We start from the raw sequence: 57671 nt of genomic DNA on the forward strand, positions 1-57671 counted from the left end.
GCTAAGGATTTTTCAACATACCTAGTCGAAAAGGGGTATAATGAAGCAAAAACACAAACAGGTAAAGCTACTGTAAAAAGTAAGATTATAGTATACAATGGTAGCGAAGATATGAAGTCAAAGCTACAAACTGATTTTAAAATTGATAATATTGAATTCTTATCGTCAAGTGATAAAAATTTTGATGTAGTAGTTACGTTAGGTGATGACCACGAACTAATGCATTAATAATATAAGATTATTAGGAGGAGAAAAATGGAAAAAAATATTATAAACACAAATAATGCACCAGCGGCTCTTGGACCATATTCTCAGGCGGTTAAGGTAGGCAATGTATTATATACTTCAGGACAATTAGCAATAAATCCAGTGACTGGAGAATTTATAAACGATGATATAAAAAAGGCTACAGCACAATCTTTAGAGAATGTAAAAGCTATATTAGAAGAAGCTGGGTCTAGTTTAGACAAGGTAGTAAAAACTTTGGTTTTCTTAAAAGATATGGATGATTTTGCGCAAATGAATGAAATATATTCAAAATACTTTATAACAAATCCACCAGCTAGGTCTTGCATTCAAGCAGGAAAACTTCCTAAAGATGCCTTAGTAGAAATAGAAGTAATTGCAATTGCTTGATAATAAGTTAACTTATCTAGTTGGTGCAAATGTCAAAGATGAAAAATTGAGAGATTATTTAAAGTATACGGAGAATTTATCTGGTAGATTTATAAAAAGTTCAGGCCTTACTGGGAAAATAAGGGTTAACAATAATGTGGCCAAGTTAAATCATAGAATAAGCTCAAATGATGTAATAGATATTGATATGAAGACAGATGAACATCAGAATATTGAACCAGAGAAAATGGAAATAGACGTGGCATATGAGGATATAGACCTTATTATTATAAATAAGAGACCAGGCATAGTAGTTCATCCAACTCATGGATATCCTAGTGGAACTCTCGCTAATGGAGTTTTGTATTACTTTAAAGAAAAAAATGAAAAATGTATTGTTAGACTGGTGAGTAGGTTAGATATGGATACTTCAGGTCTTATAATAATTGCAAAAAACCAATATTCACATATGGCGCTAGCAAGGGATATGCAAAGTAAAGATGTTAGTAGTAAAGAGTCAAATGATAAAGACTTAAATAATAAAACTTTTGAGAAGAGTTATATAGCTGTTGTACATGGTAATATGGAAAATAAATCAGGGACTATTGACTTGCCTATTGGGAATCCAAATCAGGATAGTGCAAGGAGAGAAGTTTGTGATGAGGGACAAAGAAGTATAACCCATTATGAAGTTGTTGAGTCTTTTAAAAATGCTGATTTATTAAAAGTTACTTTGGAAACTGGTAGAACACATCAAATACGTGTTCATTTAAGTCATATTGGTCATCCACTTTATGGTGATAGTCTTTATGGAACAGCTGAAAGCGAGTATATTGATAGGCAAGCGTTACATGCTTATAAGCTAATCATCCCACATCCGAGAACTGGTGAGCAGCTTACAATTGAGTCAAATCTACCAGAGGATATAAATAACTTAATAAGTAAACTAAAATCTGAAACATAAATTTGAAATTAAGATATAAAAAACACCAGATGTAAACTATTAAATTAGTTTACATCTGGTGTTTTTCACCATCTTCTGTTTCTACTATTATATATAAAATTATTTGTTCTTTTTCTTGCTTTTCTTCGTCTAAGGACTCTTATTCTTAAAAAAACTATTAATGATACTAAGGCAATAAAAATATATTTTATTATGTTTTTAAAATTAGGAATTAAATTAGTACCTAATGAAGAATTGCTTAAAATATTATTTTTTAGAGAAATATTTTTTTTAGTATAGTCAATTCCACTATTCAAATCTAGAGGGTAGGTATCCTCACCAAAAGAAATTACAGCTGTATTTACTAATTCGCCCTTTTTGATAGATGAAAGATTTAGTTTGCTTTGCGAAATTTTAGTAGTTGCTTTTGAAGTTGAGTTTTTAGCTTTAAGAAGATATAAATCCTTTGAGGCAAGTAGTGGAAGTACTGTACCATTATCTAAGGTCAATTTTGATACAACATCATTCTTACTGAATTGTTTTACGAGCTCAAAATTCTCGAATCCGTAATCTAACAGTTTTCTGCTATCTGGGAAAAAAGTTTTTTTGGAGTCATGTACAAGAGCTACTATAAGCCTTTGACCGTTTCTTGTAGCTACGGCAATATAAGAATGTTGTGATTCAGTAGTATAACCTGTTTTTCCACCTTCAGAACCTGAATAATAGTTAGGGTCATCTTTATGTATTAGCCTATTCTCATTCCAAAGAGGTCGACTTACCTTTGACTTATTTGTTGTTGCCATTTTATATGATGGAGTTGTTGAAATTACCTTGTACTCGGGATGTTTTATAAGTTCTTGCATAATTAATGATAAAGCGTAAGCTGAAGTTTTATGCTTTATATTATATAAACCATTAGGATTTACAAAATTGGTATTTTTGCAACCTAAAGCATCTGCTCTAGTGTTCATAAGTTTTGCAAATTTTTCGGTGGAACCACTTACATGTTCAGCTAGAGCTACAGCGCAGTCATTAGCTGAAGCTAATATTAATCCATACAACAATTCTTTTACAGTGATTTTCTCACCCTCAACCAGATATATGCTAGAGCCATCAGCAAGCGATGCATTTTTACTTACTGTTACCACATCACTTAACTTAGATTTTTCTAAGACTAAAAGTATAGTCATTATCTTAGTTGTTGATGCTGGTGGGTAAGCAGAATCTTTATTTTTCTCATAAAGTATTTTACCAGTAGTGGCATCAAGTAAAACTACACTATCAGCGGAAATTCCTGAGGGGGGTGATTTTACTATTGCGTTTACCTTTATTGGTATATTATAAAATAAAAAAAGTGACGTAAGTAGTATTGCAGTTAACTTCTTCATAGGTACCTCCAAGTTTTTCAATATTTACAGTATATCAAAAAAATCCTTTCTTAGCGATAGTATTCACGTAAAGTTGTCAATAATTCTATATGTAAGGAAAAAGTAGGAAAAAGATGTTTTGTATTAGAGGTGTTGATTACTAGGAGGAATTATGAAAAATAAAGAAAAAATAATTGGGTCTATAGCTATTTTATTCATAAGTATTATCTTTATAATTATTGGCTTTGTTTTGTCGGGGCCAAAAGAAACTACTAAGACTTCGGATTATAAAGATGTATTTATTGAAAACGATAAAACTTCACAAAAAAACAATACAGGCGAAGATAAGGCCTCATTACCCCCAAAAGTAGAAGATAGTAATGTAAAATCGGAAGATAGTATTATTAAGGTGGATATAAAGGGGGCTGTAAAAAGCCCTGGTGTTTACGGAATAAAAAAGGGAAGTCGAGTAACTGATCTCATAAAGCTTGCAGGTGGTGGCACAAAAGATGCAGATCTTAATGCTACAAATCTTTCAAAAAAATTAAATGATGAAGATTGTATTGTAATTAATAAAAATGGTGAGGTTAACAAAATACAAACGCCTAATGGTAGCACATCTACGGGTAGTACATCCAATAGTGGTACTACAAATCTTACTAAAAGCAATACTGTTTCAAGTTCTGATAATAAAGGGAAAGTTGGCATCATTAATATAAATACTGCAAGCAAAGAAGAATTAATGACGCTTACAGGTATAGGAGAGGCTAAAGCAAATATTATAATTGATTATAGAAAGCAAAATGGAGGATTTAAGTCAGTAGTTGAACTTACCAAGGTAGGTGGAATTGGAGAAAAGACATTAAGCAAATTTGTAGATAAGATAGATATAAAATAATTAATTTTAAATTATGTTGAATAGTTGTATTTTTATATGAGTTTAGGATACAATATACAAATGAGTGAAAAAAATTAAAATAACTATGGCTAGAATTGAATAATTCGACAAAATTCTGCATATTGCTATTGAATACAACTGTATTGTATGGTAAACTAAATATAGTGACTAAGGGGTAAGTAGTTGCTTTTAAATCGCTTTTATTCCAGATAATTAAATAGACATATTGCGGCTTAGATACATAGTTTTATGTTATCTGAGCCGCTTTTTATTTTACTTTATAAAAAAAGAGCTCTCAGCTCTTTTTTAATTCTCTTGAATATCATTTAAAGCAATTTCATCAGCATTTTCTAGATCGTTTTTTTCAATATGCTCTATTCCACTAATCTCAATTTTATAATTTCCTCTGACTGCTTGCTTTGTTATGAACCTTTTTTTCATTAAAGATTCAAGAGAGGCTTTTAATACTCGAATATTGCCTTTACCATTACCTAAATTAATTGCAAGTTTTATTTTCGATATGCTTTGTGGTGATGATGCTTTATTTTCATAAAGATATTTTAATACATTATCTTCAGTTTCTTTTATATTATCTTTCATAAATATCCTCCTTCATTAGTATATTTCATCATAATATATAATTATACTACATGCATTAGTTAATAAAAAGGAAAATATTTATTAGCTGATATTTAGATAAAAGCAGTAGAAATGAAAACGATTGATTTTTTTGATTTAATTTCGATAAAAGAATATTCAAACTATTACAAACGTGTTATAATTACCTTATTGGAGGAGGACAAAAATAGGAGATTTTGATTAAAATTAAAGTTAACAAGCAAAATGATAAAGTATTAAAATTGAAGTTAAATTACAGTTTAGTTTTAAATAATATATGTAGAATATATAATTATGAACAAAATTTTAAATAAATAATAAGAGGTGGAGTATGGAAGAATACAGGGGTTATGTAATAGAAGTTGTAGAGAATAATGAGAAACAATATCCATATAAAGCAATTGCAAGAAAGGAGGAAGAACAGATAAAACACAAAGGATATAGTAAACTACAAGCTATTGATCTTGTTAAAGGTACTATAAATTTAGAGATAGCTAGGCAATGTAAACAATAGACATTTGGTATTTTTTAAAAGTATTTTATATAAATCTATTGCATATTAACAATATCTATGTTATTCTAAGTGAGTTGGGATTGCAAAATCAACAACATCAAGATTTGATATGATTAAAACATTACCTTTTTAGGCATATAAAGTAAATCAGATCTTAAATCTTAATATAAATAAAAAGGAGACATGTTTAAAATGACAGATAAGACTATTGTATGTAAAGATTGTTCACAAGAATTCGTATTCACTGAGGGTGAACAGGAATTTTATAAAGAAAAAGGATTTGAAAATGAACCACAAAGATGTCCTGATTGTAGAAGAGCTAAAAAACAACAGAACAACAGAGGATTTCAAAGATAATATAATTTAAAAAATTACCCATAGGAATTTATTCCTATGGGTTTTATTCTGCCCAAATCTCTAACATGATTTTTAGGAAATAGTAATATAGTATATTTAAGATGGATATACTTAAGTAGAAGGAGAAATTTTAATATGAAGAATATAAAAGTAAGTAAAGTAACTTTGGATAAAATAAAACTAAATAATGTTAATTCAAATAAAGACAATCAAGTAGATGATAAACCACATCATGTTCATGGGGGAAACTATGTAGGGGAGAGAATTAATGGCATGAAACATGGGATTGGAACTTTCATTTATGCGGATGGAAGTAAATATGTAGGAAATTGGAGCAATAACAAAATGAGTGGTCAAGGGACCCTTACTTTTTCTTGTGGAGAAGAATATATAGGGGGATGGATTAATGATGAAAAAGATGGATATGGAATATATACTTGGCCAGATGGTGAAAAATATATAGGGCAGTGGGTTAATGGTGAAAAAAGTGGCCAAGGCATTTGCACTTGGCCTACTTGCGATACATATGTAGGAGAATTTCAAGATGGACTTAGGCATGGCATTGGAATTCATACTTATGCTGGTGGAGAAAGGTATATGGGTCAATGGGAAAATGATGAAAGAAAAGGACAAGGAATGTATATCTATTCTGATGGAGAAATAAAAATGAAAAAATAGCAGATCAATAAGTCTGTTATTTTTTTATCCCTAATCCATAGTTGTAACATTTTTGCAGTGAATGTAATATTATATACCAACAAAAGAAAGAAATAGAGGGACAAACTTATGATAAAATGGACAAACTTATGAGAAAAAATTATATAAGGAATATTTGCCTTCAGAGAGGGGGGAAATATGCATGTGGTGTTGGTGGTTAGTATTATTATTACTATTTGAAGATGATGGGTTTGATGGAAATAATTGTAGAAATAATCGTTGTAGAAACAATGATTGTGGTTGTACAAATACTATCATTATAAATAGGAAAAAGAAATGTCATAAAAAAAACTGCAATTTATGTTCTAATCAAGATTAGTAGAATGCGTTTTTTTATATTAGAAGATTAAATTATTTAGAATTAAGGAGATTTTAGCGGCTAATGCTAAAGTCTCCTATTTATTGTACGAAGATTATAAAGGAGAAAAACTTAAAAGGATAGGTTGGGTAATATGAAGAAGTGGTATGGAAAAACAATGACGAGGGTAGTTGAAATGCTGAATTCTGATATTGATTCAGGATTGAATGAAGAAAAAATTAAAGATATGAGAGAAACCCATGGTGAAAATACCATATTGAAGCCTAAAACTGAAAGTCTTTTAATTTTGATAGCGAGTCAAGTAAAGCAGTTATGGATTATTGTATCGCTAGCATGTATAGTTATGCTATTTTATAATAGATTGCTTATTACAGGTTGTTTTGTAACTTTTATAATAATATTTAGTGTAATACTTTTAATAAATGGAGATTATAAAGAGAAAAAAAGTTTGATGGCAATAGATAATCTAAATACAACATATTCTTATGTAAAACGTTCTGGAAAGATAGTTAAAATAAGTTGTGAAGAAATGGTAGTTGGAGACATCGTTTACCTAGAAAAAGGCGAATATGTTCCAGCAGATATTAGAATACTCGAATGTGAAGATTTTAAGGTAGTAGAAGTTTCGGTAACAGGCGAAAAATATGAAGTGGAGAAATACTCTATGAAGATAGAGGAAGAAGTTATGAATCTTTCTGAAATAAAAAACATTGTTTTTAAATCTTCATTCATTACTGAGGGTTCTGGCTCGGGTATAATCATTGCTACTGGAATGAATACACAAATTGGAAAGATTATAAAAGTGTTACTTGAGTCTAAAAACAATAGCAGCTTATTTAGTGGTAATTTAACAAAAGTTGTTAATAGAGGGTCGCTAATTACTATAATAGCGGCTATAATTACATTGATTTTTACTACATATAAAAATAATGGGCTTCATGAAACTATAAATTCTCTTATTTATATTTCTTTGACGTTTAATTCATCGATGTTTATTATAATATTGTATTTATTTTTTTATATTACATTTAGAAAATTAAATAAAAAAAATATATATGTAAAAAGTATTGCAACTATATATGAACTTACTAATATTTCTACAATATTCATGAAAAAAATTGGGGCTGTTTCGGAAAATAGGCTTATTCTTTGTGAAGTTTATTGTGATGATAGGCATATTGATATGAAGGACCAGAAACCAGAAACTGAAGAGGTTATAGAGAGAATAATTAGTATAGCACTACTTTGTAATGACTCTAAGCTTTTTAACAAAGGTTCCTCGCATTTAAGAGATCGTAATTCTATTGAAAGTTTGGAAGAACATGAAATACTTGAGTTCTGGGATAAAAATTTTGCGAGAAATAGTAATCTTGAGACAAAATACAGGAGAATATTTAAAATACCTTATGATTCTGAAAAAAAGATTAAAACAGTTGTAAATAAAATAGATGATAAATATAGGGCTAATGTAAAAGGTGTGCTTGATGGCATGTTAAGTAGATGTACTCACATTTTAATTAATGGTGTAGAAAAAGAAATTAATGAGGATGATATTGTGAATATTATAAATGTTCATATAGATATGTCCAATAAAGCATATAATGTTATAGGGTATGCATATAGGAATTTCAGCTATAAACCAAGCATTGATGAGAATATTGAAAGCAATTTAGTGTTTGTAGGGTTAATAGGCTTTGAGAATCCTATAAAGGAAAGTTCGTATATAGCAATGAACACTTGTAGGGAAAGTAATATTAAAGTTATCATAGATCAAGAAGACAATAAATTAGCCTCTTTTGCATTTGGGAAATTAATAGGGGTTACAGATACCAAAGAGGAAATTCTATCAGGGATAGAGATGGATTATATGAGTAAAGATGAATTTGAAAAGAATATTGAAAGTGTTAGTATTTTCTCTAAAATTTCACCTAAACATAAAAGCGATATTGTTAATGTTTTAAATAAAAAAGGTCATTCTATTGCATCAGTAGGAGATACATTAACTGATTTAGAGTACCTTAATAATTCTGATATATCCATTTGCGCAGGAAGTGAATGCAGTAATGTAGTAAGAAAGCTTTCAAATATATTTTTGGAGGAAAATGATTTTGAAGATATAGTAAATTTAATACGGCACAGTAAAAAAATTATTAACTATATAAGTAGAGTAAATATATTTATAAGCACTTTAGCGGTAAATGAAATCATTATAGTATTATTAAGTATAATTATTAGGGGTGGAATGCCATTTACACTTATTTGTAGTTTGTCCATAAATTTTATATTGTTACCTTGCTGTTGCCTTGCAATTCTATTACAAAATACAAATACAGATATAACACTCAAAAACATAAACCATGATTATATAAAAAAAACTTCTATAAGAAATTCATTTGTAATTAGTATTTTTTATATATTTATTATTGTTATTAAACATAAATTCGTTAGTATAAACGTAATGGATAGTATATTTATTGTGTTTGCACTGTTACAAAGTATATTTTGTTTATCGCTTTTATATGAAAAACATTTCTTTAAAAACAAAGCGGCTTATACCTTAGTGATATTTAATTTATTAGTACAAGTTATATTGGTTGTTTTAAAATAAAAAAATGCAGAGATATTATATATATAATGCAAATATTTTTAAATGTTCTGAAAAGGTATTAATAAATAAGACAGGTCGATTACTTTAAAGATTTATTGGCTAAAATAAGGCTGTGGAGGTATATAATACTTGAAAATATATTTAAAACATTGCTTATGTTATAATAGAAAAGTAAGGAACAAATTTATATGTTCTTTCGTGTAAATAATTTTTCAAGTATAATATTTTATTATGGCTAGACCTTTAGTGTATTATGCAGTAACAATATTTATGGGATGCATTACTTGCTTAATATTAATAAACAATCCTATTGTAGGTGCATTTATAGCTGTAATTTTTTTAGCTAGTATGTATTTTACTATAGATAAAAAGTTTTTTTATCTAGTAGCAAGTTTTTTTATTATTGGTATTATAAATTATTATTCTTATTTTAATACTAATTTACCAAGTGATTCGAAACTTAAAGTGAGAATAACAGATAAAAGTACATATTATTGCTCAGCAAGATATAATAATAAGAAGATTAATCTGAAAGGCAATATATTTGAATTAAGTGAAGGAAGAAATGTTTGGATAAAAGGTAATTTTAAAAAGGAAGCAGTATATGAAAAGGGAATAGTTGGAACATATACAGTTAAAACTTATGAGAGTTGTGATGAAGATATAATATCAAAAATAGAAAGCTATAGAAAAGGGTTATATGAAAAATTTTCGGAAAGTTTAGGAAAAGAAAAGGCCGCTTTAGTTATGGGTGTATGTTTTGGAGATAGTGGATACATAGAAAAAGTGCAAAAGGAAGATTTTAAAAAGCTGGGTATAAGTCATGTTATAAGTGTATCAGGTCTTCATATGTCAATAGTTTATAAAGTGTTAGAAACTGTTATTGGTTATAAAATCGCTCTATTATTTTCTTTTGGATACATGATATTCACAGGAGGGCAATCATCGACAATAAGAGCTTTTATAATGATTACTATATTAAAAATAGCTAGCAAAGTATATAAAAAATATGATAGTCTATCATCTGTTAGTTTGGCTGCAATTATAATATTAGTATTTAGACCTTTTTATATTCTTGATATAGGATTTATGCTTTCTTTTCTTTGTGTTCTTGGTATTATAGTATTTAACAAGAAAATAAGGAAGGCGTTATATAAATTACCTTCTACTTTAAATGAATCTTTCAGTTTGAGTATAAGTTCTCAAATATTCTCTACTCCATATGCAGTTGTAGCACTTAAAACCTTTTGTTTAGGGTCTATGCTTAGTAATTTAGTGCTATTACCCTTTTATACAGTAGTTGTGATACTTGGGAATATGGGGCTTGTTTGTAGTGCCTTTTATCGATTGTTTAATTTAATAAATTATGGCTTGTTTACTGTTTTAATGATTATAGAATTTATTCAAAAGGTGCTTGTAGCATTATTACCAGAAATGCTTTACTTTTCTTATATTGAAAGTTTAGTTGTATTTGGATTATATCTATGTTATCTTGGAATTAAAAAAGGTTATATGCAATTTAAGTATGTTCCGATTTGTATTATTTTTGTTTTAGTATTTCAAAGTTATAAAGTTTTTCCAGAGGTTAGTTATATAAGCGTGAATAAGAATAATGTGGTTTTAATACAATACAAACGGACAGCTATTGCAGTAACCACGGGGAATATTAAGGGAAATGATTTAAAAGTGCCGGTTAAAATAGATAGAGTTTTCGAAAATTATACTGGTAAGTCAGCTATAAGTCTTTCAAAAAGATATACTATTAAATTAATACGTAATCGTGATAAATTAGAAGCTTTACTATGTTTTACTCAGGAGACAAATAAAAAACAGAATGTGGAATTACTTAAAAGTGGAAAGGATGAAATTACACCATTTAAAGATATAGTAAAACTTGAAAATGATGAAACATACGTGCCGTCAGGAACAATTATTAATAAATATATAATCATAGGAAATAAAGTTTTAAAATTTTCACAAGGGTTGGAGGAAATAATTGATTAATTATGCAGAACTTGAAAAAAAGATTAAAAAACATGAATTAGATAATTGTTATATATTTTGTGGATCAGATGAAAAGTTAATAAAAGATCATGTTGAATATATAACAAATAGCGTACTAGACAAAAATTTTATTGATCTAAATTATTCAAAATTTGATGGTAGTAAAACAGATTTTGAGACAATTAGTGATGCTTGTGAAACTATGCCGTTTATGAGCGATAAAAAGGTAGTGGTTGTATATAGGGCAACCTTTTTAGAGGATAATTCAGGAACTAAGAATTCTAATGATTTGAAAAATAAAAATTTTCTTATGCTAAATGAATATTTAAAAAATCCACCGCCTCAATGTATATTGATTATATATTATACGTTTTTAAGCGATAGAGAAAAACCGAGTAACAAAATTAAAAAACTAGACAAGAAAGCATGTGTGATAAAAGTTGATAAATTAAAAGGGGAATCTCTCCAGAAAATATGTAAAAATTTATTTGAAGGTGCCGGAGCGAAAATCGGAAAATCAGAACTTGTTTTGTTTTGTTCTCAGGTAGATAACAATATGAATATTATAATAAATGAAGTAGAAAAGCTAGTATCATTTGCAAATGGAAAAGAAATTACTAAAAAAGATATTTTGGCGATGATGCCTCAAAAGAGTGAAAATGATATTTTTAATCTAGTTGATTTTTTGTCTCAGAAGAATATAAAGAGGGCTCTAGACATTTTGAATGAACTTATATATAGGGGAGAGAAAATACCATTTATATTATTTATGGTAACAAGGCAGTTTAATCTTTTATTTAATATAAAATTAGGTACTGAAAATGGGAAAACAAAGGAGCTTTTGTCAAGTGAATTAAGGCTTCATCCATACGTTTGTGAAAAAATGATTTCACAGAGCAATAAATTTACTATAAAAAGGTTAAAAAGAAATATCGAACTATGTCTTGAAACAGAAAAAGTTTTAAAAAGTACTTCAACTGATGATAAAACAAATATTGAAGTATTTATGGTAAAGACCGTAATGTAGTGATCGAGGAGAGGCTTTTAAAAAAACAAATAATAATATAAACAAAAAAATAAAAAAACCGGTGTAAATCACCGGTTTTTTATTATGCTGCTAAATTTAAAGCGTTTAATCTTGCTGCAAGTCTTGATTTTCTTCTTGCTGCTTTGTTTATGTGAAGTATTCCTTTTGTTACAGCCATGTCTAGAGCTTTAACTACAGATGCATATGTAACCTTAGCTTCTGCAACATCACCAGTAACTAGTGCTGTTTCAAATTTTTTAACCTTAGTTTTTAAAGCAGATTTAATCATTGTATTTCTTTCTGTTTTAACTGCAGTAATTTTAATTCTTTTTTTTGCTGATTTAATATTTGCCATTAATTTTCACCCCCCTTTGTATTTAATAACGTGTCAGCAGTTTCGGGGAAACTGCATACGAATCTATTTAATTAATCAACTAGTATTATAGCATTAAAATATAAGCACTTCAAGGGTAAATTAATCTATATACATAAATTTTAATATAAGACTTAGTTAAATGAGTCAGAAAGCTTAAAATAAACTTTTTTAAGAATAAGAAAAGACTATTGGGAAAGGATAATAATAAAAATGTAGTTGAGGTGAAATTATGATAAGTATAAGAACAGACTTAGCCGTAGAGGCTAAAGAAATATACAAAGAAAAAAACAATGGTGAAATGCCTGGTGTTGATGTAGAAGAGTACAATAAGGAAGATATTAAAATTACTAATGTAAAAATAGTAAGCGATATCGGAGCAAAAATGATGGGAAAACCAAAAGGTACATATATAACTATTGATATCCCTGAATTTGTTCATTATGATGGTGATGCTATGGATAGAGTAAGTGTAGTAATGGGAGAGGTTCTATCACCACTAATAAAATTGGATGACAGTATGACCGCATTAGTGGTTGGCCTTGGCAATTGGAATGTTACCCCAGATGCTGTAGGACCAAAGGTTGTATCGAAAATAATGGTTACTAGGCATTTAAAACAATTAGTACCAGATTCTATAGATGAGGGTATACGACCAGTATGTGCAATATCTCCTGGTGTTCTTGGAATAACAGGTATGGAAACTGGTGAAATTATTCGTGGTATTGTAGAAAGGATTAAACCCAATTTAGTGATTTGTATTGATGCATTAGCTTCTAGAAAAATGAATAGGGTGAATAGAACCATCCAGATAGGGACATCTGGAATTTCTCCAGGTGCAGGAATTGGAAATAGAAGAATGGAAATAAGTGAAAAAACATTAGGTGTGCCAGTCATAGCGATTGGGATACCGACAGTAGTAGACGCTGCAACACTTGCAAATGATACTATTGATTTAGTACTTGATGAGATGATTAAATCTGCAAATGAAGGTAAAGAATTTTACAATATGTTAAAATCCATTGATAAAGCGGAAAAACAAAAGATGATTGCTGAGATATTAAATCCTTATGTAGGCAATCTTGTTGTTACACCAAAGGAAATAGATATGGTTATAAACTCTGTTTCTAAAATAATTGCTAATGGGATTAATATAGCATTGCAACCAGCATTAGACTTAGAGGACATAAATAAGTATTTAAACTAGTAATAACTATTCAGATTCCCTCATATATATTGTATAAACAGGGGGGATGAAAATGAGGTATAGAGGTATAAGTTTTATAGGAAAAAATAAGATTATGCCAAGTGGAAAAATGAATTTTTTTAAAAATTCCATTAAAAAAAGTAGTAATGTGAGAATGTTTTTTTGTGTCTTCACATTACTCATTATTTTTTTATTAGGAGTAATTCTGCCTAAAAGTGCGAAGGCAGATAGTGGAGGAAATTATAGAAACTATTTTTATGTTAAGGTTATTAATAATGTTTTATCTGTAATGAAGGCATCGTATGTAAACGGACAGGATAAAAACAGTGAAAACACAAATGGGTCAGTAGTTTTATCATTTCTAGGAATTGATATTTCGAATCCTATATCGATAGTTATAAAGGAAATAGCTTTTTTAGATAAAAATGAAGTTATCACGGATGTAAAGAATTCAAAAACATTTAGCCTTAATTCTTTTAATTTAGATGATAAGCAGGTAAATAAGTCAAAGGTTACTAATGTTGTAGCAAAACTATATGACTCTAGTTTGAAAGGTACGCTAAATAAGGCCAAGCCGCGGGTACTTATATATCATTCTCATACATCTGAAGCTTATTTAACTTCTGACACGGATACATCGAAAAATACTGAGAGTTCAGATCAATCTCGAAGTGTAGTTGCTGTAGGTGACGTAATAACCGAAAATCTAGAGAAAAATTATGGAATTTCAGTTATACATGATAAGAATGTAAATGATACAGAAGATTACAAAAACGCTTATAAGAAGTCTGGGGTTACTTTAGATAAGTATTTAAAGTTATACGAAAAATTTGATTTGATTATTGATTTACATAGAGATAGTATAGACAACAAGAAGACATTAATTACAAAATTGAATGGTGAGGACGTTGCACGATTTATGTTTGTAGTAACAGATAAGAATCCTAGATATGCACAGCAGAAGAAATTAATAGATTCTATGATGTCAATATCAAATAGATTATATCCAGGGCTTATACGAGACGAACCAATTTGGGTTTATCACTGGGGCATGGGTTTTTATAATCAAGATAGAAGCAATAACGCACTTCTAATTGAAGTAGGTGCAAATAGTAATAGTATCCAAGAAGTAAAAAACACAGGTAAATATCTATCAAGAATAATAGCAGAACAATTAAATGGAAAAAAATGAATAAATTATTATAAAAAGTGCATCCTTAATAATGAGCAGATAATAATTAAGTATTATCTGTTTAAGAGAATAGGTAGGGGGCACTTTTTATGTTAAAGAAAGGTATTATTAAATACATATTTATACTAGTTATTTGTTTTTCTATACTTATTTATGGATTTGTTGAAGTTAATATTAACAAACCTGAACTTGTAAAAGAAAAGTCAAAATTTACAATGAATTTTAAATTAAACCCTTTAGATTTTAGAATAGAGACGAAGGGATATGTTTTTTATACAAATGGTAAATTCTTTTATAATATTAAAGAAAAATGTATTGACACGTATAATGAAATTTTTATGAAATAATATAAGGGTAACATATTGATTAAATAAAGTATCACGTAAAATAACAATGCATTGACAAAAACAGATATAATTATGATATAATTCAAATAGATGTATAAAATTAAAAAAAATTAACATATAGTACAACGGGGGTAAAAATTAATGCAGAGTAATAGACAAAAGTACATAAGGAATTTTTCAATAGTTGCACATATTGATCACGGCAAGTCTACTCTTGCAGATAGATTACTAGAAAAGACAGGTACTTTAACTAAAAGAGAAATGGAAGAGCAAGTACTTGATAATATGGATTTAGAAAGAGAAAGAGGAATTACTATAAAGTCTCAACCGGCTAGGCTCGTTTATAAAAGGGAGAATGGAGAAGAATACATATTCAATCTTATAGATACTCCGGGTCATGTAGATTTTAATTATGAGGTTTCAAGAAGTTTAGCTGCTTGCGAGGGCGCTGTACTTGTAGTTGATGCGTCACAAGGAATTCAAGCTCAAACTTTAGCAAACTGTTATCTTGCATTAGATAATGACCTTGATATTGCGCCAGTTATCAATAAAATAGATCTTCCTAGTGCAAGACCGGACGAAGTAATTAAGGAAATTGAGGATGTAATAGGTATTGAAGCCCTTGATGCTCCAAGAATTTCGGCAAAAACTGGACTTAATATAGAAGATGTTTTAGAAGCTGTAGTAAAGAAAATTTCACCACCTAGTGGGGATGAAGAAGCACCACTTAAGGCTTTGATTTTTGACTCTTTTTATGATAGTTATAAAGGCGTAGTATGTTATGTAAGAATTAAAGATGGTATAGTTAAACCAGGAACAAAAATCAAACTAATGAATACTAATAAGGTATACGAGGTAGTAGAAGTTGGAGTGTTTGTTCCAAACTATCTCCCAGTAGCAATGTTAAGTGCTGGTGATGTTGGATATATAACTGCTTCTATAAAAAATGTTAGGGATGCACGTGTTGGTGATACTGTAACAGAATCTGATAGACCAGCATTAAAGGCGCTTAAGGGATATAAACCAGCGATTCCAATGGTATTTAGTGGTATTTATCCTATAGATGGTGCAAGGTATGGAGAATTAAAAGAGGCGCTAGAAAGGCTTCAGTTAAATGATGCTGCATTAGGGTTTGAACCAGAGACATCTATTGCCTTAGGTTTTGGATTTAGATGTGGATTCTTAGGCCTTCTTCATATGGAAATAATACAAGAAAGAATCGAGCGAGAATTTAATTTAGATATCATTACGACAGCACCATCAGTTATATATAAAGTAATGAAAACTAGTGGAGAATTAATAGAGATAACAAATCCTACTAATCTTCCAGAACCTACAGAAATTAGGTATATGGAAGAACCGATAGTTAAAGCGTCTATAATAACACCATCGGAGTATCTTGGATCAGTTATGGAGTTATGCCAACAAAAGAGGGGCGTATATATTGATATGCAATATATAGAAACCACTAGAGTTGTGGTAAATTATGATTTGCCACTTAATGAAATAGTATATGACTTTTTTGATGCTCTAAAATCAAGAACAAAAGGTTATGCATCCTTTGACTATGAAGTAAAGGGATATGTAACTGCAAATCTTGTAAAGCTGGATATTTTACTTAAGGGAGAAAAAGTTGATGCTTTGTCTATGATTGTTCCAGAAGAATCAGCTGGGCATAGAGGTAGAATTATGGCTGAAAAATTAAAAGAACATATACCAAGACAAATGTTTGAAATACCAATACAAGCATCTATAAATTCGAAGGTAATTGCAAGAGAAACTGTAAAAGCTCTAAGAAAAGATGTTTTAGCTAAATGTTATGGTGGAGATATTTCAAGAAAGAAAAAATTATTATCAAAGCAAAAAGAAGGTAAAAAGAGAATGCGACAAGTTGGAAGTGTAGAAGTTCCACAAGAAGCATTCATGGCTATACTTAAAGTAGATTAACAACTTTGAAAAAGATGATTAACAGCTTTGAAAAAGACAATTAAAGTGAGGATAAAACATGAAGAAGGTTGCTTTATATATTCATATTCCATTTTGCAAGCAGAAGTGTTTATATTGTGATTTTCCATCACTAGCTGGCAAAGAGGATTGTATGGTTGATTATGCTGCAGCACTCGCAAAAGAAATATATAGTATAAAGAATAAAAAAATAAAAACTATTTTTATAGGTGGGGGAACTCCCACCTATTTATCTTTAGCGGGCTGGAAAATAATAAAAAAAAGTATTGATACATTAGATATATGTGATGATTTAGAGTTTACAGTGGAGGGGAATCCGGGAACATTTACAAAAGAAATATTGAACTTCCTAAAAGAAATGGGAGTAAATAGACTTAGTATCGGACTTCAAGCCTGGCAGGATCAACTTTTAAAAGAACTCGGAAGAATTCATACTATAGAAGATTTTAAACAAAGCTTTGAAATGGCTAGAGAATTGGGATTTAATAACATAAATGTAGATTTGATGTTTGGACTTCCATCTCAAACTATCAATCAATGGACAGAGACATTAGACAATGTAATTAAGCTTAATCCAGAGCATTTATCTTGCTATAGTTTAATTGTAGAAGAGGGAACAGAATTTTATAAAAGATTTGAAAAAGGCACATTAAATCTCCCAGATGAGGAAATAGAAAGAACTATGTATGCGAAAACAATAGAAGTTTTAAGGAAAAAAGGATATATACAATATGAGATTTCAAACTTTTCGAAAAGGAATAAGAAATGTAGACATAATCTAGTATATTGGGAATTGGATGAATATATTGGGTGTGGAGCTGCTTCTCATTCATATAGTGATGGTTTTAGGTATAGAAATGAAGAAAATATAGAAAAATATATTGAAAAGATGAATAATGATAACAGTGCAATAGTTGAAAAGACAAAAAATTCATTTAAAGATAATATGGAAGAGTTTATGTTCATGGGACTTAGAAAAACAGAAGGCGTAAATAAAAGTGAATTCAAGAAAAGGTTTGATAAAAATATGGATGATGTTTATTACGATGTAATTAATAAATACACAAGAACTGGTTTTATGATAGAAAGTCCAGATAATATTTTTTTAACATATGAGGGTATTGAAGTATCGAACGTAATTATGGCAGAGTTTTTATTATAAATTATAGTAATCTTAATAAGAAATTTTGCTTTTTAACGTCTTAGGTAGTAAAACAGAGATAAGTAGAGTATTTTAAATATAATTTAAAATAAACTATGTAAAATAGCTATATTGAAAAAACAAGATTATTGACAAAAACCATAATAAATGATAACTTAAATGTATACCCGTTAGCACTCAACGGAAGCGAGTGCTAATAAAAGAGGTGATATTATGGAAATGGATGAAAGAAAAATTAAAATACTTCAGGCTATAATAACAGATTATATAAACAATGGTGAGCCTGTAGGGTCCAGAACCATAGCTAAAAAGTATGATTTAGGTATTAGTTCAGCTACAATAAGAAATGAAATGTCAGACCTCGAAGAAATGGGATATATTGAACATATACATACCTCATCTGGTAGAAAACCATCAGATAAAGGTTATAGGTTATATGTTGATAGACTTATGGAACTTACAAAGTTATCTTCTGAGGAAGAATATATGATTAAAAATCATCTTATTAATGTTGCACTATATGAGGTTGATAAAATTGTTAAGCAAGCAACACAAATGCTTTCTCTTCTTACAAATCTTACATCTATAGTGAAGGCACCTTCTGTTCAAAAAAGCTGTATAAAATATATTCAGCTAATGAATTTAGATTCTATAAGCATTTTGTTTGTAATTATTACAGATAGTGGTATTATCAAAAATAATGTTATAAAAGTTAGTAAGCCAATTGGCAATGCAACTATAGAAAAACTTACTAATATGCTTAACTTTAGATTAGTAAAACTTACAATAGAACAGATAAACTTAGAGGTTATTAATAATCTAAAAAGCGATCTAGCTTCTTATGAAGAAATATTTGCAGGGATTATTCCAGCCTTATATGATAGTTTATCTGGGGTTGAGTCTTCGGAAGTTTATATTCAAGGCGCTGCTAATATATTTAATTACCCAGAATATAATAATATAACTAAAGCTCGAGAGTTCTTAGTATTGGTAGACAATAAAGAGAGTATAAATAGCTTACTAGGTACTAACGACAATATTTCTAATATTACAATTAAAATTGGTGGGGAAAATTTTGTTGAGTGTGCAAGGGAGTGTAGTATTATAACAGCAGTTTATAGCGCTTCTGGTGTACCACTTGGATCCATTGGAGTTATAGGACCAACAAGAATTCCCTATGGAAAAGTTATATCAGTATTAACGGGAGTAGTTAAAGAATTAAATGATAATATAGCTCAAATTTATGATGATCATAGATGAAATTTTAAATTAAAAAATTTATTTTGAGCAAGATTTGGAGGAATGATTGAGTGAATACGAATAATGAAGAAATATTAGACGAAGAAAACACAAAGTTTTCAAATGAAGATTCCAGTTTAGCAGGTGACACTAACGAAGTTAAGGAAAGTAAAAAAGAGACTGAGGATACTTTAGATAAAACACTAGAAGAAGCTGAAGTATTAGAAGATGCTGAAATAGTAGAAGAAGATGAAGAAGTTGAAGAACTTTTAGAAAGTGATAAAGAGAAAGATATGAGAAAAAGTAAAAAGAAACTAGAAGCAGAAAACAAAAATTTACAAGATAATATGGATTCTTTTAAGGATAAACTTTTAAGAACAACTGCAGAGTATGAAAATTTTAGAAAAAGGACAATAAAAGAGAAACAAAACATATACACAGATGCTTGTGCAGATGTTTTAAAAGAAGTTCTACCAGTACTCGATAACTTAGAAAGAGCTCTTTCGGTTGAAGGTGGTGGGGAGGAACTAAGAACTGGTGTAGAAAATACAGTTAAGTTATTTAATGCTGCATTTAAAAAACTAGGCATTGAAGAATTATCCTCAACAGGCGAATTTGATCCTAACTTCCACAACGCAGTAATGCATGTAGAAGATGAACAATATGGAGTAAATCAAATAGTCGAAGTATTACAAAAGGGATATAAAAAAGAAGATAAGGTATTAAGACATAGCATGGTTAAGGTTGCAAATTAAACTTTAATAAATGTAAAAGCCTTTGACAAATATAAAATATAAAATATAAAATATAAATATCATAACAATTATAATTGAAATGATATAAAAGGAATATAGGGAGGAAATAATAATGGGAAAAATTATAGGAATAGATTTAGGTACAACAAATTCATGTGTAGCAGTTATGGAGGGTGGAGAACCCGTAGTAATTTCTAATTCAGAAGGTGCAAGAACTACACCATCTGTAGTATCATTTCAAGCTAATGGAGAAAGACTAGTAGGTCAAGTAGCTAAAAGACAGGCAATTACAAACCCAGATAAAACAATAATGTCAATTAAAAGACAAATGGGTACTGATCATAAAGTAGATATTGATGGAAAAACACATACACCACAAGAGATTTCAGCATATATTTTACAAAAAATAAAAGCTGATGCTGAGGCTTATTTAGGAGAAACAGTTACAGAAGCAGTTATAACTGTACCTGCATACTTTAATGATAGCCAAAGACAAGCAACAAAAGATGCAGGAAAAATAGCTGGACTTGAAGTTAAGAGAATAATAAATGAGCCAACAGCTGCAGCATTAGCTTATGGACTAGACAAAATGGACGTTAACCAAAAGATATTAGTATATGATTTAGGTGGCGGTACATTTGATGTATCTATATTAGAACTTGGTGATGGATTATTCGAAGTTAAATCAACTAACGGAAACACTAAACTTGGTGGAGATGACTTTGACGAAAAAGTTATGAATCATATTGCAGATACTTTTAAAGCAGATAATGGAATAGATTTAAGAAATGATAAAATGGCACTTCAAAGACTTAAAGAAGCTGCTGAAAAAGCAAAAATAGAATTATCATCTTCAACACAAACAAATATTAATCTACCATTTATTACAGCTGATGCAACAGGCCCTAAGCATATAGATATGAATTTGACAAGAGCTAAATTTAATGAATTAACTCATGATTTAGTTCAATCTACAATAGAGCCAATGAAGAAAGCAATTGCAGATGCAGGTTTATCTCTTAATGAAATAGACAAAATTGTACTTGTAGGTGGTTCAACAAGAACACCAGCAGTTCAAGATGCAGTTAAAGAATTTACTGGTAAAGAACCTTCAAAGGGAGTAAATCCAGATGAATGTGTTGCACTTGGTGCAGCAATCCAAGCGGGAGTATTAAGTGGAGAAGTTAAAGATGTATTACTTCTTGATGTAACTCCATTAACTCTTGGAATTGAAACATTAGGTGGAATAGCTACTCCTCTAATAGAGAGAAATACTACAATTCCAGCTAAAAAGAGTCAAACATTCTCAACAGCTGCAGATGGTCAAACATCAGTTGAAATTAACATCGTTCAAGGTGAACGTCAAATGGCTGCAAGTAATAAATCTTTAGGAAGAGTTACTTTATCTGGAATTGCAGCAGCACCAAGAGGCATTCCACAAATAGAGGTTACTTTTGATATAGATGCTAATGGTATTGTTAATGTATCAGCTAAAGATAAAGGAACAGGAAAAGAAGCTAAAATAACAATTACAGCATCAACTAATTTAAGTGATGATGAAATTGATAAAGCAGTAAAAGAAGCAGAAAAATTTGCAGGAGAAGATAAAAAGAGAAAAGAAGAAATAGAAATTAAAAATAATGCAGAACAGTTAGTATACCAAACTGAAAAAAGCTTAACTGACCTCGGAGAAAAAGTATCAGAGGAAGATAAGAAAGATATAGAAGGCAAATTAGAAGCTCTTAAAAAGATTAAAGATGGAGACGATACTGAAGCTACAAAGAAATCTACAGAAGAATTAACTGAAGCATTTTATGCAGTAACTACAAAAATATATCAAGCTGAAGCTGAAACAGCAAAAGCTGGAGAAGCTGGTCAAGGCGGAGAGAATGCTGATTCTGCTGAGCATGACGACAATGTAGTAGATGCTGATTATAAAGTAGACGAAGATAAAAAAGAAGAAGATAAGAAAGAAGATAAGAAATAATTAACAAAATAACTAAATTAGGGATGGGTAACTACCCTTCCCTAATTTTAATTTGCCTTAAGTAAAACAGTATTATCAATTGTTATATAAGAACTATATAATAATAAGAGTTGTATTATTTTAAGGATTAGTTATAATATATAAGTATATATATTTTAGGTGGTGAAGAGTAGAATGGCAAATAAAGATTATTATGAAACACTTGGCGTAGGTAAAGATGCCAGTGAAGAAGACATTAAGAAAGCTTTTAAAAAAGGTGCGTTAAAGTACCATCCAGATAGAAATCCAGATAATAAAGAAGCTGAAGATAAATTCAAAGAAATGAATGAAGCATACCAAGTTCTGTCTAATACAGAAAAAAGAGCTAGATATGATCAATATGGTACAGCTGATGATAATGGATCAGGATTTGAAGGTAGCTCTGACTTCTCTGGCTTTGGTGGTTTTGGAGATATATTTGGAGATATATTTGGAGGCGGATTCTCATCAAGAAATCAGAATGGTCCTAAAAAAGGTGCGGATTTAGAATATAACATAAATCTAACTTTTGAAGAGGCTGTATTTGGTGTAGAAAAAGATGTATCAATTACAAGAAATGAAAAATGTGGAGATTGTAGCGGTAGTGGTGCTAAAGCTGGTACAACACCTAAAACTTGTGATAAATGTGGTGGAAATGGGCAGATAAAAGTTCAAAGAAATACTGCATTTGGAAGCTTTGCTAGCATGAGCACTTGTGATAAGTGTGGAGGCAGTGGCAAGATAATTTCTGAACCATGTAAAACTTGTCATGGCTCTGGAAAACAGAGAAAAAACAGAAAAATTAAAGTTAATATTCCGGGTGGAGTTGACACCGGAAATGTTATGCCGCTAAGAGGCCAAGGAGAACAGGGTGAAAAGGGCGGACCAGCAGGAGATTTATATATAAATATCAGAGTAGCTCCTCATAAAACTTTTAAGAGGAAGGGAATTGATATTCATATAGAATCACATATAAGCTTTGGTTATGCATCCATGGGTACTGAAATTAAAGTGCCAACAGTAGATGGGGATGTTAAATACAAGGTTCCTGGTGGAACACAATCTGGCACTGTATTTAGGCTAAAGGGCAAGGGAATACCTAGAGTAAACGGACATGGAAGAGGAGATCAATATGTAAAAGTTATTGTTGATATTCCAAAATCTTTGAACGATAAACAAAAGGAAGCACTTAAACTATTTATGCAAGCTAGTGGTGAGAGTGTAGAAAATTTTGATGAAAATAAAAAGTCTTTTGTAGATAAAATATTAGGTAAATAATAATAAAAAACTTCGTTTTGTAAAACGGGGTTTTTTATTTTAAATAAGGAGAATAAAAATGAATAAAGATTGGATTGAAGTAACCATAATAACAAGCACTGAAGCGGTTGAGGCAGTGTCAGCAATGTTATATAATACTGGAGTTGAGGGTGTATCCATTTTGGATCCTTTAGATTTGATTTATAGGCGAGATCATACTACGGATTGGGACTATTTTGATGAAAGCATTATTGATACAAAGAGTGGTGTCGTAATTAAGGGATATTATAAAAAAGATCAACACTTTAATGAACATTTAGAGGGAATTAAAACAGGTGTGAATAATTTACCTAGCTTTGGACTAGACAAGGGAGTAGGGTCTGTAACTGCGGAAAAAGTAAATGAGGAAGATTGGGAAAATAACTGGAAGAAGTATTATAAACCATTAAAGGTAGGAGAAAAGATAGTTATAAAACCTATTTGGGAAGATTACAATAAAAATCCCGGTGAAATAATTGTGCAGCTAGACCCAGGTATGGCTTTCGGTACTGGTTCTCACGAGACTACTAGGATGTGTATAAAGGCACTAGAGAGGCATGTGAACGCTGATTCAACTGTTTTTGATATAGGTACAGGGTCTGGGATATTAGCTATCACAGCGGCCATGCTTGGTGCTAAGAAAACGGTAGGAGTTGATCTTGATCCAGTTGCAGTAGATTCTGCAAAGCAGAACGTTTCGTATAATGATATAAATAACATTGAGATATTATACGGAGACCTACTCGAGGTTGTTAAAGGGAAGGCTAATATAGTTATAGCAAATATAATGGCTGATATAATTATGTTTTTGACAGATCAAGTTAAGGAAGTTATAACTAAGGGCGGATATTTTATATCTTCAGGAATAATTTTATCTAAAAAAGATGAAGTAATAAATAAGCTAACAAAGTGTGGCTTTACAATTGAGGAGATAAATATAGAGGGAGAATGGGTTTGCATAGTTGCAAAATTATAGCAAATGTATAAGTGAGGGGAGAATAAATAATGCATAAATTTTTTGTGCCCAAAAGCAGTATAGATGATAATAAAGCTATTATAGAAGGCGAAGATGTAAAACATATATATAAGGTATTAAGGCTTCAGATTGGCGAGAAAGTAAGTATAAACAATTCTTGCGGCAAGGAATACATAGGTGAAATAACTTATATAGACAAGAAAGTTGTAAATATAAATATTCTTAAAGAAAATCCTATAAATAATGAAAGTCCTATTGAAGTATATTTATTTCAAGGTATGCCTAAATCTACAAAAATGGATTTAATAGTTCAAAAGAATACTGAGCTGGGAGTTAAAGAAATAACCCCTATAATTACGCAAAGGGTAGAAGTTAAAACTGAGATAATGGAATTTAAAAAAGATAGAGAAATTGATAAAAAGATAATTCGATGGAATAGGATAGCCCTTGAATCTTCCAAGCAAAGCAAAAGAAGTTTAATACCTGTAATAAATGTACCTATAGACTTTGATAATTTACTTGTAGAGTTAAAAGCTATGGATTTAGTGGTGGTTCCATATGAGAATGAAGAGGGATACGGCATAAAAAAATTAGTCAAAGACATAGACAAAGAGACTATTAATAAAATTGCAATTATCATAGGACCTGAGGGTGGATTTGAGGAATGTGAAATATCAAAACTTAAAGAGATAGGAGCAAAAATAATAACTTTAGGACCTCGAATACTTAGAACTGAAACAGCAGGATTTACTTGCCTAAGCTTAATAATGTATGAATTTTCTGACCTTGGGGGAAGTGTAAAATAAATATTCAAATAAATCTATTTAGAAGGAAAATTAAGTTTTATGTTGAATAGTATAGTATAAGATGAATTGGAGGTGATTATGTGGAAAAGGAAGATTGTCTTTTTTGTAAAATCATAAAAAAACAAATTCCATCAGAAATGTTATATGAAGACGACGAAGTTATAGTTATTAAAGACATAAGTCCTCAGGCACCTATACATGTTATAATTATTCCAAAGCAACATATTGATAATTTAAATTGTTTAACAAAAGATCAATCAGAAATAATAGGTCATATATTTATGGTTGCAACTAAGGTTGTACAGACTTTAGGGATTGCAAAGTCTGGATATAGGATTGTTTCTAATTGTGGTGAGCAAGGGGGTCAAACCGTTCAACATATACATTTTCATTTGCTCGGTGGAAGATTACTTGAGTGGCCACCTGGTTAGTTTATAATTATTTTATATTTGAATTTTGATAATATTTTATAAAAAAGTATTATATATATAACAAAGCAGCAATGAAAATGTTGACATTATGTAAAGCAGTGTTGTATAATAAAAAATGTACTATTTAGGCCCCGCATTAGCTGCTTTTAAATTGAATTGAGCTAGCGGAGGGAGGGATAATGATGTCAGAAATTAAAGTTGGAACAGACGAGACAATTGAGAATGCTTTAAGAAGGTTTAAGAAAAAGTGTGCAAGAAGTGGAGTGCTCGGAGAAGTAAGAAAAAGAGAACACTACGAAAAACCAAGCGTTAAAAAGAAATTGAAATCAGAAGCTGCAAGAAAGAGAAAGTTTAAATAGATTTTTAAAATTGAGAAAGACAAGATTTGTTTTATAATGTAAAAGAATCTTGTTATAATACCTTCCTCAGCAGTAACAAAACAGAAAATTAGAGCTATTCAAAAAAGCAGTGGTGGGTTGGGATACAATAGTATGGAAAGACAAAAGAAAAGTTATGTTTACCTCATAATTTACAGTTAAATGTGAATTAGATCGTAAACTTGTTAGTAAAATAATATTTAAATAAATAAAAGATTCAGCATTTGCTGGGTCTTTTTTTTATTAAAATAAATTATAAACGGTTATTTATTAGACACTTTTTTCATAAATTTAATATGAAGTATTTTGTGGGGTGAGTGTATGGATAATAAATTTTATAAAACAAGAGAAATTATTGCGAGTAAGTTAGAATTGCCAAGGGATATTTTATTAGATTTACCCAAAATTACTATTTTGGCAAATAATGAAATAAATATAGAAAACCATAAAGGGATAGTAATATTTGAGGAAGAACAAATAAAAATAAATTCTAATGTGGGGCCGATTTCGATATATGGTAAAAATTTTAAAATATTATTTATAGGAGGAAACACAATAACTTTAAGTGGTAATTTTAAATCAGTTGTGTATGAAAGCCATGAATAATTTTAAAAAATATAAAAAAGGTGTCGTCACAATGGAAATCCAATCATTAATTCCAGAAAAATTTATAAATTTATTATGGAAAAATGGTGTTGTAGTAAAAAATATACGAAAGATTAACATAACAACTGCTATTTTAGAAGTAAAACTAAGTGATTATGGTGAAATTAGTAAAGTTGCAAAACGAACGGGTACTAGGGTTAAAATTGTAGGAAGAAGTGGAATGTCGTTTTTTCTAATAAAATTAAGGAGTAGAGTAGCTCTTTTAATTGGAATAATTTTATTCGGTAGTATAATATATTATTTATCTACGTTTGTATGGAATATAGAAATTAATACAGAAAACTACATAAGTCCATATGAACTCAGAAATCAAATTAAAGGATTTGGAGTAATACCTGGAATGAGGAAGAAAAACATAGATGTTTATGATATTGAAAGCAAAATTTTAAGAAGTAATGATGAAATAATGTGGGTAAAAGCAAGAATTGACGGCATTAAGCTAAAAGTTGATGTAATAGAAAGACAGTCTCCACCTATCATAGTTAGCAATAAAACCCCTTGTAATTTAATAGCAAGTAAAGATGGTATAGTGACTAGGGTATATACGACGGATGGTACAGCCATTGTGAAGGATGGGGATTCGGTACAAAAGGGTGATATATTAGTTAATGGTGAGCAAGGAAAGGAAGGGAGTGTTTATCCTGTACACGCGAAAGGTGAAGTTGTAGCAAGAACTTTTTATGAGGAGATTGACGAAGTACCAATAACCAAAGTGACAAGAGTGAAAACAGGGAACACTATTAGTAATTTTTACATTAAATTAGGAAATAAAAAAGTTTATCTTAAAAATAGCTTAAATCCATATAAGACTTATGATAAAATAGAAAATAACAATAAGTTTGTGCACAAAGAAACGTATTATGAAGTTAAAGTGAAAAATATACCTGCGAATGTTACTAAAACACAAGAGGAAATATATTCTAATATTTTGAGAAAGTTAGATAAAAGTGTAAAGATTATAAACAAAATAGAAAGTGTAAAAAAAGAAAATGATAAATATTCGATAAGAGTATTGGTCCTTGCTGAAGAAAATATTGCAATGGAAGCAAGTATAGTACCCGGAAAAAATAGTGAATCTCAAAAAATATCACAATAAAGAAAAATAAAGATTAGTATATTTTTAAATTTACTTGAGAAAAAAGGTGGAGATGGGGCATGAGAAATATTAGGGAGCTTATAAAGCTCAGGAAAACAAAGCCGTATATAATTTTTATAGTTACGACGATTATAATGTATTCAATTTTAGTAACAGCCTTAGCTCCTAAAAAATACACTTTAACTGTTGGAGATATTGCAAAGGTAGATATAAAAGCGCCAAAAGAAGTTGAAAATGAGGAATTAACAAAAAGTGATATAGATAAGGCTATAGAAAAGGTAGGGAAAAAAACAATAAAAGTCCCTGTTAATGATAAGGCTATAGAAAATATAGATAAGTTATTTTCTACAGTAAGTAAGTTAAATGCTGCTGACGTTAATAAAGCGGGCTCAGTAAATAATGAAGATTTAGCTGGTAAAGCAGCCTTAGAAAAAGAGAAAATTACATTACTAAAAAAAAGTAATCCAATTTCTAATTTTACTTATGAAAACTATCAGTTTTTAATAAATTTAGAACTCAAACAAGCTAATGAATTAGAAAAATTCATTGAAAAAACAATGACAACAATTAATGATATAACTACAATTAATGAAAACAAGCCTGAAGAAATTATAATGGCAAAGGCAATGATTGCAACAACTTTTATAAACTCGAATTTTCCGAAAAACATTAGAGAAATAGGAATAGCTATTGCAAATGTAGAAGTTCGACCTAATACAATATATGATAAGGCAAGTACGGATGTTGCCATTAAAGAAGCTGAAAAGAATGTTAAACCAGTTATTATTAAGAAAGATCAAATTATAATAAAAGAGGGGGAACCAATAACACCTGAGCAGATGTCGCTACTCGAATCATTAGGACTCTTAAATAGTACTAATAATTTTGATTGGTCATTATATTTAAGTTTAGCTGCACTTGTTTGTTTTGTAATATTGCTCCAATGGTTCTATTTATACAAGTATCATCCAGAAATTTATTATGATACAAAAAAATTAATTATGCTTAATATTCTTAGTATAATTGCAATCTTGCTCGCAAGGGTTCTTGGGATAATTTCTATATTTGTAATTCCACTAGCTTGCGTACCCATGCTTATGGCCATTCTGAGCAATGAGGAAGTATCCATAGTCTTAAATGTTTTTAATTGTATTCTAATTAGTGTTGCAGTTAATTTTAACTTTGAAATTACAATACTCGCTGTACTAAACTCTATTGTAGGGGTTATGTTACTTAAGAGAATGCAGCAAAGAAATGATATATTATATTCATCTTTATATATTGCAATGGTGAATTTGGTTATATATCTTTCTATGGGATTTTTGCTTAGTAATAGCATAATGGAGGTATTTAAAAAAGCAGGATTGGTTTATATAGCAAGTTTAGTAGCCGGAACACTTACTATAGGATTTTTACCATTTTTCGAAAGCTTTTTTGATATAGTAACCACAGTAAAACTTTTGGAATTATCTAATCCGAACCACCCTCTATTGAAGAGGCTACTTTTAGAGGCACCAGGTAGTTATCATCATTCGGTACTAGTAGCTAATTTATCAGAGGTTGCAGCAGAAGTAGTTGGAGCAAATCCTGTTCTAGCAAGGGCTTGCGCATATTATCATGATATTGGTAAGATAAAGAGACCTTATTTCTTTAAGGAAAATCAATTGGGAAATGATAATCCACATGATAAAATAACTCCAAATTTAAGCACACTTATAATTATTTCACATGTAAAAGATGGACTTGAGCTTGCAAAAGAATATAAATTACCTAAGGTTATTCAAGATGTGATAGTGCAACATCATGGTACAACTTTAGTTAAGTATTTTTATGTAACTATGAAAAATTCTAGTGAAAATCCAGATGAAATTAAGGAAGAAGATTTTAGATACAATGGGCCTAATCCCGAGAGTAAAGAAGCAGCAATTATAATGCTTGCAGATGCAGTTGAAGCAGCTGTAAGATCAATACCGAATTCTACCAAAGGTAAAATAGAGGAAATGGTTAATAATTTAATAAAAGCTAGGCTTAATGATGGACAATTAGATAATTGTGATTTAACTTTAAAAGATTTAGAAAAGATAAGAAAATCATTTTTAAAAGTGCTTTCAGGGATATATCATGAGAGAATAGAATATCCACTAGATAAATGGGAAAATGATAAGTCTAGCGAGAATAGAAAGCAAGTAAAGGAGCAAAAACAAGTATGATTTTAATTGATAATAGGCAAAATAAGATTGAAGTTACAAAAGAACTCGAAACCGTAATAAAGGATGTTATTGAGTATACACTATGCGAAGAAAAACTCTCTATAGATAATGAAGTTAGTGTTATATTTATAGATAATGAAGAAATTAAGGAAATAAATAAAAAGTATCGGGGAATAGATAAAATTACGGATGTGTTATCTTTTCCAATGTTAAATTATCCAGAAAACAAGGTTTTTAAAGAAGTGTATATAAATTATAAATTTGACCAAAGCGATTTATATGATGAAAAGTTAGTAATTGGAGATGTTGCGTTGTCCCTTGAGAGAGCAAAGCTGCAAAGTGAGGAATTTGGACATTCCTTCATTCGTGAATGTGCTTATCTCACAGTTCACTCAATTTTGCATTTGCTTGGATATGACCATATGGAAGAGGATCAAAAAAACATTATGAGAAAGAGAGAAGAAGAAATATTAAACAAATTTAGTTTATCTAGATAAAATACAGTGGGGTTATGCTAAGGTGCATTACTTCAGAGAATATTGTTAAAGGTGGTCAAGTATGAAAGTAAAGAAATTAGTTGATAGTTTTAATTACGCTATTGAAGGAATTATATATTCAATTCGTACACAAAGAAATATGAAGATACATATGTTAACTACTATATTAGTACTTACTGCCACGTTTTTTTATGACTTGTCAAAAATAGAACTTTTAATTATTACTATAACCATAACACTAGTAATAGTGGCTGAAATGATAAATACTGCAGTAGAATGTGCAATAGACGCCACAACAAATTTCTATCATCCACTAGCTAAAATTGCTAAAAATGTGGCGGCTGGCGCAGTACTTGTAACTGCTATAAATTCAGTCTTAGTAGGATATATAATATTTTGGGATAGAGTCACGCCATTTAATAAGAGCGTGATGCTCAAAATAAAAAAATCTGACCCTCATATGATTTTTTTTATACTAGTTATAGTATGTATTGCGACTGTTGTAGTTAAGGCAATATATGGAGAGGGAACTCCACTTAGGGGTGGGATGCCGAGTGGTCATAGTACTATAGCATTTTCAGTTGCAACAGCTATAACATTATTAACTAGTGAACCTTTAATCATGGTATTATCCTATTTTATAGCTGTAATTGTTGCACAAAGTAGGGTTGATTCAGAAATCCATTCTATCTTAGAAGTTGTGTTTGGTGGTATTTTTGGTACATTATTAACATTATTACTATTTAAAATGTTAGGATGATAACTTTATTTATTGATAATGACAAGCACTCTAAATATAATTATAATAATATTGAAATACTAATATTTAGTGATATAATTGGTATACATGATTTTTAGGTGAAGGATATTCAAATTATATTAATAAAAAAATTGACGATATATTATAAGGTCAGGTGTTTTTATAAAAGAAAATTTATTAAAGTAAGATAGAAATAGAAACTATTTACTTAAGATAAAAAGAAGGAGGATATATGTTTAAATCAGGATTCGTAACAATTATTGGAAGGCCTAATGTAGGGAAATCTACATTAATAAATTATATAATGGGGGAGAAATTATCAATTGTGTCTAGTAGACCCCAAACTACAAGAAATAATATACAAACTATTTTAACAACTAAGGAATCTCAAATAATATTTGTAGATACTCCAGGAATGCATAAACCTAGACATAAACTAGGAGAATATATGGTTAAGGTAGCTAAACAATCTGCTAATGAAGTAGATGTTATATTATTTATAACAACACCTGGTGATGAAATTGAGATGGGTGATAAACATATTCTTGAACAGTTTAAAGACACTAAAATCCCAGTATTCTTATTAGTTAATAAGATAGATGAGAACACTCAAGAGAGAGTTGCTAAAACAGTTCAAGGCTATTCTGAGTATTTTAACTTTAAAGAAATAATACCAATAGCTGCAATAAAAGGAAAAAATATTGATATAGTTACAAAACTTGTAGAGGAAAATATTCCAGAGGGTCCTTTATATTATCCAGAAGATATGATTACAGATCAACAAGAAAGATTTATTATTACTGAAATCATAAGAGAAAAGGCTCTAAAGTTATTATCACAGGAAGTGCCTCATGGAATAGCAGTAGAAATTATTTCTATGAAAAGAGACAAAAAAGAAATATACAATATTGAAGTTAACTTATTTTGTGAAAAAGATTCTCATAAGGGTATAATAATCGGAAAGGGTGGAAAAACATTAAAGAAAATTTCTACTTATGCAAGACAAGATATAATGAAATTATTAGGAGAAAACATACATTTGAGATTATGGGTTAAGGTAAAGAAAGAATGGAGAGATACTTCAAGTATTTTGAAGGAACTTGGATATAAATAGGGGATGATCTTCTGGCGATTTTAAAAACTAGAGCTATTGTCATTAAAACACAAGAGTTTAAGGAAAATGATAAGTTAGTCTGGTTATTTACTGAAGATTTTGGTAAAATAACAGCTATAGCAAAGGGCGCGAGGAAAAGTAAAAGCAGATATATATCATCAACTTTACCTTGCTGCTATGGCGAATTTGTACTTTTTAAAGGAAGAAATTTATATACAATAAATGAAGTTACAATTATAGATTCCTTTCAGCAATTACTAAGGAATTTGGATACAATTACGTATGCCTCATATTTTAATGAATTAATTGATATAACACTTGAAAATGATGAAATTCATAAAGAATTGTTTAAAGACTTAGTTACTGCTTTTTATTTTATTAAAAATGATGTTATGGATATAGAGATTCTGGCAAGGGCTTTTGAAATAAGAATCTTAAAAGCAACAGGATATGAATTAAATTTTGATAGGTGTGTAAGGTGTAGAAAAAAAATAACTATCTCTAATTACATAGATTTAATATCTTATGGTCCAATTTGCAGCGAGTGTGAAAAGTTAAATAGTATATATATATCAAATCCTACATATAATACATTGAAATTCTTAAATAACTTTGGTATGGATAAAATTAATAGAATTATTGTATCTAAAACATCAAAGCTTGAATTATATAAAATTTTATCGCTTATCATTTCTCAAAATTATACAAGAAAGCCAAAGAGCTTAGAAATGTTTGATTACTTAGATAAATTTTAAGGAGGATGATTTTAATGGAAGAAATTACACTTGAAAAGATTGATATTATTAAGGAACGTACAGGGGTTTCATATACTGATGCTAAAGAAGCGCTAGAGGAATGTGATGCTAACGTAGTTGATGCTTTGATTTATATCGAAGCAAAAGAAAAAAAATCAGCTAAATTTAATATGGATGAAATGTATACTACTAAGGATGAATTTTTATCATGGATAAAAGAAATAGCGAGAAAAGGTAATGTAACACGGATAAAAATTAAAAGGGATGATAAAGTTGTTATAGATATCCCTGTTAATGCAGGCATTGCAGTAGGTATAGTTGGGTTATGTATACCTTATCTATTTGGTATAGGCATATTTGCAGCTGTAGTAACAAATGTTACTATAGAGATAACTAAAGCAGATGGTAGCGTGGAAATAATTAATACTATAATTAAAAATACAGTTGATGATGTAGTAAACAAGATGAGTGATATGGGTGAGGATGTAAAAGAAAAATACAATGAAACAAAAGACAGTTTTAGCAAAGGTAATAAAGATAACAAAGACAATAAAGATACTAACACTGACAATGTATACCAATATACTGTAAAGTTTGAAGAAAAAGATAAAGAAGAAGATAAAAAAGAAGATATAGAAAATGAAAATATTAAAGAAGATGAATAACAAGATAATGATTTTGTTTTTTCAGTTTAATATTTTTAAATAGAATCAAAGTAATTTTTTACATTTGTAAAGCCAGCAGCTATTAGTTGCTGGCTTTATAAATGTAAAAAATGCAATAAACATGACGAAAAAAAGTGATTAAAAAGGCCTACATTCAATTAGGAAACGTGGTATAATGTTACAAATGGTATGTAAAATCTTAGAATATTATTAATTGATGCAAACGTTTTGATTCAAATATATACCATTTTATAAAATTGTAATGAATTTCAATGGTGCTTATTGTTGCTAATGGGATATTTTTATAACCATTATCATATATTAATTATAATCGAAGGAGTTGTGTGCAAATGGAAAAGAAAAAGTACGTATACCATTTTAGTGAAGGTAATATTTCAATGAAAAATCTTCTAGGTGGAAAAGGTGCAAATCTTGCAGATATGACGAGTCTTGGAATTCCAGTTCCAAAGGGATTCACAGTTACTACTGAAGCTTGTAATAAATACTATGAAGATGGTCAAGTAATAACACCTGAAATTGTTAGTGAAATTTATGTTAAAATGACTGAACTAGAAAACCTTACCGGTAAGAAGTTTGGAAGTCTAGAAAATCCATTACTTGTATCAGTTAGATCCGGAGCAAGAGCATCAATGCCTGGTATGATGGATACAATTTTAAACCTTGGGTTAAATGATAAAACAGTAGAAGTTATGGCGAAGCTTACAAATAATCCAAGATTCGCTTATGATTCTTACAGAAGATTTATACAAATGTTTGCTGATGTTGTTATGGACGTTGAAAAAAGAAATTTTGAAAATATGATGGATAAGATAAAGGAAGAAAAAGGTGTAAAATTTGATACAGAATTAGATGCCAGTGATCTTAAAAAACTAGTAATACAATTTAAAGACTTTTATAAAGAAACTAAAGGTGCAGAATTCCCAAGTGATCCAAAGATACAATTAATAGAGGCTATATCCGCAGTATTTAGATCATGGGATAATCCTCGCGCTAATGTATATAGAAGACTAAATGATATTCCAGGAGACTGGGGAACAGCTGTAAGCGTTCAAGAAATGGTGTTTGGTAATAAAGGTGAAACATCAGGAACTGGTGTTGCTTTCTCAAGAAACCCATCTACTGGAGAAAAAGGAATCTTTGCGGAATACTTAATGAATGCTCAAGGTGAAGATGTTGTTGCAGGAATAAGAACGCCACAAGATATTTCACAACTTGAAAAAGATATGCCAAAAGTATATAGCGAGTTTATGAAGATTGTTAATACTCTTGAGAAACATAATAAAGATATGCAAGATATGGAGTTTACAATTGAAGATAAAAAGTTATTCTTTTTGCAAACGAGAAGTGGAAAGAGAACTGCGCAAGCAGCACTCAAAATTGCAGTAGAACTTGTTGAAGAAGGAATGCTTACAAAGAGGGAAGCTTTAATGAAGGTTGATCCAAAACAATTAGATACATTACTTCATCCTAATTTTGATCTAGTTGCATTAAAGGAAGCTACGATAATAGCTAAAGGATTACCAGCATCTCCTGGAGCTGCATGTGGAAAAGTTTACTTTACTGCAGATGAGGCAAAAATCAGACATGAGGCTGGAGAAGCGGTTATTCTTGTAAGGCTTGAGACCTCACCAGAGGACATTGAAGGCATGGTTGCTGCAGAAGGTATATTAACAGTAAGAGGAGGGATGACGTCTCATGCTGCGGTTGTTGCGAGAGGAATGGGCACGTGCTGCGTGGCTGGTTGTTCTGATTTAAAAGTTAACGAAGAATCTAAGAGCTTCCAAATTAGAGAAATGGTATATCATGAAGGTGATTTTATTTCAATGGATGGAAGTACAGGAAATGTATATGCTGGAGTAATTAAAACAGTTGAGCCTGAGATAAATGGATACTTTGAAATATTTATGGGCTGGGCTGATGAAGTAAGATGTCTTAAAGTTAGAGCTAATGCTGATACTCCCAAAGATGCAGCTCAAGCAGTTAAATACGGAGCTGAAGGCATAGGCTTATGTAGAACAGAACATATGTTTTTTGATTCTGATAGAATAATGCTTATAAGAGAAATGATTGTAGCTAAAGATGAAGAAGCAAGAAGAGCAGCATTAGATAAATTACTACCAATTCAAAGAGGTGACTTTGTAGGAATATATGAGGAACTTAAAGAAAAACCAACTACAATCAGATTTTTAGATCCACCACTACATGAATTTTTGCCACATGCTGATGAAGATATAAAAAAATTAGCAAAAGATATGGGAATAACTTTTAAGGAGTTAAAGGCTACAGTTGAATCATTACATGAAGTTAATCCAATGATGGGACATAGAGGATGTAGACTTGCAGTATCATATCCAGAAATAGCAGAGATGCAAACTAGGGCAGTTATTGAAGCAGCTATAGATGTCAAAAATAGAAAAGGATATAATATTGTCCCAGAAATAATGATTCCTTTAATTGGAGAAGTTAGGGAGCTAAAATATGTTAAAGATATAGTAGTAAGAATAGCTGATAAAATCATAGCTGAGTCTGGCAGTGATTTAAAATACATGGTTGGTACAATGATCGAAATACCAAGGGCGGCACTTACAGCAGATTTAATAGCAAAAGAAGCAGAGTTCTTTTCGTTTGGAACAAATGATTTAACACAAATGACTTTTGGATTTTCAAGAGATGACGCTGCAAACTTCTTAAAGCATTATTATGAAAAGAAAGTTTATGAGTTTGATCCATTCCAAAAATTAGACCAGGTAGGGGTAGGTAAACTTATTAAAATGGCAGCTGACCTTGGACGTCAGGTTAGGCCTAATATAAAACTTGGAATATGTGGCGAACATGGTGGAGACCCATCGTCAGTTGAATTCTGTCACAATGTTGGACTTAATTATGTATCATGTTCACCATTTAGAGTTCCAGTTGCAAGACTTGCAGCTGCTCAAGCAGAAATAAACAATCCAAGAAAAAAATAGTATAAAAAGAATAGGGTGTTGCACTTAATTTCATTATTGATTTTAAGTACAATGCCCTATTTTAATATTATAAAGTTGTTATTAAGCTTGTTATAATAAATGATATGACCTATTATTAAATATAGTAGATGGATATGAGGATATAATAAAACAGCAAATAAGAGGTGAATAATTTGACATATACATATAAATGCAATAAATGTAATAATGAATTTATCATTGAAAAGGGTATGAATGAGGAAGCCATAATTAAATGTGAATGTGGGAATACTGATGTTAAAAGAATATATAGTGTGCCTAATTTTAAGATTAATTGTAGTGGATTTTGTGGGAAAATAAACAAGTAGATTTTAAAATAACTTTCTTAATTATAATAACACCGTTAATAAATTAATTAACGGTGTTATTATAACTTGAAAAATATTATATGGGAGAATATCAACTTAATTATAGTTTATGTGCCATATTAAATTTATTTTCAATATAGGATTTAAACTTTTGTACAAAATCTAATTGATAGTCATTTTTATTAGTTGCATTATTTAGTAAATTTAAAAAAGCTTTTTTATTACACTTATTAATGTTACCATAATAATCTCTTGATATTTTCCAATACCTTTGTGGGAAAGCTAAATAAACAAGAATATATTTATAATCATCCAAGGTTAAAGGTAGAATCTTATCATATAAATCTAGAAAACTTATGGCTAGTTCTAAATCCCATTTTGTACTGTCTCTTTTAAGCAGTCTTCTTAACGAATATGAGATGTCATGGGCGCAATAGTCATTCCTGCACTTATCAAAATCAATTACCCATATTTCATTATTAGTGTCAAAAATAATATTTTTATTAACATAGTCAAGGTGACATAATGATTTTGTAAGATTATTAAGATTTAAGCTATAAGCAATGTTTGAAGAACACTTAGCGAGAATACTACTTGTTTCAAAATATTTAAGATATAATTTTGAAAAGGCGTCATTGTATTTATAAGCTAAATTAGAAAAATTAAGAAGGCTTTCGTAGTGTTTATAGATTGAAGGTCCTAAAGGGCTGTAGTCTTCTTTTAAGGAACTACCACATATAGGTTTAAAGTTAATACTTACTTTATGCATATTTGCTAGATTCGTACTACATACTAATATATGATCGATATTATCGTAATCACATTTTATACCATTAATCCATGGTGTGAGTATAAATAACATATTGTTGTAATTTACGAATCTACTATTGTTTTTTGTTTTCAGGATTCGGGGTACATGAATATTGTTTCTATATAACCATTCTATTGCTGAGTACACAAATAATAAATCTTTAATAGAGTAATAAACCTTTTTAAGACAATAACATTCGTCAAAGTATTGCACTTTATATACAGCTCTTTGTTTATCAGTATCTTTAAATTTAATTTGTGATATATCAGCGTTAGCTAAGTCATATTGAGGTAGAATGTTCTTTTTTACATTTTCTTCCGATAACAAGTTTATGTTATTAAAGTTTTTAGCCGTAGATGGCATCTTAACACTCCTAAAAATTATTACATTATTAGAATATTAATAAAATATAAATAATATACGTTTAACGTAAAAAAAGGGAAATTAATTTAATTTGTAGAATACTAACTAATATGACTTTAAATTTATAATTAAATTAGCAAGACGTTTTTTAAGAAACGTAAATATGAAATAAAATAAATAGCTTAAGAGATACTTTTAAATTTAGGAGGAAAGCTATGAATATTCGAAGTAAAATAGAAAATAATGAAAGTACTACTATTATACAATATGGCGCGTTATCCATAAATTCAAAGGGACGCGAAAAAATACAGGAGAAAGATGATCTAAGAACTTGTTATATGGTAGACCGAGATAGGATAATACACAGTAAATCATTTAGAAGACTAAAGCATAAAACCCAAGTATACATAAAGACAAGTAGTGATCACTATAGAACGAGATTAACGCATACATTAGAAGTTGCACAGATAGCTAGAACTATAGGGCGTGGTATTGGGTTAAATGAGGATTTAATAGAAGCTATAGCTTTAGGGCATGATATAGGCCATGTTCCTTTTGCACATAATGGTGAAGCAGTGCTTAATGATATTTTGCCAAAGGGATTCAGGCATAATGAAAATAGTATCAGGGTATTAACAAAAATAGAAAAATCAGGTGTTGGACTTAATTTAAGCGTAGAAGTATTAGATGGAATTCTTAATCATAGTGGACTTTCTGAGAAATTTGGTGAGGCTGCAACTCTTGAGGGGCAAGTTGTTAGGTATAGTGATAAGATTGCATACGTAAATCATGATATAGATGATTCTATAAGGGCTCATCTATTAACAGAAGAAATGCTACCAATAGGAGCTACAAAAGTATTAGGAACAAATCATGGTAACCGAATAGATACTTTAGTAAAAGATTGTATTTATAATACCATAAATAATTTAGATACAGGAGTTATAGGGGTATCACTTACACAGGAAGTTGGAAATGCATTAGGTGATTTAAGAAATTTTATGTTCGAGAATATATATAAAGGTGAAATATTAAAGGAAGAAAGGAAAAAGGCACAATTTGTGGTGACAAATGTTTTTGAATACTACTATAGAAATCCATCGGCTATGCCAGAGTTCTATAAGGGTATAGTTGAGGATGAGGGGCTCTATGTAGGGGTAGCAGATTACATTTCGGGTATGAGTGATGACTATTGCTTAATGCTGTTTAATAATATATATGTACCTAAACTTATTATTCATTAAACACAAAAATAAATGCTAACACTTCTAAAAAGTATAGTATAAAAATTATAAATAAAAAATAAATTTAAAAAAATGCAGGAAATTTCTATTTTATCAAGAATATATTATAAGCAGACATAATTATTATTAAAAAAAGTAAAATTAAAGAAGGATAGCATGCTTTTTTGTCGAATAAGAACATATTGTGAACTTATATAAGTAAGGTGGTAATAATATATTGATTGCTGAAGATGTCATCTTAAAGATAAAGGAACAAAATGATATTGTGGATGTAATATCTGAAAGAGTGAAACTAAAAAAGACAGGAAAAAATTATACTGGCCTTTGTCCTTTTCATAATGAGAAGAGTCCCTCATTTACAGTGTCTACGGAAAAACAAATTTATAAATGTTTTGGATGTGGAGAAGCTGGAAATGTAATTAGTTATGTTATGAAGGATAGAAATGTAACTTTTCCAGAAGCTGCAAGGATACTTGCACAGAGGGCTAACATTACTATAGAAGTAGATAATGGAGAAAATAATGTACAACGTGACATGTATAAAAAAATGTACAATATTAATGTGGAAACGGCCAGGTATTTTTATGAAAACTTAAGAAAGGATAAGAAAGCTGAATTATATTTCCTTAACAGAGGTATTACAGAGGCTACTATGAAAAAATTTGGATTAGGTTTTTCTTTTGATAAATGGGATGGATTGTTGTTATATTTAAAAAAGAAAGGCTACTCAGAACTAGATTTACTTAATATAGGATTAATTATTAAAAGTCCTAAGGGATCTTATTATGATAGATTTAGAAATAGGATAATGTTCCCTGTGTTTGATTATATGGGGAAAGTAATTGGATTTGGTGGAAGAGTTTTAGATGATTCGAAACCTAAATATCTAAATTCACCGGAAACTCCCTTATTTCATAAAGGACTAAATCTTTATGGATTAAATTTTGTAATAAAAAATAACAGATCTCGAACAATAATAATCGTAGAAGGATATATGGATTGTATTTCACTTCATCAATATGGTTTTTCAAATGTAGTTGCGTCGCTTGGTACTGCACTCACTATTAATCAAGCAAAGTTATTAAAAAGACATGTAGATAAAGTTATTATTTCTTTTGATGCTGATTTTGCAGGTCAGGCTGCAACTATAAAGGGACTTGAGATATTAAGAAGTGAAGGTTTTGATTTAAGAGTTCTTATAGTTCCTAGTGGGAAGGATCCTGATGAGTATATAAAAAATAGTGGGAAGCAGGCTTTTCAAAAATTAATAGATGATGCTCTTCCTTTAATAGATTATAGACTAAAAAGAGCAGGAGACGGAATAAATTTTTCGAATAGTGAAATGATAATACAGTATGTAAAAAAAGTTACTGAAATTATTACAGAACTTGATCCTGTTGAAAAAGATGTTTATATAAAAAAGGTTTCTGAAGAAACGGGTATCAAAGAACAAGCAATATATGACTTATTAAGCGAAGAACTCAATAAAAGTTCTAATAAAATGAAAAAAATGAATATACAACAAGATTTTGGACAAAAATTATATTTAGAGCCAGCTTATATTAAGGCTGAAAGAACTTTGTTAAAGTTTATGTTTATAAATGAAGAAAATTGTAACTATATTACAGGAAATATGTCTGTAGACCAATTATCGCTTCAAAGCCATAAAAACATATATGAGCTAATTGTTAAATATAAAAACTTAATAATAGGTGAAAAAATAAAAAATATAGAACCTATGTGTGAGAAAGATATAGAATGCACAAAAGAATGGATTAACATTATGGAAATTGAATTTTCTGGAAATGAAGAGGATCATAAAAGACTTATAAATGACTGCATAAAACAACTGAAAAAATTCAAGTTAGAGGAGTCGAAAAAAGAAATTATGAATAAAATCAAACAGTACGAATCAAAAGGTTTGCTCGAAGAATCTATAAAACTTGCTAAGGGACTTATAGAATTACAAAAGAATCTAAAACAATTATAGTATTCAGAAAGGAGGTTATATGATGAAGGATAAAAGCTCAAAAATGACTATTGTTAAAAAACTTATTGAAAAAGGTAAGAAAAAAGGATCCTTAACTTATAAAGAAGTAATGGATGAACTTTATGAAATAGAATTGTCACCAGAACAAATAGAGAAAGTTTATGAAGTTTTAGAATCAATGGAGATTGAGGTTGTTGGGGATATGCATGCAAAAGCTGCACCTGCTACAGGGGCTCAAGCAGAAACTGAACCCGAAACTGAAGAACTTGATGTTAGCATACCAGAAGGTATATCTATAGATGACCCAGTTCGAATGTATTTAAAAGAAATCGGCAAGGTTGCACTATTATCATCGGCTGAAGAAATTGACCTTGCTAAAAGAAACGAAGAAGGAGATCTTGCTGCTAAGAAAAAACTTGCAGAGGCTAATTTAAGATTAGTAGTAAGTATAGCTAAGAGATATGTTGGACGTGGAATGTTGTTCTTAGATCTTATTCAGGAAGGCAATTTGGGACTAATAAAAGCTGTAGAAAAATATGATTACAGAAAAGGCTTTAAATTTAGTACTTATGCTACATGGTGGATTAGGCAGGCGATTACAAGAGCGATAGCCGATCAAGCAAGAACTATTAGGATACCAGTTCATATGGTTGAAACTATAAATAAGCTTATTAGAGTTTCAAGGCAATTGTTACAGGAACTTGGACGTGAACCTCAACCAGATGAAGTTGCTGAAAAAATGGAAATGCCAGTTGGAAAAGTTCGTGAAATCATGAAAATTGCACAAGAACCAGTGTCTCTTGAGACGCCTATTGGTGAAGAAGAAGATAGTCATTTAGGTGATTTTATTCCAGATGATGATGCGCTAGCACCAGCGGAAGCGGCAGCATTTACAATGTTAAAAGAACAATTAATTAATGTTTTAGATACGCTTACTCCTAGAGAAGAAAAAGTTTTAAGACTAAGATTTGGCTTAGATGATGGACGTGCAAGAACTCTTGAGGAAGTAGGAAAAGAGTTTAATGTAACTAGAGAGAGAATAAGACAAATTGAAGCAAAAGCACTACGTAAATTAAGACACCCAAGCAGAAGTAAAAAATTAAAAGATTATTTAGATTAGAACATATTAAGAACAAAAAAACACCTTTTCGAGGTGTTTTTTTTTATTGCAAAGTAAAAATATGTAATTGCATTTACAAGGTAGATTTATATATGATATAATACATTTTAGAAGGTGATTAAATGGATAGTTATGGATCAAAACGAGGGTACGGGTTAGTGCTTATGCTACTGACAGTTGCATTATATAATATATTAATTTTAATATTTCTTAAATTTACTAACTCATATATTGTAGTTAATCTATTAAAACTTTTATTAGTCGCTTGTAATATATATCAAATTTATTATATATTACTGTTTGCCTCAGTTAAATGCTCTATTGATGAGGAAAATCTTAAAATTTATGCTATTTGGTCATTAAAAAGGGTGATAATACCATTAAATGAAATTGAAGGATATTTTATGGCAAATGGTAAAATTAAAGGCGTAAAGCTTAATGGTATAGCTGCTAGCGGTTTTGTAATGGGTAGATTTATAATTGATAAAATTGGAATGTCTAGAATGTTTGTAACTGATAATAAAAATGTTGTTTATATAAAAACTAAACATATGAATTATGCAGTTTCACCACTTAACTATAAAGAATTTGAGGAAGATTTAATACATCACGAGATACCTGTTGCTGAGTGGAAGTATAATGTGAATAATAGCTATAATCTTCATAAAGACAAATATTTTATTGTGCCATTAATGATAGTTAGTATTATAATACTAATATTAACTTTAAATCCACTTATATTACATTTGAAAGATGCGATACCTGATATTATGCCATTAAATTTTGATGCAAAATTTAAGCCAATAAAAATGGGTACAGGTAAGCAATTTGCATTCACTCAGATGCTTTATGGAGTATTAAACATGGCTTTGCTTTTTTGTATGTATTATGCAAGTTATTTTTGCGCAAAATATGATAGAAAATCAGCATATAAATATATTTATTTGTCACTAGTTGTGGCACTTATATTCTTAATTATGCAGTTTAAAATATTAATTAACTTTAGATAAGGATGAAAATTATGGAGCTTAGTATAAGATTAAAATGTATTGTAAGTATGATTGAAAAATGCGATAGTGTTATTGATGTTGGTACGGATCATGGATATGTTCCTATTTATCTAGTGCAAAAGGGTATAACAAAAAAGGCTATTGCATCTGATATAAATAGAGGGCCTGTTGAAAAGGCTAAAAAAAATATAAATCGTAATAATGCAACTAATGAAATTAGTTGTAGGTTAGGAAGTGGATTGTCTACAGTTAAAGAAGGCGAAGTTCAGGTAGCTATTATTGCTGGAATGGGTGGCAATTTAATAAGAGACATATTAGAAACTGATTTGGGTATTGTTAAAAAATTAAAATACATGGTACTTCAACCAGTTCAAAATGCTGAAGTGCTTAGGGAATATTTATATAAAACTGGATATGAATTTATTGATGAAGAAATTTGTTATGATGATGGTAAGTTTTATGAAATAATTAAGGTTAGACATGATTCTAAACCTAAAGTGTTAGATAATATATATTATGAAATAAGTAAAATATTATTAGACAAAAAACATTTAGTGATGAAAGAGTTTATAGAATACAAATTACATAAATACTCAAAAGTATACGATGGTTTAAACGAGGATACCATTTTATCGAATACTAGGAAAAATCAGCTTTATTATGTTATACGGAAACTTAAGGAGTTTTTAAAATGCTTTTAAAAGTAAAAGACATAGAAAATATTATGGAAGAGTACGCACCCTCTATTTTAAAAGAAAGTTATGATAATGTAGGACTTATGGTTGGAGAGAGCGCGGAAAATGTTACAAAAATTTTAGTCGCATTAGATTGCACAATGGATGTAATACGTGAAGCAAAAAATAAAGGGTGTAATTTTATATTAACTCATCATCCTCTTCTTTTTGTTAAACCTAAAACTATTACTACAGACACCTTAGTAGGAAGAAAAGTTATTGAGCTGATTAAGGACGGTATAAATGTGTACTCTAGTCATACAAATCTTGATTCTGTTAAAGGTGGTTTGAATGATATTATTACTGAAATTTTAGGCTTTAGTAAATATAAAATAATAGAGATGTCAGAAACAAATGATTCAGGTAAAACTGATGCAGGAATTGGTAGATTAGTAATTTTAGATGAACCTATTCGTTTTGAATCGTTATGCGAAAATGTTAAAAGGACACTTAAAGCAGAATTTATAAGAGTTGTAGGTAAGGATGATAAATTAGTAAATACTATAGCTATTATAAATGGCAGTGGAGAAGATTTTTTTGGCGAGAGTATAAAGCTTGGAGCAGATTGCATTATTACAGGAGACACTAAATACCACGGTGCTTGTGATTTACTAGAACAAAATATTGCGCTAATCGATGCTGGACATTTTAAAACGGAGTGGATACCATTTAAAGTATTTGTTGAAAAATTAGAAAAACGACTAATAAAAGATGGATATGACAATGAGGTTATAATTTCTAAATGCACTTTTGATCCATATAAAATCAAATAGTGATTGCTTTTGTTTTAATAATATGATATTATAGTTTTGCGAGTAAGCCAGACAATCGCTGCTAAGTATTGCTTGCAATACATTAGAAGAGGAAAGTCCGAGCTCCACAGGGCAGGGTGCTGGGTAACCCCCAGTGAAGGCGACTTTAAGGAAAGTGCAACAGAGAGATACCGCTAAAGGTATTCTAAAAGTTTAGTTTACTAAAATTTTAGAATATACTAGCAAGGATGGAAAGGCGAGGTAAGAGCTCACCAGCGCACTGGCGACTTTGCGGCTATGTAAACCCCACTTGGAGCAAGATCGAATAGGAGAACATTTTGGGACGGCCCGTCTCGTTCTCGGGTGTATCGCTTGAGCTTATTGGTAACAATAGGCCTAGATAGATGATTGTCTAATACAGGACTCGGCTTATAGACTTAGTCGCGCTAAATATAAGAAAGTACTCACCTTATGGTGAGTTTTTTTTTGTGTGGAAAAATTAAAAAAAATTTATTGCAAAATGACCTTTTATAATTGGTCAAAGTATATTATAATCTTACTATAACGAATTATAAAAGATAAATAATGTTTAATATTCGTATAAATTTAATTTTTGGAGGTATTAATCATGAAAAATAAGATATATAGGTTATATGTTGAGAAAAAAACGAACTATGATATTGAAGGTGGAAAAATACTAAGAGATATAAAAATAAATTTAGGTATAACAAGTCTTAAGGGGCTTAGATTAGTTAATAGATATGATATTACAGGAATAACACAGAATCAGTATCTATTGTCAAAAAATACTGTATTTTCAGAACCTACAGTAGATGACGTTTATGATGAAGAACTGGATATGAAGGACTATAATATAATATTTGCTATTGAATTTTTGCCAGGACAATATGATCAGAGAGCAGATTCAGCAGCTCAATGCATTCAAATTTTAACAAGGGAAGATGAACATATAGTTAAAACAGCAAGATTGATATTATTAAAAGGAAATGTTAGCATCAGTGAATTAGATAAGATTAAAGATTACTGTATAAATGCTGTAGATTCTAGAGAAGCGAGTTTAGAGAAACCAAAAGATTTAGAGCAAAGTTTTAATGAACCAGAGCAGGTTAAAATAGTAGAATCTTTTACTAATATGACTGATGGAAAGCTTGCAGAGTTCTTAAAAAGTAATGGGCTTGCTATGAGTTTTGAGGATTTGAAATATTGTAGTGATTATTTTAGAGAAACTGAGAAGAGAAATCCAACTATAACAGAGATAAAAGTTATTGATACATATTGGTCAGATCATTGTAGGCATACAACTTTTAATACTGTAATTGATGATGTGTGTATAGACGAAGGAAAATATTCTGAACCAATTAAGATGGCTTACAAGTCGTACTTAGATACTAGAGACTTTGTATACGGTGAAACAACTAGAGATGTGACATTAATGGATATGGCTGTTATTGGTATGAAGGATTTAAGAAAACAAGGAAAATTAAAAGATCTTGATGTTTCAGATGAAATCAATGCTTGTAGTATAGTAGTTGAAGCCAATATTGATAACAAAAAAGAAAAATGGCTTGTAATGTTTAAAAATGAAACCCATAATCACCCTACTGAAATAGAACCTTTTGGTGGCGCAGCAACTTGCCTTGGTGGATCAATAAGAGATCCATTATCGGGTAGAAGTTATGTGTATCAAGCAATGCGTGTTACAGGAAGTGGTGATCCAAGAACGAAAATTGCAGATACTATAAAAGGAAAATTGCCTCAAAGAAAAATTACGCTTGAAGCTGCTCATGGATTTAGCTCATATGGAAATCAGATAGGGCTTGCTACAGGACTTGTTTCTGAGGTTTATGATGAAGGATTTGTAGCTAAAAGAATGGAAGTAGGAGCAGTTATTGGAGCAGCACCTTATAGCAACGTAGTGAGAGAGGAACCAGCAGCGTCTGACGTAGTTATACTTCTAGGAGGTAAAACAGGCCGTGACGGATGTGGCGGAGCTACAGGGTCATCTAAACAACATAGTGAGAGCTCACTGCTAGATTCGGGAGCAGAAGTTCAAAAGGGTAATGCACCTACAGAAAGAAAGATCCAAAGATTATTTAGAAATCCTAAGGTAACTAGACTTATAAAAAGATGTAATGATTTTGGTGCAGGTGGGGTATCAGTAGCTATTGGTGAACTTGCAGACGCACTTATAATAAATTTGGATAAAGTTACTAAAAAATATGAGGGTTTAGATGGTACAGAACTTGCTATATCGGAATCGCAAGAACGTATGGCTGTTGTGGTTAGGAAAGAGGATGCAGGCACATTTATAAAATTATCAGAAGAAGAGAATTTAGAGGCTGTAGAAGTGGCCCTAATAACTAATGATAATAGGCTTAAAATGGTATGGAAAGGTAAAACTATAGTTGATGTAAGTAGAAGTTTTCTTGATACCAATGGAGTTAAACAGCATGCAAATATAAAAATAGCATCGCCTAAAGAGGATGAATATTACTTTACAAAGAATAAATTAGAAAATTCAAGTGAAACTAAATCAATAAAAGTTTTATGGAATTCTACATTATCAGACTTAAATGTTTGTAGCAAGAAGGGTTTATCAGATAGATTTGATAGTACTATTGGTGCAGGAACAGTGCTTATGCCATTCGGTGGGAAATATCAAAAAACACCAACTCAATCTATGGTTGCAAAATTACCTGTTCTTCACGGAGATACAAACACAGGTACAATAATGGCCTATGGATACAATCCTAAATTATCGACTTGGAGTCCTTTTCATGGAGCTGCATATGCAGTAATTGATTCTGTAACAAAGGTAGTTGCTAGTGGTGGCGATTATGAGAACATTAAACTAACATTTCAGGAATACTTTCAAAAATTATCAAAAGAACCTTATAAATGGGGTAAACCATTTTCAGCTCTTTTAGGAGCACTACATGTTCAAAAAGAATTTAGTATAGCTGCAATCGGTGGAAAAGATAGTATGTCAGGTACTTTTAATGAGATGAATGTACCACCAACTTTGGTATCTTTTGCTGTAGATGTTGTAAATACAGATAAGGTTATATCTCCAGAATTTAAAAAGGGAGATAGTAAGGTTGTTTTAATTTATGCAACTATAGGTGAAGATGGATTACCTGATTTCGAAAAACTTCGTACAAATTATAAATTAGTAAAAAAATTAATTAATAGTGGTAAAGTAATGTCCAGTTACGCAGTTGGAATGGGTGGACTTACAGAGGTTATATCAAAAATGAGTTTTGGTAATAATATAGGATTTACGTTTGCAGATGATGTTAAAGTAGAAGATATATTCAAAGAAAATTATGGCAGCATAGTTATGGAAATAGAAAATGATGTTCTTGATGTTCTAACAAAGGAGAGTTCAAATATTCAAATACTTGGGCATACAACGGTTGAACCAGTTATTAAAGTCTTAGGGGAAACTATTAGTTTAGAAGAAGCTTTGAGTAATTGGGAAGAACCTTTAGAAAGTGTATTTAACACAAAGGTAAATAATGCAAAAGTAAGTAGCATGAAAGAAGTTGCTATTTCAAAAGATAATATAATTAATAAAAACCAAATAGATGTTAAAAACATAAAAATTAAAGCTACTCCTATTATTAAAATAGCGAAACCTAGAGTTATAATTCCAGTGTTCCCAGGAACTAATTGTGAATATGATTCTATGAGGGCTTTTGAGAAAGCTGGCGCTGAAGTAGAAATTGTGGTTATAAACAATCTATCGGCAAAACATATTGAGGAATCTATAAAAGCAATAGCACAAAAGATAAAAAATTCTCAAATTGTTATGCTTCCAGGTGGATTTAGTGCTGGTGATGAGCCAGATGGTTCTGGTAAATTTATAGCTACATTCTTTAGAAATCCTATAATAAGTGAAAGCATTAGTGAATTATTAGAGAAAAGGGATGGATTGATGCTGGGAATATGCAACGGATTCCAGGCGCTAATAAAGCTTGGACTTCTCCCTTATGGAAAAATAAGTGATATAACAAAGGATAGCCCAACATTAACATACAATGAAATTGGAAGACATGTATCTTGCGTTGTGCAAACTAAAATAATTTCAACTTTGTCGCCTTGGCTTAGTAATGTAAAAGTTGGCGATGTACATTCTATTCCAGTATCACATGGCGAAGGTAGATTTGTAGCAAATGATGATGTAATTAAAAAATTATTTGCAAATGGGCAAGTAGCTACTCAATATGTAGACTTTGATGGAACTGCAAGTAACGATATAAATTTTAATCCTAACGGATCAAGATATGCAATTGAAGGAATTACAAGTCTAGATGGAAGAATTTTAGGTAAAATGGGACATTCTGAAAGAGTTGGTGTTAATACTTTAGTGAATGTTATCGGAAATAAAGACCAAAAAATATTTGATGCTGGAGTAAACTACTTCAAATAAAATACGAACGATAAATTACGACAATACACTTATTTGTCTATATATTGGTATAAATACGAACAATAATATAAAAAACATAATTAATGAATTGACTTAATGGGAAATAGATGTTAATATTAAAACATAAATTAGGGAAAAACGAATAATTAGTTCATCGATATATTTCTAGGAATATGGCTTAGAAGTTTCTACGAGAGGCCGTTAACTTCTCACTATTGGTGAATCTTGAATTGAACTTATAAAGGGTGTGTATTATGCCCTTAATTCAAGATTACACCATAAAAACATTATTTTGTGGTGTAGTCTTTTTTTATTGCAATTATAAAAGATAAATACTTTATGTAAATAAGGAGGCAAATATATGAGAGTAGGAATTATATTTGGAAGCAAATCGGATAAAGATATAATGAAGAATGCTGCAATGGCGCTTAAGGAATTTGGAGTGGAGTATGAAGTACACATCCTCTCAGCACACAGAGTACCAGAAAAATTAACTCAGGTAATAAAGGAAATGGAAAATAGAGGGGTAGAATGCATAATAGCAGGAGCAGGTCTTGCAGCACATCTTCCAGGAGTAATTGCTTCTCAGACTATATTGCCAGTAATTGGGGTGCCAATTAAAGCGGCTCTCGGAGGTATAGATTCATTACTTTCAATTGTGCAAATGCCAAAAGCTATTCCTGTAGCTACGGTAGGTCTCAATAACAGCTATAATGCTGGGATGCTTTCAGTACAAATTTTATCTCTTAAGTATTCGCTTCTTAAAGATAAACTAATTACTTATAGAAAAGAAATGAAAGAAAAATTTATAGCAGAGAATGAAGAGCAAATCGAATTTTAAAGGTTAAATATATAGGTTAAAAATTAATATATGAAGGAGTGTTATAAATGGGAGATTCAGTGTTATTATATGAGGGAAAAGCTAAAAAAATGTTTAGTACAGATAATAAAGATGAGGTAAGAGTATATTTCAAGGATGATGCAACGGCTGGAAACGGTGCTAAAAAGGGTCAAATTGAGAAAAAAGGAGTCTTAAATAATAGTATAACTACTATGTTATATGAGTTATTAGAGAAAAAAGGTATAAAAACTCATTTTATTAAGAAAATAAATGATAGAGAACAGTTATGCAAAAAAGTTGAAATAGTGCCTCTAGAAGTAATTATAAGAAATGTTGCAGCTGGTAGCATGGCAAAAAGATATGGAATAGTAGAGGGAAGCAAGCTTAAAATACCAGTAATTGAATTAAGTTATAAAAATGATGATTTAGGTGATCCTCTTATAAATGATTATCATGCAGTAGCTATGGAACTTACTACTTTTGAAGAATTAGGAGAAATATATATAATGGCTTTTAAAATAAATGATATTTTAAGAGAACTTTTTCTTAAAAAAGGTATTAATTTAATAGATTTTAAATTAGAATTTGGTAGATTTAATGATGAAGTAATTTTGGCAGATGAGATATCACCAGATACTTGTAGATTTTGGGATGTTAAAACTGGAGAAAAACTAGATAAAGATAGATTTAGAAGAGATTTAGGAAATGTTACAGAAGCGTATGAAGAAATATTAAGTAGAATTACTAAATAAAAATCAAATTGCAATGAAGATATAGGAAGCAGCCTACAAAGGACAATAGCAATGAACAATAGCAATGAACATATAAGGAGGAATTTCTTTGAGTGAATTTATAGAATCAAATGAGGTCATTATTAATGATCAAGATAAGTTTAAGGATGAATGTGGTGTTTTTGGAATTCTTGCGGCGGATAAAGACTTAGATGTTGCATCGTTAACTTATTATGGACTTTATGCTCTTCAGCATAGGGGAGAAGAAAGTGCTGGAATAGTATATTCTGATGGAGTTTCCCTTACTTGTGAAAAGGCTATGGGACTTGTAAGCGATGTTTTTGATAAGAAAAAGATTAGTGAAATGAAAGGTCAAGCTGCTATCGGACATGTTAGATATTCAACTACAGGATCTAGTGAAGTGAAAAATGCACAACCACTTTTAAGTAAATCGAAACTAGGTGACATAGCAATAGCTCATAATGGTAATTTAGTAAATGCAGAGGTAATTCGCGAGTTACTTGAGGATTGCGGCTACATGTTCCAAACATCAATAGATTCAGAAGTAATACTTAACTTAATTGCTAGAGGTGCCAAAAAAGGCATGGAAAAGGCAGTAGTTGATGCAATACAAGCTGTTAAAGGTTCTTATGGAATAGTAATGCTTACAAAAGATAAGTTAATAGGTGTTCGCGATCAAAATGGTATTAGACCTCTTTGCATTGGTAAAATAGAAAACAGTTATGTTATAGCTTCAGAAAGTTGTGCACTTGATGCAGTTGGTGCAGAGTTCTTAAGAGATGTAAAACCAGGTGAAATAGTAATTATAGATGAAGCCGGCCTTACGTCTATTAATTTTGCAGAAAAAACTAAAAATGCAACTTGTTCCTTTGAGTACATATATTTTGCAAGACCAGATAGCACAATTGATGGAATAAATGTGTACACTTCAAGAGTGGCAGCTGGAGAACAGTTATTTAAAGAGTCTCCAGTGGATGCAGATATGGTTATAGGAGTTCCAGATTCAGGCCTGGCATCAGCAATAGGTTATTCTAAAATGTCTGGAATACCTTTTGGAATAGGTCTTGTAAAAAACAGATATGTGGGTAGAACTTTTATAAGCCCAACTCAAGAGATTCGCGAAAGAGCGGTTTCTGTAAAATTAAATGCATTAAAAATAAATGTAGAAGGTAAAAGAGTTATTTTAATAGATGATTCAATAGTTCGTGGAACTACAAGTAAAAGATTAGTTGACATTCTACGAAAAGCTGGGGCAACAGAAGTTCATTTTAGGGTTTGTTCACCAGTAGTAAAATATCCATGTTATTTTGGAATAGATACGCCATATAGAAAAGATTTAATAGGTTCTAATATAAGCGTTGAGGAAATAAGACAAGAGATAGGTGCAGATAGCCTTGGATATTTAAGTATAGATGGACTTCTTAAAACACTTGGTCATAAGGAATTTTGCTTAGGGTGTTTTAATGGTACATATCCAGTATCAGCTCCATACGAAACTGAGAAAGAAAAATTAGGAAAGTAGGGGATATTTATGATAACTTATAAAGATGCAGGTGTTAATATTGAAGAAGGATACAAATCAGTAAAATTAATACAAAAATATGCAGCGGCAACATTTACAAAAGGTGTTTTAAATCATTTAGGAAGTTTTGCTGGTATGTTCGAAATAGGAGAGGGTTATAAAAATCCTATTTTAGTTTCTGGTACTGATGGAGTTGGAACAAAACTTGATATAGCATTTAGAATGAAAAAATATGATACTGTAGGTATTGACTGTGTTGCTATGTGTGTTAATGATGTCCTTTGTCATGGTGCAAAACCTCTTTTCTTTTTAGATTATATTGCTTGTGGTAAATTAGATTCTAAAGTATCGGCGGAGCTTGTAAAAGGTGTGTCAGATGGATGTATTCAATCTAATTGTGCACTAATAGGCGGTGAAACTGCTGAAATGCCAGGCTTTTATAGAGATGGTGAATATGATATGGCAGGATTTACTGTAGGAATAGTTGATAAACATAAAATTATTGATGGCTCTGCTATTCGCGATGGATATTCACTTGTAGGAATTGAGTCTTCAGGCCTTCATAGTAATGGATATTCATTAGTTAGAAAGTTAATACCAAATTTGGATGAAGATTTTAATGGAGATAAGATTGGCAAGACTCTTTTAACTCCAACAAAAATATATGTAAAAACTATACTAAGTCTTTTAGATAAATTTGATATAAAAGGTATGGCACATATAACTGGTGGCGGTTTTTATGAAAATATACCAAGAATGTTTAATGGAGCGTTCACAGCAGTCGTTGATAAAAACAGCTTTAATACCCCAGACATCTGTAAACATCTAATGTCTCTTGGAGTAACCGAGGAGCATATGTTTAACACATATAATATGGGAATAGGATATGTATTATGCGTTGAAGATAAGGATGTTGTAAAAATCATAAAGACTATTAATGATTTAGGAGACAAAGCATATAAAATTGGGCATGTTGAGGCTGGAGGTGCAGGAGTTTGCTTAAAATAGCCGTATTAGTCTCAGGGGGCGGAAGCAACCTTCAATCTATTATAGATAATATAGAAAGTGGGCACTTAAACTGTTCTATAGAGGTCGTAATTAGTGATAAAAAAGATGCATATGGTATAGATAGGGCAAAAACTAAAAATATAAAAACATACATATTAGACAGAAAACAGTATGGGAAAAGTATGTCATCTGAAATATTGAAAATTCTAGATGGAAAAGTAGATTTAATAGTACTCGCTGGTTTTTTATCTATACTTCAAGGTGAACTTCTCTCAGCATTTAAGGGCAAAATTATAAATATACATCCAGCTCTTATTCCATCATTTTGTGGCGGTGGTATGTATGGATTAAAAGTACATGAGAAGGCTATAGAATATGGAGTTAAAGTTTCTGGGTGTACTGTCCACTTTGTAGATGAGGGTACAGATTCTGGTCCAATAATAATTCAAAAAGTTGTAGATGTTTTTAGCACTGATACAGCAAAAGATCTGCAATTAAGGATTTTAGAACAGGAACATAAGGCATTACCCGAAGCTATTAAATATATAAGTGAGGGAAAAATAAGGATTGAAGGAAGAAAAGTACTAGTTATATGAAAGGTGGAATTTTAATGATTAAAACAGCACTTATAAGTGTGTTTGATAAAGAAAATATTTTGGGACTTGCAACATCACTTCAAAACAATGGTGTAGAGATTATATCCACAGGTGGAACTTTTAAGTATTTAAAAGAAAATGGTATAAAAGTTGTGGAGATTTCTGATGTTACAGGATTTGAAGAAATATTAGATGGAAGAGTTAAAACATTACATCCAGTTATTCATAGTGGAATACTTGCTATTCGTGATAATAAAGAGCATATGGCAACTATTAAAGCTAAAGGAATAAAACCTATTGATATGGTAGTAGTTAATCTTTACCCTTTCTTTGATAAAGTTTGCGAAGACATAAGTTTCGAGGAGAAAGTTGAATTCATTGATATCGGTGGACCAACAATGCTAAGAGCAGCAGCTAAAAACTTTAAAGATGTTATTGTATTAAGTGATGTTTCTGATTATGAAAATATAATAAAAAAAATGGATGCTAAAGAAGAAGTAGATTTTGATACTAGAAAACACCTAGCTGGTAAAGTGTTTAATTTAGTATCAGCTTATGATGCAGCTATAAGTAATTTTTTACTAGGAGAGAAGGCTTACCCAGACTATCTTTCTGTATCATATAAAAAACAAATGGATCTAAGATATGGAGAAAATCCTCATCAAAGTGCAGCTTATTATGTGAAAACTTCAGGAAATGGAGCAATGAAAAATTTTGAGCAGTTAAATGGCAAGGAGTTATCATATAATAATATAAAGGACATGGATATTGCATGGAAGGTAGTATGTGATTTCGATGAAATTACTTGTTGCGCTCTAAAACATAATACACCATGTGGTGTGGCGATAGGTAGCAGTACACTTGAGACCTACAAAAAGGCATATGAATGTGATCCAATGTCCATTTTTGGAGGGATTGTTGCTTTTAATAGAAAAGTTGATAAAGAAACTGCAATAGAGCTTAAAAAGATATTCTTAGAGGTAATTATTGCACCAGACTTTGACGAGGATGCATTAGAGGTATTAAAAGGTAAGAAAAATTTAAGAGTTGTAAAGTGTTTAAACAAATCAGAAGGCACTATTAATATGGTTACTGTAGATGGCGGAATACTAGTACAAAGTTCAGATGATAAATTAGCAGAGGAAATAAAAGTAGTTACTAAAAAGAGCCCAACCCAGGCAGAAGTGAAAGATCTAATATTTGCTATGAAAGTAGTTAAATATGTTAAATCTAATGCCATTGTAGTAGTTAAAGATGGTGTAACTAAAGGAATCGGAGTAGGCCAAGTTAATAGAATATGGGCAGCAGAGCACGCTTTAGAAAGAGGAGTAGATGCAACGGTTATGGCATCAGATGCATTCTTCCCATTCGGTGACGTTGTAGAACTTGCCGCAAAATATAATATAAAGGCTATAATTCAACCAGGTGGTTCAATTAAAGATGTACAATCAATAGAGATGTGTGATAAAAATGAAATTGCTATGGTATTTACGGGAATTAGACATTTCAAGCACTAATCATAACTTCATGATGGGATAACCTAGTTATTCCATCAATTTTAATTTATATAGATAAAGGAGATGGAATAATGAAGGCATTAATTATTGGTTCTGGTGGACGTGAGCATGCTTTAGCATCAAAGGTTGCAGAAAATTCTAATGTTCAGGTGGTTTATTGTGCGCCTGGTAATGGTGGTACATATAGAGAAAATAAGTGTGAGAATATTAATATTACAGAAATAGATGAGCTTTTATCATTTGCTATTGAAAACAAGATAGATATTACAATAGTTGGATCAGAGGAATGGCTTGTACAAGGAATAGTAGATAAGTTTAATGAAAAGGGACTTAAAATATTAGGACCATGTGAAAAAGCGGCAAGACTAGAGGGAAGTAAATCCTATTCTAAAGAATTTATGAAAAAATATGGCATAAAAACAGCTGCGTATGAAGCATTTGAAGATGAGAACAAAGCTATAGATTATCTTAAAAATTGTGAATATCCTATAGTAATTAAGGCAGATGGACTAGCAGCAGGAAAAGGGGTAGTTATCTGCAATGATTTTTTCGCGGCTAAAAATAGTATAAATGACTTTATGGTAGTGGATATATTTAAAGGCAGTGGGAAGAAAATTATAATAGAAGAATTTTTAGAAGGCGTTGAGGCATCTATACTCTCTATAACAGATGGGAAAGTTATACTCCCATTCGTATCTTCAAAAGATCATAAACAAATATTTGACGGAGGAATTGGACCTAATACAGGAGGTATGGGAGCTATAGCACCAAATCCATACTGTACTAAAGAAGTATTAGATGAATTTTACAAAAATATATTGTTGCCTACGCTTAAAGGAATTCAAGAGGAAAAAATGGATTATAGGGGCATAATATTTTTCGGTATTATGATAACTAAAAAAGGTGTATATTCGCTCGAATATAATGTAAGATTTGGAGACCCTGAAACGCAAGCGGTGCTTCCACTAATGAAGAGTGATTTTACGAATCTTGTAATTAGTGCGATAGATAGGGACCTTGAAAACTTTGAGTTGTTGTGGAAAAAGGGATATTCTTGTTGCCTAATCGCTGCATCAAAAGGTTATCCTGGAAAATACAATACTGGATATGAAATAAGTGAATCTGGAAAATTAGAAGGTAAATTATATTTAGCAGGTGCTACCTTTGATGATGGTCTTTTAAAGACAAATGGTGGAAGAGTTCTAGGAATAACAGGATTTGGTGGAACATTAGAAAAAGCAAGAGAAATAGCGTATGCTGATATGAAAAAAGTTCAGTTTGATGGAATGTACTATAGAAAAGATATCGGGAAATAGAAATAAAAAGTAGGGAATTTCATACTTAATAATTTAGATAATAAAAAGTGCGATTAGTTATTCTTCGCACTTTTTATTCATTAATAAGAAAATTTCAATAAAAATGGCAGTTGATTATATTTAGAGATATTTAAAAAGGCCTGTAAGCATTTTTAGGGCAACAGCTAAAGACATTGTTACAAAAATAGGTTTTATAAGTTTCGAGCCTTTATTTAATGCAACGATTGTTCCCATTTTAGCGCCTATAATCATAGAAACTGCTACTGGCAATCCTATCATGTAATTTATTTTACCGCTTAGGGCAAATAATATAAGTGCTGTAATATTGCTGACAAAGTTTAAAATTCTTGCATTAGCAGAAGAAGTTACAAAGTTAAAACCAAAGATACTTATAAATCCAAATACTAAAAATGAACCAGTTCCGGGA

53 protein-coding genes, 1 other RNA gene and 1 riboswitch (2 of these 55 only partly in view) are annotated in these 57671 nt (G+C 30.4%); of the genes, 49 read left to right on the forward strand and 5 right to left on the reverse strand.

Going from position 1 to position 57671, the window contains the following annotated elements; translation table 11 throughout:
* The 3 genes in view from KPL44_RS04080 to KPL44_RS04090 are tightly spaced (at most 27 nt apart) and all read left to right on the forward strand, a layout consistent with a single transcriptional unit that may run on beyond the window.
* Window positions 1–228 carry the end of an LCP family protein gene (locus KPL44_RS04080; protein ID WP_253201607.1) on the forward strand. 1029 nt of this gene lie to the left of the window's left edge, so only the last 228 of its 1257 coding nucleotides appear in the window; its start codon lies off the left edge, out of view; the stop codon is at window positions 226–228.
* A 27-nt stretch (window positions 229–255) separates the two neighbouring features.
* Complete coding sequence (locus tag KPL44_RS04085; protein WP_216247654.1) at window positions 256–636, forward strand: RidA family protein; 381 nt, start codon at window positions 256–258, stop codon at window positions 634–636.
* Complete coding sequence (locus KPL44_RS04090) at window positions 629–1579, forward strand: RluA family pseudouridine synthase (RefSeq protein WP_216247655.1); 951 nt, start codon at window positions 629–631, stop codon at window positions 1577–1579. The genes KPL44_RS04085 and KPL44_RS04090 overlap by 8 nt, the downstream gene beginning before the upstream one ends.
* A 65-nt stretch (window positions 1580–1644) precedes the next feature.
* Here KPL44_RS04090 and KPL44_RS04095 read toward each other — a convergent pair whose 3' ends face one another.
* Window positions 1645–2946 carry a D-alanyl-D-alanine carboxypeptidase family protein gene (locus KPL44_RS04095; RefSeq protein ID WP_216247656.1) on the reverse strand — a complete coding sequence of 434 codons (1302 nt, stop codon included), beginning with the start codon at window positions 2944–2946 and terminating at the stop codon, window positions 1645–1647.
* Between the two features lie 151 nt (window positions 2947–3097).
* Between KPL44_RS04095 and KPL44_RS04100 the strand changes: the two genes are divergently transcribed.
* Entirely contained in the window at window positions 3098–3823 is a 726-nt protein-coding gene (locus KPL44_RS04100; protein ID WP_216247657.1) for a helix-hairpin-helix domain-containing protein, read from the forward strand.
* Window positions 3824–4129: 306 nt separating this feature from the next.
* Here KPL44_RS04100 and KPL44_RS04105 read toward each other — a convergent pair whose 3' ends face one another.
* Window positions 4130–4423, reverse strand: a complete 294-nt coding sequence (locus KPL44_RS04105) for a hypothetical protein (protein WP_216247658.1) — start codon at window positions 4421–4423, stop codon at window positions 4130–4132.
* Between the two features lie 349 nt (window positions 4424–4772).
* Here KPL44_RS04105 and KPL44_RS04110 point away from each other — a divergent pair, with 349 nt between their 5' ends.
* The 7 genes from KPL44_RS04110 (at window position 4773) to holA (ending at window position 11987) form a co-directional block, all read left to right on the forward strand.
* The gene (locus KPL44_RS04110) at window positions 4773–4955 is read left to right on the forward strand and encodes a hypothetical protein (RefSeq protein WP_216119715.1); all 183 of its coding nucleotides are present in this window, start codon (window positions 4773–4775) and stop codon (window positions 4953–4955) included.
* Window positions 4956–5147: 192 nt separating this feature from the next.
* Complete coding sequence (locus tag KPL44_RS04115) at window positions 5148–5312, forward strand: zinc-ribbon domain-containing protein (protein ID WP_071613616.1); 165 nt, start codon at window positions 5148–5150, stop codon at window positions 5310–5312.
* Window positions 5313–5447: 135 nt separating this feature from the next.
* Window positions 5448–5990 carry an MORN repeat-containing protein gene (locus tag KPL44_RS04120; RefSeq protein ID WP_216247659.1) on the forward strand — a complete coding sequence of 181 codons (543 nt, stop codon included), beginning with the start codon at window positions 5448–5450 and terminating at the stop codon, window positions 5988–5990.
* Between the two features lie 181 nt (window positions 5991–6171).
* Entirely contained in the window at window positions 6172–6348 is a 177-nt protein-coding gene (locus KPL44_RS04125) for a hypothetical protein (RefSeq protein ID WP_216247660.1), read from the forward strand.
* Between the two features lie 133 nt (window positions 6349–6481).
* Window positions 6482–8956: a P-type ATPase gene (locus KPL44_RS04130; RefSeq protein ID WP_216247661.1), complete on the forward strand. Its 2475-nt coding sequence runs from the start codon at window positions 6482–6484 to the stop codon at window positions 8954–8956.
* Between the two features lie 231 nt (window positions 8957–9187).
* Complete coding sequence (locus tag KPL44_RS04135; RefSeq protein ID WP_216247662.1) at window positions 9188–10960, forward strand: ComEC/Rec2 family competence protein; 1773 nt, start codon at window positions 9188–9190, stop codon at window positions 10958–10960.
* Window positions 10953–11987, forward strand: a complete 1035-nt coding sequence (gene holA / locus KPL44_RS04140; RefSeq protein ID WP_216107374.1) for a DNA polymerase III subunit delta — start codon at window positions 10953–10955, stop codon at window positions 11985–11987. Before KPL44_RS04135 ends, holA begins: the two co-directional genes overlap by 8 nt.
* 82 nt (window positions 11988–12069) lie before the next feature.
* Here holA and rpsT read toward each other — a convergent pair whose 3' ends face one another.
* Window positions 12070–12342, reverse strand: a complete 273-nt coding sequence (gene rpsT, locus KPL44_RS04145) for a 30S ribosomal protein S20 (RefSeq protein ID WP_216107373.1) — start codon at window positions 12340–12342, stop codon at window positions 12070–12072.
* 250 nt (window positions 12343–12592) lie between these two features.
* Between rpsT and gpr the strand changes: the two genes are divergently transcribed.
* The 23 genes from gpr to KPL44_RS04260 all read left to right on the forward strand — a co-directional run bounded on the left by gpr (window position 12593) and on the right by KPL44_RS04260 (window position 37215).
* The gene (gpr, locus tag KPL44_RS04150) at window positions 12593–13567 is read left to right on the forward strand and encodes a GPR endopeptidase (RefSeq protein WP_216247663.1); all 975 of its coding nucleotides are present in this window, start codon (window positions 12593–12595) and stop codon (window positions 13565–13567) included.
* A 52-nt stretch (window positions 13568–13619) separates the two neighbouring features.
* Window positions 13620–14759 carry a stage II sporulation protein P gene (locus tag KPL44_RS04155; protein ID WP_216247664.1) on the forward strand — a complete coding sequence of 380 codons (1140 nt, stop codon included), beginning with the start codon at window positions 13620–13622 and terminating at the stop codon, window positions 14757–14759.
* Window positions 14760–14848: 89 nt separating this feature from the next.
* The gene (locus KPL44_RS04160) at window positions 14849–15106 is read left to right on the forward strand and encodes a hypothetical protein (RefSeq protein ID WP_071613609.1); all 258 of its coding nucleotides are present in this window, start codon (window positions 14849–14851) and stop codon (window positions 15104–15106) included.
* 141 nt (window positions 15107–15247) lie between these two features.
* Window positions 15248–17053 (forward strand): translation elongation factor 4, encoded by a 1806-nt coding sequence (gene lepA / locus KPL44_RS04165; protein ID WP_216247665.1) that lies wholly within the window; start codon window positions 15248–15250, stop codon window positions 17051–17053.
* 58 nt (window positions 17054–17111) lie between these two features.
* The gene (hemW, locus tag KPL44_RS04170; RefSeq protein WP_216247666.1) at window positions 17112–18233 is read left to right on the forward strand and encodes a radical SAM family heme chaperone HemW; all 1122 of its coding nucleotides are present in this window, start codon (window positions 17112–17114) and stop codon (window positions 18231–18233) included.
* 213 nt (window positions 18234–18446) lie between these two features.
* A complete protein-coding gene (gene hrcA / locus KPL44_RS04175; protein ID WP_216247667.1) occupies window positions 18447–19493 on the forward strand; it encodes a heat-inducible transcriptional repressor HrcA in 1047 nt (348 codons plus the stop codon).
* A gap of 50 nt (window positions 19494–19543) precedes the next feature.
* The gene (gene grpE / locus KPL44_RS04180) at window positions 19544–20227 is read left to right on the forward strand and encodes a nucleotide exchange factor GrpE (protein ID WP_407934989.1); all 684 of its coding nucleotides are present in this window, start codon (window positions 19544–19546) and stop codon (window positions 20225–20227) included.
* A gap of 112 nt (window positions 20228–20339) precedes the next feature.
* Window positions 20340–22214, forward strand: coding sequence for a molecular chaperone DnaK (dnaK, locus tag KPL44_RS04185; RefSeq protein WP_216247668.1), 1875 nt, complete (start codon window positions 20340–20342; stop codon window positions 22212–22214).
* A 174-nt stretch (window positions 22215–22388) separates the two neighbouring features.
* Window positions 22389–23510 (forward strand): molecular chaperone DnaJ, encoded by a 1122-nt coding sequence (gene dnaJ / locus KPL44_RS04190; RefSeq protein WP_216247669.1) that lies wholly within the window; start codon window positions 22389–22391, stop codon window positions 23508–23510.
* A 58-nt stretch (window positions 23511–23568) separates the two neighbouring features.
* Window positions 23569–24504, forward strand: a complete 936-nt coding sequence (prmA, locus tag KPL44_RS04195; RefSeq protein WP_216247670.1) for a 50S ribosomal protein L11 methyltransferase — start codon at window positions 23569–23571, stop codon at window positions 24502–24504.
* 29 nt (window positions 24505–24533) lie between these two features.
* The gene (locus KPL44_RS04200) at window positions 24534–25310 is read left to right on the forward strand and encodes a 16S rRNA (uracil(1498)-N(3))-methyltransferase (RefSeq protein ID WP_216247671.1); all 777 of its coding nucleotides are present in this window, start codon (window positions 24534–24536) and stop codon (window positions 25308–25310) included.
* 137 nt (window positions 25311–25447) lie between these two features.
* Window positions 25448–25741 (forward strand): histidine triad nucleotide-binding protein, encoded by a 294-nt coding sequence (locus tag KPL44_RS04205; RefSeq protein WP_216247851.1) that lies wholly within the window; start codon window positions 25448–25450, stop codon window positions 25739–25741.
* Window positions 25742–25923: 182 nt separating this feature from the next.
* Window positions 25924–26100, forward strand: coding sequence for a 30S ribosomal protein S21 (rpsU, locus tag KPL44_RS04210; RefSeq protein WP_071613601.1), 177 nt, complete (start codon window positions 25924–25926; stop codon window positions 26098–26100).
* A gap of 339 nt (window positions 26101–26439) precedes the next feature.
* Window positions 26440–26724: a sporulation protein YqfC gene (gene yqfC, locus KPL44_RS04215; RefSeq protein ID WP_216107362.1), complete on the forward strand. Its 285-nt coding sequence runs from the start codon at window positions 26440–26442 to the stop codon at window positions 26722–26724.
* Complete coding sequence (yqfD, locus tag KPL44_RS04220) at window positions 26717–27880, forward strand: sporulation protein YqfD (RefSeq protein WP_301182927.1); 1164 nt, start codon at window positions 26717–26719, stop codon at window positions 27878–27880. The genes yqfC and yqfD overlap by 8 nt, the downstream gene beginning before the upstream one ends.
* 59 nt (window positions 27881–27939) lie before the next feature.
* On the forward strand, window positions 27940–30090 hold the full coding sequence (locus KPL44_RS04225; protein ID WP_216247673.1) for an HD family phosphohydrolase: 2151 nt from the start codon (window positions 27940–27942) through the stop codon (window positions 30088–30090).
* Window positions 30087–30587 carry an rRNA maturation RNase YbeY gene (ybeY, locus tag KPL44_RS04230; RefSeq protein WP_216247674.1) on the forward strand — a complete coding sequence of 167 codons (501 nt, stop codon included), beginning with the start codon at window positions 30087–30089 and terminating at the stop codon, window positions 30585–30587. Before KPL44_RS04225 ends, ybeY begins: the two co-directional genes overlap by 4 nt.
* A gap of 61 nt (window positions 30588–30648) precedes the next feature.
* Window positions 30649–31347: a diacylglycerol kinase gene (locus KPL44_RS04235; RefSeq protein ID WP_071613596.1), complete on the forward strand. Its 699-nt coding sequence runs from the start codon at window positions 30649–30651 to the stop codon at window positions 31345–31347.
* A 232-nt stretch (window positions 31348–31579) separates the two neighbouring features.
* On the forward strand, window positions 31580–32461 hold the full coding sequence (gene era, locus KPL44_RS04240) for a GTPase Era (RefSeq protein WP_071613595.1): 882 nt from the start codon (window positions 31580–31582) through the stop codon (window positions 32459–32461).
* Complete coding sequence (gene recO / locus KPL44_RS04245) at window positions 32458–33216, forward strand: DNA repair protein RecO (RefSeq protein WP_216247852.1); 759 nt, start codon at window positions 32458–32460, stop codon at window positions 33214–33216. The genes era and recO overlap by 4 nt, the downstream gene beginning before the upstream one ends.
* Window positions 33217–33230: 14 nt before the next feature.
* The gene (locus KPL44_RS04250) at window positions 33231–33881 is read left to right on the forward strand and encodes a DUF4342 domain-containing protein (RefSeq protein WP_216247675.1); all 651 of its coding nucleotides are present in this window, start codon (window positions 33231–33233) and stop codon (window positions 33879–33881) included.
* A 350-nt stretch (window positions 33882–34231) separates the two neighbouring features.
* Window positions 34232–36868: a pyruvate, phosphate dikinase gene (gene ppdK / locus KPL44_RS04255; RefSeq protein ID WP_216247676.1), complete on the forward strand. Its 2637-nt coding sequence runs from the start codon at window positions 34232–34234 to the stop codon at window positions 36866–36868.
* A 173-nt stretch (window positions 36869–37041) separates the two neighbouring features.
* Window positions 37042–37215: an FmdB family zinc ribbon protein gene (locus KPL44_RS04260; RefSeq protein ID WP_216247677.1), complete on the forward strand. Its 174-nt coding sequence runs from the start codon at window positions 37042–37044 to the stop codon at window positions 37213–37215.
* 100 nt (window positions 37216–37315) lie between these two features.
* Here the strand turns inward: KPL44_RS04260 and KPL44_RS04265 are convergent, their stop codons facing one another.
* Window positions 37316–38389: a CotS family spore coat protein gene (locus KPL44_RS04265; protein ID WP_216247678.1), complete on the reverse strand. Its 1074-nt coding sequence runs from the start codon at window positions 38387–38389 to the stop codon at window positions 37316–37318.
* Between the two features lie 215 nt (window positions 38390–38604).
* Here KPL44_RS04265 and KPL44_RS04270 point away from each other — a divergent pair, with 215 nt between their 5' ends.
* The 15 genes from KPL44_RS04270 to purD all read left to right on the forward strand — a co-directional run bounded on the left by KPL44_RS04270 (window position 38605) and on the right by purD (window position 57244).
* Window positions 38605–39633 (forward strand): deoxyguanosinetriphosphate triphosphohydrolase, encoded by a 1029-nt coding sequence (locus tag KPL44_RS04270; protein WP_216247679.1) that lies wholly within the window; start codon window positions 38605–38607, stop codon window positions 39631–39633.
* A gap of 217 nt (window positions 39634–39850) precedes the next feature.
* On the forward strand, window positions 39851–41623 hold the full coding sequence (gene dnaG, locus KPL44_RS04275; protein WP_216247680.1) for a DNA primase: 1773 nt from the start codon (window positions 39851–39853) through the stop codon (window positions 41621–41623).
* A gap of 22 nt (window positions 41624–41645) precedes the next feature.
* Window positions 41646–42743, forward strand: coding sequence for an RNA polymerase sigma factor RpoD (gene rpoD, locus KPL44_RS04280; protein WP_216247681.1), 1098 nt, complete (start codon window positions 41646–41648; stop codon window positions 42741–42743).
* 122 nt (window positions 42744–42865) lie between these two features.
* Window positions 42866–43753 carry a PH domain-containing protein gene (locus KPL44_RS04285; protein WP_216247682.1) on the forward strand — a complete coding sequence of 296 codons (888 nt, stop codon included), beginning with the start codon at window positions 42866–42868 and terminating at the stop codon, window positions 43751–43753.
* Window positions 43754–43764: 11 nt separating this feature from the next.
* Window positions 43765–44454 carry a tRNA (adenine(22)-N(1))-methyltransferase gene (locus KPL44_RS04290; RefSeq protein WP_216247683.1) on the forward strand — a complete coding sequence of 230 codons (690 nt, stop codon included), beginning with the start codon at window positions 43765–43767 and terminating at the stop codon, window positions 44452–44454.
* Window positions 44445–45260 (forward strand): Nif3-like dinuclear metal center hexameric protein, encoded by an 816-nt coding sequence (locus KPL44_RS04295; RefSeq protein WP_216247684.1) that lies wholly within the window; start codon window positions 44445–44447, stop codon window positions 45258–45260. The genes KPL44_RS04290 and KPL44_RS04295 overlap by 10 nt, the downstream gene beginning before the upstream one ends.
* 39 nt (window positions 45261–45299) lie before the next feature.
* Window positions 45300–45687, forward strand: an RNA gene (gene rnpB, locus KPL44_RS04300) — RNase P RNA component class A.
* Window positions 45688–45867: 180 nt separating this feature from the next.
* Window positions 45868–49692, forward strand: a complete 3825-nt coding sequence (locus tag KPL44_RS04305) for a phosphoribosylformylglycinamidine synthase (RefSeq protein WP_216247685.1) — start codon at window positions 45868–45870, stop codon at window positions 49690–49692.
* Window positions 49693–49827: 135 nt separating this feature from the next.
* Window positions 49828–49927: riboswitch (purine riboswitch) on the forward strand.
* A 126-nt stretch (window positions 49928–50053) separates the two neighbouring features.
* Window positions 50054–50533 (forward strand): 5-(carboxyamino)imidazole ribonucleotide mutase, encoded by a 480-nt coding sequence (purE, locus tag KPL44_RS04310; RefSeq protein WP_216247686.1) that lies wholly within the window; start codon window positions 50054–50056, stop codon window positions 50531–50533.
* Window positions 50534–50580: 47 nt separating this feature from the next.
* Complete coding sequence (purC, locus tag KPL44_RS04315; RefSeq protein ID WP_216247687.1) at window positions 50581–51285, forward strand: phosphoribosylaminoimidazolesuccinocarboxamide synthase; 705 nt, start codon at window positions 50581–50583, stop codon at window positions 51283–51285.
* Between the two features lie 88 nt (window positions 51286–51373).
* Window positions 51374–52807 carry an amidophosphoribosyltransferase gene (purF, locus tag KPL44_RS04320; protein WP_253201609.1) on the forward strand — a complete coding sequence of 478 codons (1434 nt, stop codon included), beginning with the start codon at window positions 51374–51376 and terminating at the stop codon, window positions 52805–52807.
* Window positions 52808–52816: 9 nt separating this feature from the next.
* Complete coding sequence (purM, locus tag KPL44_RS04325) at window positions 52817–53815, forward strand: phosphoribosylformylglycinamidine cyclo-ligase (protein ID WP_216247688.1); 999 nt, start codon at window positions 52817–52819, stop codon at window positions 53813–53815.
* Window positions 53803–54411, forward strand: a complete 609-nt coding sequence (gene purN, locus KPL44_RS04330) for a phosphoribosylglycinamide formyltransferase (protein WP_216247689.1) — start codon at window positions 53803–53805, stop codon at window positions 54409–54411. The genes purM and purN overlap by 13 nt, the downstream gene beginning before the upstream one ends.
* Window positions 54412–54425: 14 nt before the next feature.
* On the forward strand, window positions 54426–55928 hold the full coding sequence (gene purH / locus KPL44_RS04335) for a bifunctional phosphoribosylaminoimidazolecarboxamide formyltransferase/IMP cyclohydrolase (protein ID WP_216247690.1): 1503 nt from the start codon (window positions 54426–54428) through the stop codon (window positions 55926–55928).
* Between the two features lie 71 nt (window positions 55929–55999).
* Window positions 56000–57244: a phosphoribosylamine--glycine ligase gene (gene purD, locus KPL44_RS04340; protein ID WP_216247691.1), complete on the forward strand. Its 1245-nt coding sequence runs from the start codon at window positions 56000–56002 to the stop codon at window positions 57242–57244.
* A 120-nt stretch (window positions 57245–57364) separates the two neighbouring features.
* On the opposite strand, the gene KPL44_RS04345 is transcribed toward purD, so the two are convergent.
* Window positions 57365–57671, reverse strand: the final stretch of a protein-coding gene (locus KPL44_RS04345) for a TSUP family transporter (protein ID WP_216247692.1). 455 nt of this gene lie beyond the right edge of the window; 307 of the gene's 762 nt are visible here — the last part of the coding sequence; the start codon falls outside the window, past its right edge; its stop codon occupies window positions 57365–57367.

The sequence above is a fragment of the Clostridium sp. DSM 17811 genome, from assembly GCF_018861905.1.
Classification (GTDB): domain Bacteria; phylum Bacillota; class Clostridia; order Clostridiales; family Clostridiaceae; genus Clostridium_AD; species Clostridium_AD frigoriphilum.

Excerpts from the sequence above, each read along its gene's own strand:
- yqfC (WP_216107362.1), top strand. The coding sequence starts at position 26,440 with ATGGATAATAAATTTTATAAAACAAGAGAAATTATTGCGAGTAAGTTA.
- rpsU (WP_071613601.1), top strand. The coding sequence starts at position 25,924 with ATGTCAGAAATTAAAGTTGGAACAGACGAGACAATTGAGAATGCTTTA.
- purM (WP_216247688.1), top strand. The coding sequence starts at position 52,817 with ATGATAACTTATAAAGATGCAGGTGTTAATATTGAAGAAGGATACAAA.
- KPL44_RS04295 (WP_216247684.1), top strand. The coding sequence starts at position 44,445 with ATGCTTTTAAAAGTAAAAGACATAGAAAATATTATGGAAGAGTACGCA.
- purH (WP_216247690.1), top strand. The coding sequence starts at position 54,426 with ATGATTAAAACAGCACTTATAAGTGTGTTTGATAAAGAAAATATTTTG.
- KPL44_RS04235 (WP_071613596.1), top strand. The coding sequence starts at position 30,649 with ATGAAAGTAAAGAAATTAGTTGATAGTTTTAATTACGCTATTGAAGGA.
- KPL44_RS04125 (WP_216247660.1), top strand. The coding sequence starts at position 6,172 with ATGTGGTGTTGGTGGTTAGTATTATTATTACTATTTGAAGATGATGGG.
- KPL44_RS04130 (WP_216247661.1), top strand. The coding sequence starts at position 6,482 with ATGAAGAAGTGGTATGGAAAAACAATGACGAGGGTAGTTGAAATGCTG.
- KPL44_RS04115 (WP_071613616.1), top strand. The coding sequence starts at position 5,148 with ATGACAGATAAGACTATTGTATGTAAAGATTGTTCACAAGAATTCGTA.
- dnaJ (WP_216247669.1), top strand. The coding sequence starts at position 22,389 with ATGGCAAATAAAGATTATTATGAAACACTTGGCGTAGGTAAAGATGCC.
- lepA (WP_216247665.1), top strand. The coding sequence starts at position 15,248 with ATGCAGAGTAATAGACAAAAGTACATAAGGAATTTTTCAATAGTTGCA.
- KPL44_RS04205 (WP_216247851.1), top strand. The coding sequence starts at position 25,448 with ATGTTATATGAAGACGACGAAGTTATAGTTATTAAAGACATAAGTCCT.
- rpoD (WP_216247681.1), top strand. The coding sequence starts at position 41,646 with ATGAAGGATAAAAGCTCAAAAATGACTATTGTTAAAAAACTTATTGAA.
- KPL44_RS04200 (WP_216247671.1), top strand. The coding sequence starts at position 24,534 with ATGCATAAATTTTTTGTGCCCAAAAGCAGTATAGATGATAATAAAGCT.
- purD (WP_216247691.1), top strand. The coding sequence starts at position 56,000 with ATGAAGGCATTAATTATTGGTTCTGGTGGACGTGAGCATGCTTTAGCA.
- KPL44_RS04135 (WP_216247662.1), top strand. The coding sequence starts at position 9,188 with ATGGCTAGACCTTTAGTGTATTATGCAGTAACAATATTTATGGGATGC.
- KPL44_RS04265 (WP_216247678.1), bottom strand. The coding sequence starts at position 38,389 with ATGCCATCTACGGCTAAAAACTTTAATAACATAAACTTGTTATCGGAA.
- KPL44_RS04250 (WP_216247675.1), top strand. The coding sequence starts at position 33,231 with ATGGAAGAAATTACACTTGAAAAGATTGATATTATTAAGGAACGTACA.
- rpsT (WP_216107373.1), bottom strand. The coding sequence starts at position 12,342 with ATGGCAAATATTAAATCAGCAAAAAAAAGAATTAAAATTACTGCAGTT.
- KPL44_RS04095 (WP_216247656.1), bottom strand. The coding sequence starts at position 2,946 with ATGAAGAAGTTAACTGCAATACTACTTACGTCACTTTTTTTATTTTAT.
- KPL44_RS04155 (WP_216247664.1), top strand. The coding sequence starts at position 13,620 with ATGAGGTATAGAGGTATAAGTTTTATAGGAAAAAATAAGATTATGCCA.
- purC (WP_216247687.1), top strand. The coding sequence starts at position 50,581 with ATGGGAGATTCAGTGTTATTATATGAGGGAAAAGCTAAAAAAATGTTT.
- yqfD (WP_301182927.1), top strand. The coding sequence starts at position 26,717 with ATGAATAATTTTAAAAAATATAAAAAAGGTGTCGTCACAATGGAAATC.
- KPL44_RS04225 (WP_216247673.1), top strand. The coding sequence starts at position 27,940 with ATGAGAAATATTAGGGAGCTTATAAAGCTCAGGAAAACAAAGCCGTAT.
- gpr (WP_216247663.1), top strand. The coding sequence starts at position 12,593 with ATGATAAGTATAAGAACAGACTTAGCCGTAGAGGCTAAAGAAATATAC.
- KPL44_RS04110 (WP_216119715.1), top strand. The coding sequence starts at position 4,773 with ATGGAAGAATACAGGGGTTATGTAATAGAAGTTGTAGAGAATAATGAG.
- KPL44_RS04160 (WP_071613609.1), top strand. The coding sequence starts at position 14,849 with ATGTTAAAGAAAGGTATTATTAAATACATATTTATACTAGTTATTTGT.
- KPL44_RS04270 (WP_216247679.1), top strand. The coding sequence starts at position 38,605 with ATGAATATTCGAAGTAAAATAGAAAATAATGAAAGTACTACTATTATA.
- KPL44_RS04120 (WP_216247659.1), top strand. The coding sequence starts at position 5,448 with ATGAAGAATATAAAAGTAAGTAAAGTAACTTTGGATAAAATAAAACTA.
- KPL44_RS04290 (WP_216247683.1), top strand. The coding sequence starts at position 43,765 with ATGGAGCTTAGTATAAGATTAAAATGTATTGTAAGTATGATTGAAAAA.
- KPL44_RS04085 (WP_216247654.1), top strand. The coding sequence starts at position 256 with ATGGAAAAAAATATTATAAACACAAATAATGCACCAGCGGCTCTTGGA.
- dnaK (WP_216247668.1), top strand. The coding sequence starts at position 20,340 with ATGGGAAAAATTATAGGAATAGATTTAGGTACAACAAATTCATGTGTA.
- KPL44_RS04285 (WP_216247682.1), top strand. The coding sequence starts at position 42,866 with ATGGATAGTTATGGATCAAAACGAGGGTACGGGTTAGTGCTTATGCTA.
- ybeY (WP_216247674.1), top strand. The coding sequence starts at position 30,087 with ATGATTTTAATTGATAATAGGCAAAATAAGATTGAAGTTACAAAAGAA.
- purE (WP_216247686.1), top strand. The coding sequence starts at position 50,054 with ATGAGAGTAGGAATTATATTTGGAAGCAAATCGGATAAAGATATAATG.
- ppdK (WP_216247676.1), top strand. The coding sequence starts at position 34,232 with ATGGAAAAGAAAAAGTACGTATACCATTTTAGTGAAGGTAATATTTCA.
- KPL44_RS04305 (WP_216247685.1), top strand. The coding sequence starts at position 45,868 with ATGAAAAATAAGATATATAGGTTATATGTTGAGAAAAAAACGAACTAT.
- prmA (WP_216247670.1), top strand. The coding sequence starts at position 23,569 with ATGAATAAAGATTGGATTGAAGTAACCATAATAACAAGCACTGAAGCG.
- era (WP_071613595.1), top strand. The coding sequence starts at position 31,580 with ATGTTTAAATCAGGATTCGTAACAATTATTGGAAGGCCTAATGTAGGG.
- hrcA (WP_216247667.1), top strand. The coding sequence starts at position 18,447 with ATGGAAATGGATGAAAGAAAAATTAAAATACTTCAGGCTATAATAACA.
- KPL44_RS04105 (WP_216247658.1), bottom strand. The coding sequence starts at position 4,423 with ATGAAAGATAATATAAAAGAAACTGAAGATAATGTATTAAAATATCTT.
- KPL44_RS04100 (WP_216247657.1), top strand. The coding sequence starts at position 3,098 with ATGAAAAATAAAGAAAAAATAATTGGGTCTATAGCTATTTTATTCATA.
- hemW (WP_216247666.1), top strand. The coding sequence starts at position 17,112 with ATGAAGAAGGTTGCTTTATATATTCATATTCCATTTTGCAAGCAGAAG.